Origin of the sequence: Parabacteroides sp. TM07-1AC (assembly GCF_003480915.1) — a bacterium.
Lineage (GTDB): Bacteria > Bacteroidota > Bacteroidia > Bacteroidales > Tannerellaceae > Parabacteroides > Parabacteroides chongii.
The window spans coordinates 605,434-663,104 of sequence record NZ_QUKD01000002.1 but is presented as its reverse complement, the minus strand read 5'-3'; the positions used below and the strand labels follow the sequence as shown (position 1 = coordinate 663,104).

Annotated in this window: 35 protein-coding genes and 1 pseudogene (2 of these 36 only partly in view); 30 read left to right on the top strand and 6 right to left on the bottom strand. The window is 41.6% G+C overall.

The features are described from left to right. Positions 1-56 carry the 3' end of a glycoside hydrolase family 38 C-terminal domain-containing protein gene (locus DXD68_RS07310; RefSeq protein ID WP_122360966.1) on the top strand. It extends 2,590 nt beyond the left edge of the window, so only the last 56 of its 2,646 coding nucleotides appear in the window; the start codon falls outside the window, past its left edge; it ends in the stop codon at positions 54-56. A 13-nt stretch (positions 57-69) separates the two neighbouring features. Here DXD68_RS07310 and DXD68_RS07305 read toward each other — a convergent pair whose 3' ends face one another. Beyond that, positions 70-1,071, bottom strand: a complete 1,002-nt coding sequence (locus DXD68_RS07305; protein WP_122360965.1) for a helix-turn-helix transcriptional regulator — start codon at positions 1,069-1,071, stop codon at positions 70-72. Positions 1,072-1,585: 514 nt separating this feature from the next. Between DXD68_RS07305 and DXD68_RS07300 the strand changes: the two genes are divergently transcribed. The 16 genes from DXD68_RS07300 to DXD68_RS24255 all read left to right on the top strand — a co-directional run bounded on the left by DXD68_RS07300 (position 1,586) and on the right by DXD68_RS24255 (position 29,546). Beyond that, complete coding sequence (locus DXD68_RS07300; RefSeq protein WP_122360964.1) at positions 1,586-4,684, top strand: SusC/RagA family TonB-linked outer membrane protein; 3,099 nt, start codon at positions 1,586-1,588, stop codon at positions 4,682-4,684. A gap of 10 nt (positions 4,685-4,694) precedes the next feature. Beyond that, positions 4,695-6,398 (top strand): RagB/SusD family nutrient uptake outer membrane protein, encoded by a 1,704-nt coding sequence (locus DXD68_RS07295; protein WP_122360963.1) that lies wholly within the window; start codon positions 4,695-4,697, stop codon positions 6,396-6,398. 87 nt (positions 6,399-6,485) lie between these two features. After that, a complete protein-coding gene (locus tag DXD68_RS07290) occupies positions 6,486-7,217 on the top strand; it encodes a ThuA domain-containing protein (RefSeq protein WP_158585862.1) in 732 nt (243 codons plus the stop codon). A 25-nt stretch (positions 7,218-7,242) separates the two neighbouring features. Continuing rightward, positions 7,243-8,091 carry a sugar phosphate isomerase/epimerase family protein gene (locus DXD68_RS07285; protein WP_199715423.1) on the top strand — a complete coding sequence of 283 codons (849 nt, stop codon included), beginning with the start codon at positions 7,243-7,245 and terminating at the stop codon, positions 8,089-8,091. A gap of 27 nt (positions 8,092-8,118) precedes the next feature. Then, on the top strand, positions 8,119-9,519 hold the full coding sequence (locus DXD68_RS07280; RefSeq protein ID WP_122360961.1) for a Gfo/Idh/MocA family protein: 1,401 nt from the start codon (positions 8,119-8,121) through the stop codon (positions 9,517-9,519). Positions 9,520-9,856: 337 nt separating this feature from the next. Beyond that, positions 9,857-10,420 carry an RNA polymerase sigma-70 factor gene (locus tag DXD68_RS07275; RefSeq protein WP_122360960.1) on the top strand — a complete coding sequence of 188 codons (564 nt, stop codon included), beginning with the start codon at positions 9,857-9,859 and terminating at the stop codon, positions 10,418-10,420. Positions 10,421-10,525: 105 nt separating this feature from the next. Beyond that, the gene (locus tag DXD68_RS07270; RefSeq protein ID WP_122360959.1) at positions 10,526-11,485 is read left to right on the top strand and encodes a FecR family protein; all 960 of its coding nucleotides are present in this window, start codon (positions 10,526-10,528) and stop codon (positions 11,483-11,485) included. Positions 11,486-11,649: 164 nt separating this feature from the next. After that, positions 11,650-15,207 carry a TonB-dependent receptor gene (locus DXD68_RS07265; protein WP_233577028.1) on the top strand — a complete coding sequence of 1,186 codons (3,558 nt, stop codon included), beginning with the start codon at positions 11,650-11,652 and terminating at the stop codon, positions 15,205-15,207. A 23-nt stretch (positions 15,208-15,230) separates the two neighbouring features. Continuing rightward, positions 15,231-17,036 carry a RagB/SusD family nutrient uptake outer membrane protein gene (locus tag DXD68_RS07260; RefSeq protein ID WP_233577026.1) on the top strand — a complete coding sequence of 602 codons (1,806 nt, stop codon included), beginning with the start codon at positions 15,231-15,233 and terminating at the stop codon, positions 17,034-17,036. A gap of 85 nt (positions 17,037-17,121) precedes the next feature. Next, positions 17,122-18,681: a sulfatase family protein gene (locus DXD68_RS07255; RefSeq protein ID WP_122360957.1), complete on the top strand. Its 1,560-nt coding sequence runs from the start codon at positions 17,122-17,124 to the stop codon at positions 18,679-18,681. A 19-nt stretch (positions 18,682-18,700) separates the two neighbouring features. Continuing rightward, positions 18,701-20,191 (top strand): sulfatase family protein, encoded by a 1,491-nt coding sequence (locus DXD68_RS07250; RefSeq protein WP_122360956.1) that lies wholly within the window; start codon positions 18,701-18,703, stop codon positions 20,189-20,191. A 34-nt stretch (positions 20,192-20,225) separates the two neighbouring features. Further along, positions 20,226-21,302, top strand: coding sequence for a hypothetical protein (locus DXD68_RS07245; protein ID WP_122360955.1), 1,077 nt, complete (start codon positions 20,226-20,228; stop codon positions 21,300-21,302). A 12-nt stretch (positions 21,303-21,314) separates the two neighbouring features. After that, positions 21,315-23,381, top strand: a complete 2,067-nt coding sequence (locus DXD68_RS07240) for a hypothetical protein (RefSeq protein WP_122360954.1) — start codon at positions 21,315-21,317, stop codon at positions 23,379-23,381. 140 nt (positions 23,382-23,521) lie between these two features. Continuing rightward, on the top strand, positions 23,522-25,324 hold the full coding sequence (locus DXD68_RS07235) for a DUF4838 domain-containing protein (RefSeq protein WP_122360953.1): 1,803 nt from the start codon (positions 23,522-23,524) through the stop codon (positions 25,322-25,324). 37 nt (positions 25,325-25,361) lie between these two features. Then, on the top strand, positions 25,362-27,284 hold the full coding sequence (locus tag DXD68_RS07230) for a glycoside hydrolase family 97 protein (protein WP_122360952.1): 1,923 nt from the start codon (positions 25,362-25,364) through the stop codon (positions 27,282-27,284). A 12-nt stretch (positions 27,285-27,296) separates the two neighbouring features. Next, positions 27,297-29,546 carry a hypothetical protein gene (locus DXD68_RS24255; protein WP_199715422.1) on the top strand — a complete coding sequence of 750 codons (2,250 nt, stop codon included), beginning with the start codon at positions 27,297-27,299 and terminating at the stop codon, positions 29,544-29,546. A gap of 11 nt (positions 29,547-29,557) precedes the next feature. Here DXD68_RS24255 and DXD68_RS07220 read toward each other — a convergent pair whose 3' ends face one another. Continuing rightward, positions 29,558-30,448 carry an AraC family transcriptional regulator gene (locus DXD68_RS07220; protein WP_122361101.1) on the bottom strand — a complete coding sequence of 297 codons (891 nt, stop codon included), beginning with the start codon at positions 30,446-30,448 and terminating at the stop codon, positions 29,558-29,560. A gap of 148 nt (positions 30,449-30,596) precedes the next feature. On the opposite strand from DXD68_RS07220, the gene DXD68_RS07215 reads away from it, so the two are divergent. Both DXD68_RS07215 and DXD68_RS07210 read left to right on the top strand, forming a co-directional pair. Further along, entirely contained in the window at positions 30,597-32,939 is a 2,343-nt protein-coding gene (locus DXD68_RS07215; protein WP_122360951.1) for a glycoside hydrolase family 3 N-terminal domain-containing protein, read from the top strand. 111 nt (positions 32,940-33,050) lie between these two features. After that, positions 33,051-35,945 carry a glycoside hydrolase family 38 C-terminal domain-containing protein gene (locus DXD68_RS07210; RefSeq protein ID WP_122360950.1) on the top strand — a complete coding sequence of 965 codons (2,895 nt, stop codon included), beginning with the start codon at positions 33,051-33,053 and terminating at the stop codon, positions 35,943-35,945. A gap of 106 nt (positions 35,946-36,051) precedes the next feature. Here the strand turns inward: DXD68_RS07210 and DXD68_RS07205 are convergent, their stop codons facing one another. From DXD68_RS07205 to DXD68_RS07195, 3 genes are all read right to left on the bottom strand, one after another. Then, positions 36,052-37,077, bottom strand: coding sequence for a uroporphyrinogen decarboxylase family protein (locus tag DXD68_RS07205; protein ID WP_122360949.1), 1,026 nt, complete (start codon positions 37,075-37,077; stop codon positions 36,052-36,054). An 11-nt stretch (positions 37,078-37,088) separates the two neighbouring features. Then, positions 37,089-38,417, bottom strand: coding sequence for a sugar porter family MFS transporter (locus DXD68_RS07200; RefSeq protein WP_122360948.1), 1,329 nt, complete (start codon positions 38,415-38,417; stop codon positions 37,089-37,091). A gap of 65 nt (positions 38,418-38,482) precedes the next feature. Further along, positions 38,483-39,352, bottom strand: coding sequence for an AraC family transcriptional regulator (locus DXD68_RS07195; protein WP_122360947.1), 870 nt, complete (start codon positions 39,350-39,352; stop codon positions 38,483-38,485). Positions 39,353-39,553: 201 nt separating this feature from the next. Here DXD68_RS07195 and DXD68_RS07190 point away from each other — a divergent pair, with 201 nt between their 5' ends. The 11 genes and pseudogenes from DXD68_RS07190 to DXD68_RS07140 all read left to right on the top strand — a co-directional run bounded on the left by DXD68_RS07190 (position 39,554) and on the right by DXD68_RS07140 (position 55,744). Then, positions 39,554-40,309, top strand: a complete 756-nt coding sequence (locus DXD68_RS07190) for a DNA-binding domain-containing protein (RefSeq protein WP_122360946.1) — start codon at positions 39,554-39,556, stop codon at positions 40,307-40,309. A 279-nt stretch (positions 40,310-40,588) separates the two neighbouring features. Then, complete coding sequence (locus DXD68_RS07185; protein WP_122360945.1) at positions 40,589-43,732, top strand: SusC/RagA family TonB-linked outer membrane protein; 3,144 nt, start codon at positions 40,589-40,591, stop codon at positions 43,730-43,732. Between the two features lie 14 nt (positions 43,733-43,746). Next, the gene (locus DXD68_RS07180; protein WP_122360944.1) at positions 43,747-45,681 is read left to right on the top strand and encodes a RagB/SusD family nutrient uptake outer membrane protein; all 1,935 of its coding nucleotides are present in this window, start codon (positions 43,747-43,749) and stop codon (positions 45,679-45,681) included. 18 nt (positions 45,682-45,699) lie between these two features. Beyond that, on the top strand, positions 45,700-46,167 hold the full coding sequence (locus DXD68_RS07175) for a DUF5018-related domain-containing protein (protein WP_122360943.1): 468 nt from the start codon (positions 45,700-45,702) through the stop codon (positions 46,165-46,167). Positions 46,168-46,324: 157 nt separating this feature from the next. After that, positions 46,325-47,449, top strand: coding sequence for an acyltransferase family protein (locus tag DXD68_RS07170; protein WP_122360942.1), 1,125 nt, complete (start codon positions 46,325-46,327; stop codon positions 47,447-47,449). A gap of 15 nt (positions 47,450-47,464) precedes the next feature. Further along, positions 47,465-49,990 (top strand): alpha-N-acetylglucosaminidase, encoded by a 2,526-nt coding sequence (locus DXD68_RS07165; RefSeq protein WP_233577024.1) that lies wholly within the window; start codon positions 47,465-47,467, stop codon positions 49,988-49,990. Positions 49,991-50,231: 241 nt separating this feature from the next. Continuing rightward, on the top strand, positions 50,232-52,121 hold the full coding sequence (locus DXD68_RS07160) for a right-handed parallel beta-helix repeat-containing protein (protein WP_122360941.1): 1,890 nt from the start codon (positions 50,232-50,234) through the stop codon (positions 52,119-52,121). A gap of 19 nt (positions 52,122-52,140) precedes the next feature. Beyond that, positions 52,141-53,394 carry a uroporphyrinogen decarboxylase family protein gene (locus tag DXD68_RS07155; RefSeq protein ID WP_122360940.1) on the top strand — a complete coding sequence of 418 codons (1,254 nt, stop codon included), beginning with the start codon at positions 52,141-52,143 and terminating at the stop codon, positions 53,392-53,394. A 31-nt stretch (positions 53,395-53,425) separates the two neighbouring features. Next, a pseudogene (locus tag DXD68_RS07150) lies at positions 53,426-54,052 on the top strand (corrinoid protein); the annotation flags it as partial. Positions 54,053-54,056: 4 nt separating this feature from the next. Beyond that, positions 54,057-54,737, top strand: coding sequence for a vitamin B12 dependent-methionine synthase activation domain-containing protein (locus tag DXD68_RS07145; protein WP_122360939.1), 681 nt, complete (start codon positions 54,057-54,059; stop codon positions 54,735-54,737). Continuing rightward, positions 54,737-55,744, top strand: coding sequence for a uroporphyrinogen decarboxylase family protein (locus DXD68_RS07140; RefSeq protein ID WP_122360938.1), 1,008 nt, complete (start codon positions 54,737-54,739; stop codon positions 55,742-55,744). The genes DXD68_RS07145 and DXD68_RS07140 overlap by 1 nt, the downstream gene beginning before the upstream one ends. 66 nt (positions 55,745-55,810) lie before the next feature. On the opposite strand, the gene DXD68_RS07135 is transcribed toward DXD68_RS07140, so the two are convergent. Continuing rightward, a protein-coding gene (locus DXD68_RS07135) for a glutamine synthetase III (RefSeq protein WP_122361099.1) crosses the window boundary here: on the bottom strand, positions 55,811-57,671 show its 3' portion. Its footprint extends 329 nt past the window's final position; only the last 1,861 of its 2,190 coding nucleotides appear in the window; its start codon lies beyond the right edge, outside the window — the gene reads right to left on this strand; its stop codon occupies positions 55,811-55,813.

Below are 57,671 nucleotides of genomic sequence, written 5' to 3'. Positions count from 1 at the left end.
GAAAGTTTGAACTGGAATTGGGAGCTTATGCACCAGCCAGTTTTATATTGGAATAATTTTCTATAAGTATTATTCTTTTTGAGACTTTCTGAATCGTTGCGGTGACATCCCATAGCGTTCTTTGAATACACGGGTGAAGTATTGGTTGGAACTGAATCCACAGTCGAAGGCGATATCGATAATATTCTTGTCAGCAGATTCTTTCAACTGCTGACAAGCTTTTTCTAATCGTATGTCGTTTAGATATTTCATGGGGGAGCGGTTCGTGATCTCCTGACAATATTTAGAAAATTGCGTGACACCCAATCCGCAATATTCAGCCATATTTTCGAGAGTCCAGATCTGTGCATACAGGGAGTCCAGTTCTCCCAGAAAAATATTGACACTTCGTTTACTGCTGATTAACTTCTCATCAAAGGATACGGATTCTTTCTCAAACAGTTCTAAAAGAGAAATTAAAATACGATTAACACATATTTTAATCTTGGAATCAAGATAAGGAGTATCGTTTTGCAGAATAGTCTGTCCCAACTCTGCAAAACAATCCTTCAATGTGTTATTCGTTTTCCAGACAGGTTGCTCATTGAGTTGAAGAATTCGGGTCAGTTTGGAAAGGTTGGGCTTGGATAGTACAATCCAGTCAGGCCAGATCCAATCTTGATGAGGGAAACGGACACCGACATCGATGATGAACCAATGAAGCTTGGAGCGTCCTATATGTCCGATTTTATGGCGAAGCCAGGGACGTGTGATCGATAGATATTGAGGATGAAGCGGTAATATCTCATCTCCTATAAAAAGGTCGACCTGCCCGGCTTCAAGGAAACAAATCTCAATACCTTCATTGTAATGCCATTCCAAATCCCATGATTGCTGCTTGGTTGCATTCCAGTAGCCGATTGATTTAATATTTTCCAGTTCATTTTCTTTCAGGCGAATACCAGGATAATGATCTCTGGCAAGAGTGTGCATTTCTATCTCCTGTTGTCTGGTCGCATTCTCTAAAGGAGCGCAACAATCGGGACTATATATTTTGCCATCGATGTCAAAATAAATGGGTGTATTTTTCATAAGCTATCGATAAATCATTGCATATTCTTTCACTGAAAAAAAAGGAAATCAAATGTAATAATTATTTTATTTCTTTGCAAAAGAAGATATAGACATAAATTCAAAGTTCTTTAGATTGTATGTATATCATAGATGCTAATCAACTATTTAACATGGTATAGTTATTTGAAGTTTGATAGAGATCTTTTTTTATGATTAGCATGACAGGGTACGCCATATAAGGATATTATATCCGGTGTATCCTGTTTTTTATATCTGAATTTAAAGGAATGAATTAATTATTTCAAATTCTTTCACTGAAAGAATTTGAAATTTGAAATAGAAATAATTTTATTCTTTTGTGATTGAGATCGTAGTGTTTAACTTTAAAAATAGAGAAATGGAACCACCACATTTATAACTTCATTGGAAATCGGGAAATGCCAGGCACTTCCCGAACTATTTACATTTTAGTCTTTCTGTCTGTTGAAAATTGTAACAGGAAGACTTCAAACTTAAAATAATACACAAAAATATGGAAAAATATCAAGAAAGGGACACTTTGTCTCTAAAAATAAAGTGTATCGTAAAACTTGTACTGCTTTTTTCACTATTAAATATTACGTATGTGTTTGCTGAAATAGATGAGCAAACGACTTTAAAATCAGATGGTGAAAAAGAAGTCACCCAACAAAAAAAGCAGATAAGAGGTCTTGTTAAAGATTTATATGGTATACCGATTATAGGAGCAAATATTGTAGAAAAAGGGACAACAAATGGGAGTATTACAGATGCTAACGGGAGATTTGAGCTAACTGTATCAGATAAAGCTGTAATATCAGTTTCTTATATTGGATATATCGGACAGGATATAATGGTGGGAAATCTTTTGGAGTTTTCGATAGTTTTAGAAGAGGATTCCAAAACCTTGGATGAAATTGTAGTTGTAGGGTATGGCACACAGAAGAAAGTAAATTTAACTGGTGCTGTAGAAACAGTTAAGTCAGATCAAATAACAAGAAAGCAGGTTAATTCTTTAACTGAGGCATTGGCAGGAGAGGCTTCTGGTATGACAGTTATACAACGTTCCGGTCAACCGGGGAATCCTTCGACATCGATAAATATCAGAGGTGTTGGGACATGGGGAAATTCATCACCTTTAGTTATAGTTGATGGTGTACCTATGGATATGTCGAATGTAATGCCAACAGATGTAGAAAATGTAACGATACTTAAAGATGCAGCCTCTGCTTCTATTTATGGTTCAAGGGCTGCTAATGGAGTTATATTAATAACAACAAAACAAGGGAAAAAAGAAAAAGTGTCAATAACTTATACAGGTAATGTTGGGATACAGAATCCTACACGACTTCCTAAAATGGCTAAATCATGGGAATATGCCGAATTATATAACCAATCAATGGAAAACGATGGCAAGTCATCATCCTTATTCCCGGAAGATAGAATCCAAAGGATGAAAGCGGGAGGAGATCCGGATAAATTGGAAGGAAGTACGGATTGGTTTGATGAACTGATGAATACTGGGATTCAGCATAGTCATAATGTATCTTTTCAAGGAGGAGGAAATAAAACAGTTTATTTAGGTTCATTGGGCTATTTTAATCAGGATGGGTTAATAGAAACATCTGCTTATGAGCGTTATAATGTGAGATTGAATACTTCAACAGAGCTAACAGATTGGATGAATTTGGGGGTTAATCTGACTTATATTAATGATGATAAGGCAGAGTCTTCTGGAGGAGTAAATTATGCTTATTATCAGGCAGGAAGAGCATTGCCTTATATGCCTGTGAAATATTCGGATGGAACTTGGTCTCTATCATCTGTGGCTACGAACCCAGTTCGAATGGTTAGCCCTGATTATGGTATGCAACATACGAGAGGTAGTAAAGTATCAGCACTGATAACTCCTTCGATTTCTCCTATTAAAGGTTTATTAATAAAAGGGGCTTTAGGATATGAGTCACACACATATGGATATAAAAAATTTACAAAAACAGTATCTTATGATAGTTTTGAACCTGCAGGACAAGCGGGCAGTGTAATAGTTCCTAGAAATGAACAATATGATAAATGGGAACAATATAACAATTTGACAGCAACGCTTACTTCTACATATGAAAAGAATATACAAAAACATTCTTTTAAAATATTAGCTGGAGCATCTGCTGAATCTTATAGATATAGATACACTGTTGCATCTCGGAAAGATTTTCCTAATAATGATTTCAATGAAATAAATGCGGGTGACTCAAATACTTCCTATGCAGAAGGAAATTCGTCTTATAATTCTTTAGCCTCTCTTTTTGGAAGAATAAATTATTCTTTCGATGACAAATATCTATTTGAAGCAAACGTACGTTATGATGGATCTTCTAAATTTGTAGAGGGACATCAATGGGGATTGTTTCCTTCTTTCTCTTTGGGGTGGCGTATATCGGAAGAAAAGTTTTTTCAACCAATAAGTCTTTATGTGCAAAATCTTAAATTGCGAGGTTCTTGGGGTAAGTTAGGTAATCAACAAATAGATGATTATCAGGGATATTCAACATTTGGTACAGGCTATGCCTATTTATTTAACGGAGCTATAAGTACAAGCTATACCGAGACCGTTATGGGTAATCCTTTTATAACTTGGGAAACATCTACTAATTATAATATAGGACTTGATCTTTCAGTGTTGGATGGTAGGATGAATTTTAGTTTTGATTATTATAGGCGTTTGACTGATGATATTTTGTTAAAACTGGAGACTCCAGCTATATTAGGGATTAGCCCTTCAATGCAAAATGCAGGATCTGTGGAAAATAAAGGTTGGGAGTTAAGTTTAAATTGGAGTGATAAATTAGGTGATGAATTTCGTTATTCAGTCGGATTTAATCTATCCGATGTGAGGAATAAAGTTGTCGATTTGAAAGGATATAAATCTCCGACCAGTAGTTTGACAGCTCGTATAGAGGGAGAACCTTTGGATGCTATTTTTGGCTGGAAGACATTGGGGCTTTGTGTCAATGAAGAACAATATAACCAGTATAAAGATGTAATGAAATCTTATAATGTAAATTGGGGTATTGGAGATATTATTATTGATGATAGAAATAACGATAAGGTTATTGATGCTTCCGATAAGACTATTATAGGTAATCAAATTCCGCGGTTTACTTATAGTTTGAATTTAGGTTTCGAATATAAAAACTGGGATTTCTCTTGTTTGCTTCAAGGTGTTGGGAAAGCAGACGGGTATATGGGAATTGACGTTTTGGAACCATTAGGTACAAAAACAGCATTAAGGGATCATTATACGGATTCATTCAATCCTAAAAATCCTAATCCTAAAGCATATTATCCTCGTATGTCAAATTCTTCACGTTTGAATTATGGGAATTTTTCACATTGGGTTCAAGATGCGTCTTATTTACGTTTGAAAAATATTCAGTTAGGGTATACTTTTAAGTGGGAATATTTGGGTATTAGTGCTTTGAGATTAAGTGTTTCAGGTCAGAACTTGTTTACTGTAACGAAGTTCAAAGTTTTTGATCCTGAATCAGCTCTCAATTCATTTTCTTATCCTAATATATCCACTTTATCTTTTGGAATTAATCTAACTTTTTAAGCAATAGAATATGAAAAAGTATATAATCGGATTGTTATTCACATTTGTGTTGGTAAGTACTATAAGTTGTGATAGTTTTTTGGAGGCGACACCTCAGGATAAAGTGGCTGATGCTAATTTTTGGCAATCGGAATCTGATGCTGTAAAGTTTTTGACAAATATTTATGCTACAACATTTTTAGTTGGAACAGACCCGGAAAATATCCATTTTCTGGAAGCATGTTCGGATAATGCCTATAACCTTTGGCAAGGATGGTACACGGATGTTAAATTGGTGGCAAATGGTACACAGGATGCGTATAGTTCTGTTCCTAGTACTATTTGGTCTTGGCGTTATCAAACGATTAGGAAATGCTATCAGTTGTTAGAGAATGTCAGGAGTATTCCTGATGCAAATGAACAGACAATTGCCAGGCTAGAGGCTGAAACTCGATTTTTGTTGGCTCATAATTATTATGTACTGACATCTTTGTTCGGTGATGTTCCTTTTGTTGATAAGGTATTGACGGCTGTAGAAAGTAAGGAGATCGGCAACTCTCCTAAGAATGAAATAACTGATTATATTTTAGGTGAGTTGGATAAGGCGTCTGTAGTTCTTAAAACGGAAGAAATGGATTTTGGAAGAGCAACATGGGGAGCATGTGAGATGTTAAAAGCCCGAATTTATTTGATGGCAAATAATTATGAAAAGGTATTGGAGGTTACCAATGGATTGATTGGTAAATATGATTTGAATAGGGCTGGAGAGACTCCTTATGAAGATTTATTTGCGGGAAGGGCGGAAAAATCGGCAGAAATAATTTTTTCTGTATCTCGCGATAAAACAACGGGTAGTATAAATACTGGACATAATTCAAACCAGTCATTTTTGCTGAAAGCCATATCGGGAGGAGATGCTTTTTGTGCTATTACACCTACAGGCTCTTTGATTGACAGTTATCCGATGGCTGATGGTAGGATGATCCATGAAGAAGGTTCGTCTTATGATCCTAAAGATCCGTATAAAAACAGGGATCCTCGTTTTTATCAATCAATTATATATCCTACAGGAGAAATATATTCTTTGAATTCTGCGACAAATACAGTAGAGTTGATTCCTTATGATCCGGAAGATAGTGAAACTGTTTCTGACCATCAATATAATGCAGCATATCCTTCTTCTACAGGATATGTATGGAAAAAGTATATAGATCCGACCCCTCATGCAATGAATCAAATAACGGATTGTACTAATGATCATATTCTGATGCGCTATGCGGATGTTTTATTGATGAAAGCAGAAGCTTTGACGGAACTCTATGGAGAAAGCTCTAAAGAAGAGACTATCGATCTTATCGATATGCTTCGTGATAGATGTCGTGGGGGAAAAGTCCATCGTGAAAATTATAATTCGAAAGAAGAGCTTATTACTCTTGTCAGGAATGAAAGACGGATTGAATTAGCCAATGAAGGATTGCGTTATTTTGATTTGCTTCGTTGGAAAATGGCTGAGAAAAGCCCGCTAATCGATGGTGTTGGATTGAAAGGTGATTTATATGGTGCATATATGCGTTTGGATGGAGTAGGAAAGACTGATAGAACAGTAGAAGTAGATGGTGTTCCTCGAAGGTATGTGGAAACTCGGTATTTTGATCCGACAAAACATTATTTGCTGCCTATTCCACAAAAAGAAATAGATTTAAATCCTAACTTAGTCCAGAATGCCAATTGGTAAAATTACATATTCTTTCACTGAAAGAAATAGGAATCTGAAATGAAAATAATTTTATTCTTTTGTGATAAGATATATAACAAGCATGATATGAAAAGTAAGGAATATCTTTTAACTGTGTTTTATGCACTTTTGGTTTTGACTTTTTGGTCTGTTCCGGTTTCGGCCAAACCCATACAGGTCTTATTATTGAGTGGAGCCAATAATCATGACTGGCGAAGCACGACACCTTGTTTGGAACGTTTGTGTGAGCATTATCCGGATATACGGGTGACAGTGACTAATTGTCCTGATACATTGAATACCGAAATGCTGAAAGGTAAAGATGTAATAGTGAGTAATTGGAATACATTTTCGGAGAATACTTTTATGTGGAGCAAAGAATCGTGGCAAGCATTGGAACAGTTCGTCAGGAATGGCGGGGGATTTGTTACGGTCCATGCCGGGAGCTGCTCGAACTATGACTGGGACTTTTTTCTGCAGTTAACCGGTGGCCGTTGGGGGAAAGACACCCATCATGGTGCCATAGAAGACTTTGAAGTGAAAGTCGCTAAGGAACATCCGATAACAAAGGGAATTACGTCTTTTCAGTTTCGGGATGAATTATGGGAAAGCGTGGAATGGAGTAAAGGTGTTGAGGTACTTTGTACGGCAAGGGCCTCGTCCGGAGTAGATGAGCCGGTTGCGGTAGCCAAGCAAATGGATCGTGGCAGAAGTTTTTTTCTGGTGTTAGGCCACGATGCTGAGATTATGCAACAACCAATGTTTGAGAAATTACTGATCAGAGGCATTCGTTGGACTGCAGGAAAGAAGATAAAGTAATAACAACTTAAAAAATAATACAATTATGGCAATGAAAGTAGGATGTTTTGCACTGGTGAATGCGTTTTCTACGCTTCCGCAGCAATTGGCGCAAATTAAAGAATGGGGATTTAAGTATGCGGATGTGACCGATACGTCCGATGGTGCTTGCCTGGGGGCTGAATATGGTTTTACGTCGATGGCAAGCTTGGATGCCAATCCCTTTGATTTGAAAAGAATGTTCGAAACGTATGGCATAACGATGACCGGTGTGTGTGCCCATGCAAATCTTTTAGACCCGCCGGCTCCGTTCCGTTATGGAACTTCACAGTTGATGAAGGCGGTAAAACTGGCGGCATTGATGGGGGTAAAACATGTGGTAACGGCAGAAGGTGAACCACAAACGCCTTTCGGTAAGAACCTGTCTCATCAAGAGGCCATCTTCTCGGTAGTTGAAAAGCTGTACGAACCGCTACGGTTGGCGGAAGATTTGGGTGTCACCATCTTGTTGGAGCCTCATGGTTATTTGACGGACGATGCGGATAGTTTTGCAGAAATTATCGAACGGTGTAATTCCAAGGCTTTGGGCTTTAACCTGGATACCGGCAACTTGTGGCTGGGCGGCGGTGATTCATTGGAATACATCAAACGGTTCGGCCATCTGATAGGCCATGTCCATTGGAAAGACCTCTCGGAAGAGTTCGTCCCTTTGCGTGGGAAGATATTCGGTTGCGGCATGTCTGTGACTCCGCTGGGCAAAGGGGGTTGCAACGTGGCAGAGGTTTACAAAGCATTGGTGGAATTGGGCTATGACGGCTATTCTACTTTAGAGATTGCCGGTAAGGAGAGCGTCCTTGAAAGTTATGAATTTTTGAAATCCATGGGAGCTGAATGAAGTATAATTAAAGTATAACGTATCAATATGAAGAGAAGAGATTTTTTAACGGGTTCCGCTTTGGCGGGTACATCTTTATTGATGGGTGGCAGTGTGGCCGGTGGTGCCATGCTTACAGGTTGTACGGATAGTGGAAAATCCGGTGGTGCCAATGATTTTGTGTTGAAATCACGTGAAGAGTTGGGGCTTCCTCTTTCTTTGCGTAAAGCGGTGGATGGCAAGCCGCTTCGTGCCGGACTGATCGGCTGCGGCGGTCGTGCTACCGGAGCAGGGACACAGTTTATACAGGCTGGCGACGGGCTGTCGGTTGTGGCTTTGGCAGAAGCGTTACAGGAAAGATTGGACGGTGGGTTGAAATACTTCAACGAGAAGATGAAGCAAAACATCTCCAAAGACCATGCCTTCTTAGGCTTTGATGCTTATAAAAAGGTCATCGCATTGCCCGAAGTCGATGTGATTATTGCGGCTGTTCCGCCCCGTTTCCATCCGGAAATATTCAAGGCTGCCGTGGATGCCGGTAAGCCTGTCTTCATCGAGAAGCCGTTCGCTGTGGATGCTGCCGGTGTACGTACGGTTTTGGTTGCCGCCAAACAGGCCGACCAGAAAGGGTTGTCTGTCTGCTGTGGTACCTACCGCCGCCACATGAACAACTACATCGAAACCTACCGCCGGGTGGCTTCAGGTATGATTGGCGAGATTGTCGGTGGGGCTTGTTATTGGAATACCGCCCGTACTTGGTACCGTGACCGTCGTCCGGAGTGGAGCGACACGGAACATGTACTTTACAACTGGCTGAATTACCCGTTCATGGGAGGTGATTGTATTAACGACCACCAGATCCATAACATTGATGTCGTCAGATGGTTTATGGGTGACAAGACGCCTATGAGGGCAATAGGTCAAGGTGCTAAGATACGCCCTTCGCTCGGCAATAAATATGATTTCTTTATGGTCGATTATGAGTTTGAGAACAATATCCACATTATCAGTTCGACAAGGCATATCGACCAATGTTCGGACCTTATCGGCGAAGTGGTCCGGGGTACTAAAGGTAGCTCAAACTGTAGCGACACCATTTGGGACGAGAAGGGAAATGTCATCTACAAATACGAACCGGAGAAAGACGAGAACGGAAAACCGATAGATGATTACAGTGGTTTCCAGCAAGAGCATATCGATTGGGTGACATCCATCCGAGAGAACAAGCCATTCAACGATGCGAATAACATGGCTAACTCTACGTTGGCATGTATCATGGGACGCGAATCGGCCTATACCGGCAAGACCTATACATGGGATCAGATATTGGTGGATCAGAACCTGCTGGGACCGGACATCACGCAGCCCGGCTTCAAGATTCCGGAAGAACATCCGTTGCCAGGTAAAGCTACTGAACCGCACAAGGATACGAAGATATCGGTTTATTGACCTTTTGATAAATGTAAAGGGGGGGCAGGTTGCATTCTTTTGAAATGAGAATGTCTCAAAAGTCACACTATGGCACGTAAATGACGTAGATCAGTCAGATGAGCACAGATGAATAAATTGAAAATCAATCAATAATCTGTGTTCACCTGTTTAATCAATGTCATCTGTGTGCCATTTAGTGTATTTTGACATATCCTTTTGTATTATCACTATTGTGCAACAAAAAAACACCGATGAGGAAATGCTGACTTTAAACTTGATCTCTTAATGTTTTCAGTACATAAAGTGGGTAACTGAGATATTTTGTATATCTTTATCCCCCGTTAGCGATATTGTTATGAAGGAGAGCACTGAGATACAAACGTTTAATCATCTGTTTACGAACTACAAAGATCGCTTTGTTCATTTTGCAAGGACGTATGTGGATGACAGGATGATGGCTGAAGATATAGCCGTTGAAAGTCTGATGTACTATTGGGAAAATCGTCGGAAACTCGATGCTCATACCAATGTGCTGGCATATATATTGACTGTTATCAAGCATAAATGTCTGGATCATTTGCGACAATTACGCGTTCAGGAAGATTATGAAGAATATGTGAAAACTAATGAGACCCGTAAGTTGAATATCCGTATCACCACTTTGGAAGCTTGTAACCCCGAACGGATCTTTTCAAAAGAACTACAGGAGTTGGTTGATAAGGCATTATTGTCCCTTCCCCCACAAACCCGAGATATTTTTACAAGAAGCCGCTATCATAACCAAAGCCATAAAGAAATAGCCGATGCATTGGGTATCTCTACTAAAGCAGTGGAGTTTCATATTACCAAAGCATTGAAGGTACTTCGTGTTGCGTTGAAAGATTATTTACCGGTATTGTTTTTCTTTGGTATTTGTTAGTAGACCGATCTTTTCCCTTTTAATGAATATTTATTTCAAAAAAGTTCACTTTTCCGTTAGGGATGTTTCCGGCTGGAACGCTTTATATATAGAACGATGAAAAAGATGCAAAAAGAAACATTATATAAATACTTTGAAGGTATCGCTTCTCCGGAAGAAGAAGCGGCTGTTTACCGTTGGCTGGATGCCTCTTCTGAAAACGAAGAAGAGTTGTTGAAGGAGCGCGAGTTCTTCGATGCAATGATCTTGGCCGGAAGTGCAGATGAAAAGGCAGAAGGAGAGAAGCTGGCATTGGATGCGAACAAAGGACCGTTTATTCGTCCCTGGATGCGCGAAGTACTGAAAGTAGCCGCCGTTGTGGCAGTGACGGTAGCTTGTGGATTATACTTCTATGCATCAGAAAAGAAAGAACTGTTAGCGGCAATGAATACGATAACGGTTCCGGCAGGACAACGGGTAAATCTGACATTATCGGATGGAACGACGGTTTGGTTGAATGCCCGTTCAGAGATGGTTTATCCGGCAGTTTTCTCCGGAGCGAAACGTGAGGTGAAGCTGGATGGCGAAGGATACTTCGAAGTAAAACATGATAAGGAATCTCCTTTCGTGGTTCATACCCGGAAATGTGATATAGAAGTATTAGGGACGAAGTTTAACGTGGAAGCCTATTCGGATTCGGAAGAGTTTTCAACATCCTTGATGGAAGGCTCTGTGAAAGTGACGGATAATTCAGCTGTCTCAGCTTCGGTCCTTTTGAAACCGGATCAGGAGGTTCATATGAAAGATGGCCGGTTGTTAGTTTCATTCATTGATGATTATGATCATTTCCGTTGGCGGGACGGATTGGTTTGTTTTGACAATATCGCTTTTAGTGAGTTGATGAAACGTTTCGAAAAATGTTACGGTATATCCATTGTTGTAGAGAATAAGAAGCTGGAAGAATATTCGTGCAGCGGTAAATTCCGTATTTCCGACGGATTGGATAATGCGTTACGAATTTTGCAGCGGAATGCTAAATATACGTTTGAAAGAAACGATGATAATACCATTGTTTATATAAAATAAGTCTAATTAAAAATGAAACAGCCTATGGAACATGAAAAGCAGAGTTAATCTTAAAGCAGAAAGTTAATCTTAAAATGAAATGCCGACAAGTGTCCCCACACCCATCGGCATCCAATTAACACAGTTAAAAATAAATGTATTAATCAATTAGCAACAACAAAGATATGAATAAAAAATTCTTATCGTGGGTTTTCTATGACAAAACCCAACGGTGTAAACACTTTTTTAGAATCATGAAGCTAACCACTTTATTCTTGTTCGTGTTAATCTTCTGTCTACATGCAGAAAACACTAATTCGCAGAATGTCAGGGTTACTGTAAAACAAAATAATACGGAACTATCCAGTGTTTTAACTGACATAGAGAAGCAGACAGATTATTTGTTTGTTTATGACAAATATGTCAATGTGAACCGTAAAGTGTCGGTAAACTTGAATAAAAAGCCTCTTGAGGATGTCTTGAGCCAGTTATTTAACGGTACAGATGTGAAATATACAGTAGATGGTTCGTATATAATATTGTCACCTAAGACTGAAACAGGACATATTGCATCGTTGATAACTCAACAAAAAAAGATTGTAACTGGAATGGTAAAAGATAATTATGGAGATCCGGTTATTGGGGCTAATATCATAGAAAAGGGAACGACAAATGGAGTAATAACCGATATCAATGGTTCTTTCAGTATTAACGTGCCGGAGGGAGCCGTATTACAAATATCGTATATCGGATATCTTTCCAAAGAATTGAAAGTCGGAAATGAAACTTCTTTTAATGTTGTTCTTCAGGAAGATAATCAGACTTTGGATGAGGTTGTTGTGGTTGCCTACGGTACACAAAAAAGATCAAATCTAACTGGTTCAGTAGATGTTGTCCGTTCCAAAGATTTGGAAAATCGTCCGGTAACTAGCGCCAGTTCCATGTTGCAGGGGAAAGCGAGTAGTATAACTTTTTCTACTCCGTCCGGCGGAAATACACCTGGAAAAAATCCAACCATCCAAATACGTGGACAAGCAGCCCTGAATGAATCGACTCCTCCTCTCGTCGTAATCGATGGAATACCTTCAGAGATGGCTGATTTTAATGCCTTAAATCCGAATGATGTAGAAAGTATTTCAGTTCTGAAAGATGCTGCAGCATCAGCCGTGTATGGAGCACGTGCTCCATACGGTGTTCTTATGATCACGACCAAAATGGGACGAAGAAACGAAAAGCCGACAGTTACGTATGGTGGAAATTACGGAATAGTAAATCCTGTTAATATGCCAAGAATGGCTGATTCCTATACTTTTGGATTATTAAAGAACCAATCAAAAATTAATGCTAAAATGCCAAGAGCATTTACTGATGATAAATTGGATTTGATTTTAGATAATATTCAAAACCCAGGTAAATATACGCTATTGGATTTGGTCCCAGGAGAAGGTAATGACTGGGGATGGGGAAATAAATCTTATTGTAATAACGACTTTATTGATATTTGGTTGCGTTCGTCTTTTCGTCATCAACATGACTTATCTGTAAGAGGAGGAAATGATAAGACGTCTTATTTTGTTTCTACTGGATATGTTTATCAGCCTGGTATTTTTAATTTTGTTGAAGATATAGATAACTATTCGCGTTTTAATATAAATGGAGGGTTAGAGACAGATATTACTTCTTGGTTGAAATTGACTTATCGTTCTCGTTATTCTTATGAGACGACTAAAGAGCCCTGTTTTGAAAATAACTGGGGACGAAAAGCTGTTTATGATTTTGCATATGGTGCATGGCCTGTTACTCCTGTGAAAAATCCAGATGGGTATTATAATGAAGGAAATCGAATAGGTACGGGTGTAGGAGCTGGAAATAAAACAGATTTGCAGCATCGTTTAGATAATATTTTATCTTTAGATTTTAATTTAGCAAAGGGATGGACTGCACATGTTGATGGTACCTGGAGAATGAACTTCCGGGATTATCAGACATTACGAAAACCTGTTTATGGTCTGAGACCCTCGGGAGATCAATTTACTTTCGGAGGAACTGAATCTTCATTGGCTAAGCAAACAGATATGAATCGTTATTGGACTATACAGGGATATACTGCTTATGAACATCAGATTAAGAAACATAATTTCAGAGTCCAGTTGGGTGCTCAGGCTGAGGAAAATATTTACAGAGAATTGTCTGGTACTGCAAAGGATTTGTTTGTTCCGGATATGGATGCCGTATCGATAGCTCAGGGTATACGAACTTTTGATGATAAAATAAACGATTGGGCAACCGCCGGTTTTTTCGGTAGAATAAACTATAATTTTGATGAACGTTATTTTGTGGAATTGAATGGACGTTATGATGGGTCCGGAAGATATTCAAAAGGTTCGCAATGGGGATTTTTCCCTTCTGCATTTGCTGCATGGAATATCAGTAATGAAAGTTTTTGGGCGGGAATCAAAGATATCATAAACTTTTCAAAATTGAAAGCTTCGTATGGGACTTTAGGTAATCAGGGTAATTCGGCAGGATACCTGCATATTCCGACAATGGAAGTTGCATCTGAGTCTAATTGGATATTCAATGGAAGTCGTCTTCCTTATGTAAAAACTCCGGGTATTTTGAATATGTTCAGGACTTGGGAAAAAATTACAACTTTAGACCTTGGTCTGGAGATGAGATTACTTGATAGTCGGTTGTCTGCAGAACTTGGATATTTTAATAGACGTTCGTGGGATATTATAGGACCTCCAACTCCTAAAGCTGCTGTCCTTGGAACAAGTGCACCACAAGTGAATAATGCCGAGTTTACGACGAAAGGTTTTGAAATGCAATTGAGTTGGAGAGATCAGATTAATGAAAGATGGGATTATAGTGCATCCCTGAATTTAGCAGATGCTCGTAGCAAAATTACTAAATATAATACATCTTCTAATTCTTTTGGTCAGACATCTGATGGAAAGGAAAAATGGTATGTAGGAAAAGAATTTGGAGAGATTTGGGGATACAAAGCAGAAAGATTCTTGACTAAAGATGATTTTGACGAAAATGGAAAGCTCTTGGTCGATCAAAGTAAGATTCATGCAAACTGGTATCCGGGAGATGTCAAATATGAAGATTTGAATGGAGACGGAGAAATAACGCCAGGTAATTCAACAGTAGAAGAACCGGGTGATAAGAGGATTATAGGTAATTCAACTCCACGATTCAGATATGGTATAAATCTGTCAACGGGCTATGAATTTGAAAAAGCTGGACGTTTAGATTTGTCTTTATTTTTTGAAGGTGTAGCGAAGAGGGATGTATTTATGAATGGTTCTTTCTTTTTCTGGGGTACAGGCGTAAGTAATTCGTTTGCCAGTTCAGTATTCAATAATGATAAACATATGGATTTCTATCGTGATGAAACAACAGAAGCACGTTTGCTTGAATATATGGGAGAAAATATTAATTCATATTTCCCACGTCCTTATGATAATGCTGAAGGAAACAAGAATTTCCAGGCAAGTACAAAATATTTATTGAATGGAGCCTATATTCGCCTGAAGAATTTACAATTGACCTATACTTTACCGAAGCATCTGATCTCAAAAGTGGGAATGACAAATTGTCGAGTTTATTTTTCAGGAGAGAATTTGTTCGTGTTGTCTGGATTACCTTCTTATATAGATCCGGAAAATGTTAGTGGAGGTAGAATGTATCCACAACAGGCTGTTTATTCTTTTGGTGTTAATGTTAGTTTTTAATTACATAATCATAGAAAATAGTTATGGCAAATATATTTAAGAAAATGAAGATTGTTCATAAAAATCTTCTTTTAATTCCGTTAGCATTTGTTGCATTTTGTTCGTGTGATGATTTTTTGGATAGAAAACCTTTAGATGAAGTCTCTCAATCAACTTTCTGGAAAACACCGGGACAGCTAGATTCTTATATTTTAGGTAAGTATGACTGGCTTCCTGGATCATTGACAGATTGGGGATTAGGTTATTATGTGGATGACCAAAATTCAGATAACATGGTTATAGGGATGAATCACCCGACTTGGATGAATGGAGAGAATAATACGACTCCAACCAGTGGTGGAAATTGGAAGTGGGAGGCCATTCGCGAGATAAATATGTTTTTTGATAATTATACATCCTGTGAATCACCTTTTAGTGCTTATGCTCAAACGTATGGTGAGGCATGTTTCTTAAAAGCTCTTAAATATCATGAGTTGGTGAGGAATTTCGGGGATGTGCCCTGGTATTCATCAGTCATTTCGGATACAGACGAGGAGATGTTGAACAAAGCGCGGGATCCACGTTCTCTGGTTGTTGATTCTATTATGAACCTAATAGATCAATCGGTTGAACATTTAGGCCTCCGGAGTGCAGTAGGGGTAAATAGGATTAATAAAGAAACTGCACTTATCTTTAAATCCAGAGTTGCGTTGTTTGAAGCGACATGGGCAAAATATCATGCAGGTAGTCCTTCTGCGTCGGATGTGGATGCTGATAAATATTTTCGAAAAGTGATTGAGGCCTATGATCAGTTTAAACAACTTTGTGGGGGATTCGAAGGTAAGCTCTATTCAACAGGGCATCCGGAGTCGGATTACTATAATCTATTTAATCGGTTTGATTATGCTGATATCCAGGAGGTCACTTTAAGTAAAAAATATTCAGAGGCTTTAGGTATTAAAAATAATGTAAATGTACAGGTTTGGTGGTATGGCTATTATAATTGTTCATACACCTTGGATCTTATACGTAGTTATCTATCAAAGGATGGTAAATCTATTGATATAATGGATAGAACTGTTATTGGAGAAACTGGTGCAGCTTATTTGTCGGAATTAGCTTCAAAACTTGATCCTCGTTATCGGCAAAGTGTATTTACTCCTGGTGATTTGTTGAATACAGTTACTCCAGGTTTTATTGATTCTTTATTTACAGTACCTCAGATACATATGTCGGAAGCCAATCGTAATACAACTACAGGATTTGCCCCTAAAAAAGCACATAATCCGGAGGGACCGATTCAAAATCAGATGGATCCTTTAGTTTCAGGTATTTCATTCAGAATTCCGGAGTTGATGCTGAATTATGTGGAAGCGTATGTGGAATTAAATGGAACATTTCCTGATTTGTCGGATAATATAGATTTACTACGTAAACGTGTTGGGATGCCTACTCTAACAGATGTTAAGCCGCAAGTAGAATCATGGTGGCCTGATTATGGATATCCGATTTCTGATAATTTGGCAATCGTGCGACAAGAACGTCGTATAGAATTAGCAGGGGAAGGTTATCGAAGAGGCGATTGGAAACGATGGAGAGCTCATAAACTTTTTGATGGAAAACGTCCGAAAGGATATAGATATAACCAGGATGATTATATTAAACTGGGCTTAAAAATTCCAACTATACCTGTAGATGCTGATGGTTATTTAGACCCGTATACTGTGAGCTTAAATGGAGGCACATTTAAATTTAATGCAGGGCGTGATTATTTAAGTCCGATTCCAATGGATGAAATGCTTATTAATCCTAATTTGAAACAAAATCCAGGTTGGGATTCTCCTAAATAAAAAAGTGACAGAGGGTGTTTCATATTAAATATTGGGGACACCCTCTAATTAAATTGGTTGTATAGATAATTATGACAAGAAGTATATGTTGAATAAGTTTTTTTTAGTAAAGCCTTCTACCATTCCTCTTATATTTTTAACTAGCCAGATTGGTTTTAGTAATTTGGTAGAGGGGAAAACTAAAGCTGATTTACCTAATATAATAGTAATATTAGCAGATGATTTGGGATATGGAGATGTAAGTTCTTATGGGGCTATAGGTATTCGGACACCAAATATTGATAGAATAGCTAAATCGGGAATTAGATTTACTAATGGATATGCAACATCTGCAACATCGACCCCTAGCCGATATGCATTAATGACAGGTTTGTATCCTTGGAAGAATAAAGAAGCTAGGGTGTTACCCGGTGATGCTCCATTAATTATATCTACGGATTGTCAGACTTTACCCAAAATAATGCAGGAAGCTGGATATGTGACTGCTGCTATTGGTAAATGGCATTTAGGATTAGGTAATGGAAATGTTGATTGGAATCAGAAAATATCACCTAACCCGAATGATATAGGTTTTGATTATTCTTATATACAGGCAGCAACAAACGATCGAGTACCTTGTGTTTTTGTGGAGAATGGTCTTGTTGAAGGGTTGGATGCAGATGATCCAATTTATGTTAGCTATAAAGATAACTTTCCAGGAGAACCTAGTGGGAAAGATAATCCGGAGCTTTTAAAAATGCATTCAAGCCATGGTCATGATATGGCTATAGTAAATCATATACCTCGAATTGGTTATATGAAAGGAGGAAAAAAGGCTCTATGGACTGATGAAACTATGGCTGAAGTTTTTGTTGATAAAGCGATAGACTTTCTTCAGAATAATAAAAACAGTCATTTTTTTATGTATTTCGGTTTACATCAGCCTCATGTTCCTCGGGTCCCCAATGAACAGTTTGTTGGAAAATCAGGAATGGGACCGAGGGGAGATGCTATATTAGAAGCAGATTGGGAAGTAGGTGTTTTATTGGATGAGTTAGAACGATTAGGAATGGCTCAAAATACACTTATAATATTTTCAAGTGATAATGGCCCTATTTTAAATGATGGATATAAAGATATGGCAATGGAGTTATTGGGAGATCATAAACCGGCTGGGGTGTTACGCGGAGGGAAAAATAGCTTATTTGATGGTGGCACTCGAGTTCCGTTCATGGTTTCGTGGCCAGGAACAATTACTCCCGCCGTGTCTGATGCTCTTGTTTGTCAAATGGATATTTTAGCATCTTTGGCTGATTTATTGAAGATTCAGATTAGCCAACCAAAGGATAGTCAAAACCTTTTACCTGTTTTTATGGGACAGTCTAAGGAAGGGCGTGAAGATTTAATACTAGAAGGTGTAAGAACCTTAGCGTATCGTCATAAAAATTGGGTAATGATACCTCCTCATTCAGGAGATTCATATTGGCCGTTGGTTCATACAGAAACAGGTTGTTCTCCTAATTATCAATTGTATAATTTGTTAGAAGATGTTCATCAAGATCACAATTTATCAGTTGATTCACTTGATTTGTTGGCTAGACTAAAGGAACGTTTTCTTTTTTTGATAAAAGGAGCTCAATCTGATGTTTTAAATCGATTTTTATAAATTATATATAGGAACAGTTATGATGAGATTAGAAAAAAACATATTATTTACGACTTTAGGTTTATTGGCACTCCATACAACAGTGCGAGCAAGTGATAAACCGAATGTGATTTTTATTTTGGCAGATGATATTGGATATGCTGATTTCGGTTGTTATGGAGCCAAACAAATAAAGACTCCCAATCTTGATAAATTGGCCCGAACCGGAGTGAAATTTACTAATGCGTATTCGCCTGCATCGACATCAACGCCTTCTCGTTATGCCTTGCTTACAGGAGAATATGCATGGCGGGCTGGAGCTCATATTTTACCAGGAGATGCCCCGTTATTGATAGATACTCAAAAAAACAATTTGCCAAAAACATTTCAACAAGCAGGGTATCGTACAGGTATTGTTGGAAAATGGCATTTAGGGTTAGGTAGCAGAGAGAACAAGGTTGATTTTAATAAAACTATAGTGAATGGTCCCAAAGAAGTTGGATTTGATTATTCTTATATTTTCCCGGCAACCAATGACCGTGTACCATGTGTTTATATTGAAAATGGGAATGTAGTCAATTTATCTTATGAAGACCCTATACAGGTTTCTTATAATCATAAAATTGGAAATAATCCAACAGGAAAAGAAAATCCGGAATTATTGACTCTTCAGCCGAATTTGGATCATGATGGTACTATTGTTAATGGGATAAGTCGTATCGGTTGGATGAGTGGTGGAACAAACGCTTTGTGGAAAGATGAGGAGATGACGGATGTTTTTTTAGATAAAGCTTTACAATTTATTAAAGATCAAAAGGACCATCCTTATTTTCTTTATTTTGCTACTCATAATGCCCATGAGCCACGGATTCCATCTCCTAAATTTAAAGGTAAATCAAAAGCTGGTATTTATGGTGATGTAATTGAAGAATTCGATTATATAGTAGGAGAGGTAATTAAGACTTTGAAAGAAAGTGGAGAATTTGACAATACGATTATTATTGTTAGTAGTGACAATGGTCCAAAGGTAAAAGAGGGGTATGACGATGGTGCTTTGGAGAATTTAAACGGACATAATCCTTATTGGATTTTAAGAGGGGAAAAGGGAGCATTAAATGAAGGGGGAGTTCGTGTCCCGTTTATTTTCAGTTGGCCTCAAAAAGTAAAGAAAGGTTTCATTCAAAATCAACCGTTTTGCTATCTTGATATGTTAGCTACTTTTTCTGGAATGTTGGGATTTAAAGAAGAAAATTTGTGTATGAATGACAGTAGAGATGCTTCTCAACTATTTTTTAATTTTCAAGCAGATATCTATCGCCCATATTTAGTTGTTCAGAATAATGGGAGAAATATTGCTATACGGTCTGGAGAGTGGAAATGGATTCCTGCTCAAAGTAATCAAAATGAAGAATTATATAATCTGAAAAACGATCCGTCTGAATTACATAATGTAATGCCTGCTTATTGGAAGATTGCTTTAGATTTGAAAAGGCAAGTTTCTGAATTGTCACAAATTAGAAATAAAGAGTAATCCAAGCTTATATTAATATAAATATTCTTTACACATGGAACTAACAACAAAAAAAGATTACGAGGAATGTGTAAATCGTATAGAAGCATGGTTTGCCGGAGAAATTTTGGATAGGGTTCCTATTCGTTTTCATAGACACAATGCGGAATATGATGTGATACATCAGAGTAACCATCAGACGTTGGAAGATCGTTGGATGGATGCTGAATATCAGGTGGATTGTTTTAAAGCAGAAATACAAGGACATCGTTTTAATGCAGAAACATTCCCGATGTTTTGTCCTAATCTGGGACCGAATGTGTATGCTGCTTTTCATGGCGGGGAGATGGAGTTTGGAGAAACTACATCCTGGTACCATGAAATCATTCAGGATTACGAACGTGATCTTCCTTTACTGCAGTTTTCCAAAGAGAATAAGTATTATAAAAAGATATTGGAGCTGACTCATGTCGCTTTGGAAAAATGCCAGGGAGACTATCTGGTGGGTTATACAGATTTGCACCCGGGTATGGATTGTGCTTTGGCTTGGCGGGGAGTGAATAATCTGTGTATGGATCTGGTGATGGACTCCGAAAATACTAAAAAGCTGATGGACTTGTCAACTGCCCATTTCCTTGAAGTCTACAACGAATATGATGCCATATTGAAAGCACACGATATGCCTTCCGGCTGTTGGATGAACATTCCGATTAAAGGACGAATGCATGTGCCTAGCGCGGATTTCTCCTTTATGATATCTCCTGAGGATTATATAAAATGGGGGTTGCCTATATTGGAACAGGAAGTGAAAACAATGACACATAATGTCTATCATGTAGACGGAAAAGGTGTTGCCAATCATATAGATGCCATCTTGAGTGTTCCAGAGATACAATGTATACAATGGGTTCAGGGAATGGGAGATGATTATCCTATTATGCAGCATTTGGATTTTATCCGTTATGTTCAATCCCGTAAAAAAGGTATTATTGTGGATTTGGCTAAGGAGGATTTGGATGAATACATGGAAATAATGTCTCCGGATCATACCTTTTTATGGATTGCCACTGAATCTGAAGAGGAAGAATTTGATATAATGAAGAGAGTAGAAAAATGGTGTCGTAAATATTAAAATAGAATTACAATGAAGAAGAATACATTTATATTGTTAGGAGGTTTATTATTAGGGTGTGTAACTGTCCTTAGCGCTCAAACCCTTCCGGCGAATTTTGAAAAGCATTTAAAATCCGCCTCAGTCTCCGTCTCCGGAGATACCTTGATCGCTTCTACCGGTAAGATGGAGCGTAAATGGATATTGAATGAGGCGGGACTTCGTACGGTCTCTGTTAAGGATTTGTCTGTTAATAAGGAGTGGGGGAAGGAACAACCGAATGTTGTTTGCGATTGGGACTTGCCTGGAGCGATAACCCCGACATCTAAAGCCGTCTTAAAAGATATTGAAGCCAAGGTGAGCGATGATGATGGATTCATCAATGAACATTTGGAAATAGTTACAACATTTCAGTATGATTCGGCTCGTTTGGAACTTCAACATGTCGTTTGGCTTTTTCCGGATGCGAATGGTTTGCGGACGCAATTGCGGGTGAAGGCATTGGAAGGTTTTAAGTCGGAGGGCTTGCCGGAGAAGGAGACGAGTCGTAATTATTTTGGTCATACTTTGTCGGTGCCAAGTGGACGTGTGGAGTATCTGCCGTTGGATTATTCGGTGAAGAATCAACGCAGGTATTGGGGCTATTACAATAATCCGGGGTCTCGCCATGACCAAAGCCGGGATATGCTGAAAGAAGAGGTGGTTGTAGGTTATCCTGTGTTCCAGGATGAGGACATTAATTGGGCTAGTTGTGTTTCGTCCGAATACGAAAACGAAGGTGTGATTGTCGTTAAGGAATCTCATAAATGCATGAACCAACAGGGACATAATACGGGAAGTTTCTATGCCGGTCCGCAAGGTTTGTTCGTTACCGGATGGGGATTGAATCCTAACGAGATTGTGTCCGATCGTTTCCGTGAGTGTTGGGCGAACTGGACAATTGTGTATTCCGGTGGAGAAGGCGGTATGCAGTTGGCTTTAAAGAAATTCGATCGTACCCGTTATCCGGTATTCGCGGAGCGGGATATTATGATTATAAACGATACTTGGGGACCGGCCAATCCGGGTGGAGGACAATTTGCTGCTGAGGATTATTTGTTAAAGGAGATTCCTCTTTTGGCCGATTTGGGAGTAGATGTACTTCGTATTGATGACGGATGGCAGATAAACCCTTGGGGTGGAGAAAAAGAAGTGTTCCGGCCAAGTTATGAGGATGGATGGAAGAATATTATTGAGTCTTGCAAGAAGAACGATGTTAAATTGGGTCTTTGGATTGCCATTCAAAGGGCTAAACAAAAGGATTTATTGCAGAACCTGAAGGAAGCGAATGTGGTTACCTGGAAAGTGGATTTCGACCATTTGAACAACCGCTCGGCTTTTGAAAATCGTTTCAAAGGAATCCGTGAGGTAATGAAGAATGCTTGGATGAAGACGCAGTTTTCTTTCTGCCCGGAGTATGATGATCCGCGATATGGCTGGTATTATGCAAAAGAATATGGTAGCATCTATTTCCAGAATATACAGGAGGCGTTGCCGGAACATCTGATCATGGTGCCTTATCATGTGTTGCGTCAACATTGGCTGATGAGTAAATATTTCAATAGTAATAAGTTGCAGGTCTTACTCCAGAACCCGAAGCGGGTCGATACACGCTATAGCGATGCGGACAAGCATGGACACGGCTATTGCTTTGCGATGGGATTGCCCTTTATTCCGGTCTTTTTCCAGAGTGCACAATATCTGGATGAAGCTGGCCGGAAAGAGTTGAAATCTCTTATTTCCCTGTATAAGGAGCATCGCGAGAAGATGTTTGACTGCTATAGTTTTCCGATAGGCGAGACACCGACTAATGCTAGTTGGGCAGGTTTCCAGTTTATCAATGACAAGCAGGATGAAGGCTATCTGCTTTTGTTCCGGGAGTTACATAATGGAGAGGTTAACAAACCGATTCAATTGAAATTCTTGGCAGGAAAGAAGTTGAAAATATCCAACTTGAAAAGTAAGCAGACAAAAGAAGTAGAGGTATCGAAGGATGGTTCTGTTACTTTTACAATTGACAATCCGGCAGATTATTCCTTCTTACAATATAAAGTGATGTAATAAGCAATAATAATCCACCCAATAGGCAATTATTTGCTATTTTGTATGCTCTAAAAGCTATTTACATTTGTTGGTAATTTAAGATAATATTGTACATTTTTGTGCAATCGAGATGCTTATAAAACAAATATAAATAAACGATGAAGATATACCAACTTTTAATACTTGGAGGGGTAGTGGCGATGTCACTGCTCCTCTCTTGTCAAAATGGTCCATTAATATTGGCTGACCAGGGACGAAGTGACTATGTAATTGTAGTATCTTCGGATGCAACAGAAAATGAACGACATGCCGCTAATGAGTTTAGTCGGTTATTGGCTTTGAGTAGCGGTGTTACCTTACCGGTGGTTTTGGATACGGAGTCTGGCGGGCGGTATGAAATTTTGATTGGTGCCTCCTCACATACCGATATTGATACAACCCAACTTGCAGAAGACGGATTTACAATTCGGACAGAAGGAAGACGCTTGTCGATTGTTGGTGGCAAAGATAAAGGAACATTATACGGAGTTTATTCTTTCTTTGATCAATATCTTGGATATCGTTGTCTTTCATCCAAGGTATTTGAGTATCCGAAACTTAAACAGGTAGAGGTTGGGAAGATAGATGATACACAGGTACCGGTTAATCTATTCCGTGATACGCATTATCGCGATGCGTTTGATCCGTTCTACTCTGATTGGCATAAAATCGATCATTGTACATTAGACGGCGTGACGGATGGTGAATGGGGATATATGGTTCATACATTTGAATTGTTGGTTCCGCCTGCTGAATATTTTAAAACACATCCCGAATATTATGCGTTGATTGACGGAAAAAGAAATCCGGCTCAGTTGTGTCTTTCCAATCCCGAGGTTTTTGATGTACTGGTGAAGAATTTGGAAGATGCGATGGCTCAGTTTCCGAAAGCCACCTACTGGTCGGTCAGCCAAAATGACAACTATGGGTATTGCCGTTGTGAGAAATGTGCGAAACTGGATGAGCAGGAAGAGAGTCACAGCGGTTCAGTCTTGGATTTTGTGAATCGGGTGGCTGAGCGTTTCCCCGACAAAGTAATTTCAACGTTGGCCTATCAATATAGCCGTAAGCCGCCTCGCTCAATCGTTCCGCGTGAAAATGTGCAGATTATGCTTTGTAATATTGAGTCGGAGCGCCAAGCACCTATTGCTACCAATCCGAATGATAACTTTGGTGAAGATCTTCGTGCCTGGGGTAAACTGACTCGGGATATTATGATTTGGGATTATGTCGTACAGTTTAGAAACCTGGTAAGTCCGTTCCCTAACTTACGGGTCTTGCAACCGAACATTCGGTTTTTCGTAGAGAATGGAACGAATGCCCATTTTCAACAAGGGAACCGGGAGATAGGCGGTGAGTTTTATGAATTGCGCCAGTATTTGATTGCTCGTTTGCTTTGGAATCCCAATTGCGACATCAATGCAGAAATGGATGATTTCTTGAAACACTATTACCACGAGGCAGCCCCTTATATTCGCCGGTATATCGATCTGATGCATGATGAACTGGAGGCTTCCGGCGAGAAGTTGGGTATCTTTATGAATCCGGAAGATTATTGCGAAAAAGGTTTTTTGCGGGATGAGTTGATGGAGCGTTACGAAGCTATATTTACTCAGGCAATGAAGGCCGTCGACGGACAACCGGAAATATTACAACGGGTGAAGGTGGCTCATATGCCACTTACGTATGCTTTGTTTAATATAGCGAAAAAAAGAGGAACGGCAGATAGGCGTTGCTTCGAACAGATAGATGGAAAATGGCGTACGCGTCCGGAAATTCTGACTCGTCTGGATGAGTTCGTTGCTCTTTGCCGTGAGACAGGAGTTACACGTCTTTCGGAGTGGCATACGACACCGGATGAGTATGATGTGCAGATGCATGAGTTTTTTGAGGGCATCAACAGAAAAGTCGGGAACGATTGAAGAAATAACAAGATACAAACACTTTATAAGAAACAGAATGAATAAACGAATTCTATCAGGAGCCTTTCTGATCGCTCTATTGGGAATGTGCTCATCATGTACAAATAACGACTATACATTATCCTCACCCGACGGCAACCTGGTTATGCAACTCTGTCCGAATGAGGAGGGAGAGTGGACCTATTCTTTCCAGGCGGAAGGTACTCCGCTCATCAACGAATCTGAATTGGGCTTTGACTTGGTTGGTGACGATGACATACCGGGCGAAGGCTGGAAAGTCAATGATGTCTCCAAGAGAAAAGTGCGCGATGTGTGGAAACCGATATGGGGAAAACGTACGGAGGTGGATGACCATTTCAATGAAGTGGTCCTTGAATTGAGCCGTAAGGGTGCTTTCCCGGAAAAGATAATCTTGGTAGCACGCGCCTACAACGACGGCGTAGCTTTCCAATACCGTATTCCTGAAGACCTGGCGGGAGAGGCCAAGGTGGAATCGGAAGAAACCTCCTACAACTTTGCCGGCGATTATACGGCATGGTATTACAACGGCGAATATCACAACCTTGGTCCGGAAAGACTGACGGAAACCGGAGAGGAACGATTGCCGGTAATGACGATCCAAGCCAGCGACCGCCATTTTATGGCTATCCATGAAGCGGACTTACGTACGGGCGAACCGCTCCGGTTGAAGTCGGAGAAAGGGAAAACGGAATTTACCGTGGCTTCCAAACCGTCTGCCTTAGTCCCCGGATATGCCTCCGCCTGGCGTGTCATTATGCACGGCAACCAGCCGGGTGAACTGGTCGACTCGCATTTAATAGAACTTCTCAACCCCGACCCGGATCCCTCGTATGACTTCTCCTGGGTAAAACCGAGCGTCGCCCTGTGGGATTGGCGTATCGACGGTGCGGAATGGGAAGGCTTTAAGTATACGATGTCTTACCCTTCCTGGATTCGGATGGTTGACTTCGCGGCCGAACAAGGCTTCAAATATCTGGTGCTGGATGCCAACTGGTATGGTCCAGAGTTTGAATCAGATTCTGATCCGACAAAGGGAGACAAGGCACGCGATGTGCAAAAGCTGATTGCGTACGGAAAGGAAAAGGGCGTAGGCATCTGGCTATATCTGAATGATGTGGGAGGACGTCAATACCCTATCGAGGAGACGTTGAAGCAATATGGCGAATGGGGTGCAGCCGGTGTGAAATACGGGTTTATGAGCGGAACACAGGAGGAGAAAAACCATCGTACACGGATGATTACCGAACTATGTGCCCAAAATCATCTGCTGGTGGATTATCACGACGGCCCTGTGCACCCCTATGGACAGATGCGTACTTGGCCGAATGCTGTCACGCGCGAATACAATTTTGCCCAGTTGGATGCTCATCGTGTGTTCGAACCGAAGACCTTCGTCACTTCCGTATTCGTCAATATGGTGGCCGGTCCGCTGGATATGAACAACGGTATGTTCGACCTGCGCCAGGGACCTACCACCCGCGTGGACAATAATCAGGAATGTCCTTCTACCGTCGTGTCCGAGGCGGCCCGCACCTTAATAACCTTCTCCGGTGCCACCATTCTTCCGGATATCCCTGAGTATTATAAGAAATATCCGGAGTTGCTCGATTTCATCTCTTCCCAGAAGATGCCTTGGAAGGAGAGTCGTACATTGCAAGGTGTAATTGGCGAATACATTGTTATGATGCGTCAGACGGAGGAGGCTTATCTGGTAGGCGCAGCCACGAATGAATCCGGTCGTACCATCAACTTGCCGCTTGATTTTCTGCCTGAAGGTAACTATTTGGCTGAGATTGTGGAAGATGGAGATAATGGGCATTATCTAAACAATCGGGAAACGTATAAAGCTTCGAAGAAAGAGGTGACCAGTAAGGATACGATTACGCTTACGTTGGCACCAGGCGGAGGCGCTTGTTTGAAAATTGCAAAGAGTAAGTAAAAAACATTTATCATGAGAAACAAATTAATTATTACTGGTTTATGGATGGCATCGGTATTTTCGTTGAGTAATGCTTATGCTGCAGGGGATATCAAACCTTTAGTGAGATATCATCAAAATAATAAAGTAGTAGCTTCTACCTCTTTTGAGGAGAAGGGAACTTCGATAGTAACAGACTCCAAAGGGTGTCAGTGGGTATTGAGAACAGATAAACAACAGGTTCCGGGCGACAAAACAGCGCTGGATTATACGTTTACCTGGGAGTTGAAAAAAGGAACGGCAGAGAATGTCTCGTTTGCCGTAGATTTTGAAATGGACGAGTGGACACCGGATAATTATGTCTTTGTCCCTGCTATCGTTTATGACGGGAACCGGTTTGCTACCAAGAATATCGGTTATCCTCCTTTTTGGTATGACAAAGCCGAGTGGCGTGTGGATATGCCTACGACTGTCACTTCTTCTCAGCCTACATTGGGCAGGAAAGGCGAACCGTCTAAACCGATTGAGTTGACTTCCGGTAACGCATCCACTCCTTTGATGGCTTACTTCTCGGAAAAGGATCGTAAGGCTTGGATGGTGCAGACCAACCAGGGAAATGATTTAGGGGATTATGGTTTGACCATAAAGGAAAATGAAGATCGTTCGGAGGCCACTTTTTCTATCACGGCTCCTGTTACACGTACAGGCAATGGAGATGATATTCCGGCAACTCTGAAAGAGGGAGAAAGAGTGTCTATCTCTTGCCGTGTGTACGACTTTAAAGCAAAACGGTTGAATGATATGATGGATCGTTTTGTAGAGGTTCGTAAGGATTTCAATAGGAGTGAACGTCATGACGTGGTACCTTATAGCCATTTGTGGACGTTGATGAATAATCTGTACCAAACTCGCCGTTGGGATGATCGTATCAATATGTATTGGTTGAGTGATGTAAAAGATAAAGCAACCTGGAACTTCATTTGGCAACTGGGTTGGTGCGGAGGTGGCCAGGCTACTTATCCTATCCTTTTGAGGGGTACTGATTCAGACAAGGAACGTGCCATGAAGAACTTGGATGTTATTTATGATCGCACGCAAGCCAAGTCCGGTTTCTTTTATGCCTATGGCGATGGCAAAGAGTTTTATGGATTTGGGTACGGGAAGCCATTGGAAGATAATGTAACCTTTGTTCGTTCGCAAGGTGACTGGTTGTACCTTGCGCAATTACAGATGAATCTGCTGAAGTCGAGGGGAGAACAGATAAAAAATTCTTGGAAGGAAGGTACACGCAAGCAGGCGGATGCTTTTGTCCGTCTATGGGATAAATATGGTCAGTTCGGTCAGTTCGTAGATGTGGAGACTGGTGATATTTGTATAGGTAATTCATGCGCCGGGGCTATTGTTCCTGCCGGTTTGGCTATGGCGGCTAAGACCTATAATAACCCGCGTTATCTGGAGGTAGCCATACTAGGGGGACGTTGGTTCTATGATAAGTATGTCAAGAAGGGCTATACTACCGGGGGGCCGGGTGAGATTTTGTCAACACCGGATAGTGAGTCGGCTTTTGCTTTATTCGAGTCTTTTACGGTGCTTTATGAAGAGACGGGGGATAAAGAGTGGTTACGATATGCGGCAGAATTGTTGCCGGTTTGTGCCAGCTGGACGGTCTCTTACGATTTTCACTTTCCTAAAGGATCAGCTATGGAGAAAGCGGGTGCTCATGCAACCGGTGCGGTTTGGGCGAGCGTAGCCAACAAACATGGTGCACCTGGTATCTGTACTTGGTCCGGACATAGTTTGTTGAAATATTATCGTGCGACGGCAGACAGGCGTGCACTTGATTTGTTGGAAGATATAGCCCATGGATTACCTCAATATGTCAGTCGCCAGGAATGCCCGATCGGTTCCATGCCTTGGGGAGGAATGTGTGAACGTGTCAATTTGAGTGATTGGGAAGGTAAAGGTGGAGTTGGCGGCAATATCTTTGCCTCTTGCTCTTGGTGTGAAGTGGGTGCCTTGTTGACAGTTACCCAAATTCCAAGTATTTATGTGCAAACAGACCGGCAGGAGGTAACTGTATTCGACCACTTGAAGGTAGAAAAGAAGCAGGGAGGCGATGGCCGTATGGTATTGAAAATAACCAACCCCACGACTTACTCTGCCGATGTGCGGATTTTAGCGGAAACCTCCGAAGAAGCACGCAACGTATTGATGCCGGCTTCCGTAAATGGGCTGAAGTCTATCTCCCTGAATCCGGGAGAGACTAAAGAAATTAATCTCTGAAATACTATATGTTATAACTTGAAATTCTGCTTTCTGAACTCTAGTGGAGAAACCCCCATCACATTGGAAAACGTACGGGAGAAGTATTGAGACTCTTTAAAGCCAAGCTTGTGAGCAATCTGATTCACCTTCATATCTGTCTGGATCAGGAGCTTGCAGGCTTTGTCTATTTTCAGACGGATGAAATAGTCCATTGGGGGATGTCCGATCTCTTTGACAAATTTACGGTAGAAGTAGGATTCCGAATAACCGCAGAAGTTGGCAAAGTCCGTAATCTTCAGGTTCGATTCGATATTATCATTCATGAAATGTACCACACGGTTGATTATGTTTTCCGAATATTCCTTTTGGCGGAACTGCTTGCGATAAATATTGATAAAAAGGAACGATCCCAGGAAATGAGCAAAACATAGATTGGCATAATGCATATGATCCATGTCCGTACTCTCATTCAGAGTATTGAACATCTCTTCAAACAAATCGATCCGTTCCTCTATCCGCGACTGTGCTGAGGGAGGAACCGACGTCGGCTTATCGAAACGGGAGGAGAAAAGAGGCGCTTTGCTTCCTCTGAAATGTAACCAGTAAATAGTCCAGGGATTTTCTTCGTCTGCTCCGTAAGCATGCGGAATGTGGCGTGGAAGTATGATGAATTGATTAGCCTCCAGCATTTTCCGTTTCCCGTATAATTCGACCCATCCCCGTCCGTCCTTGCAATAAATGAACAGATATTCGTCACATCCTTCGGGACGGTTTATATAATGGTGGGAAGCACGCGCAAAAAAGCCCATGGAATAAAGATACAGGTCGCCTGTGAGGGGACTGTCTTCCATCAGATTGATCATAGGGATCGGCAGATAGATGAAACGTTCGCCGGAAAAACCAAGTTCTACTTTTGCCATAATACATATAATAATCGGGTTGACACTGTAAAGTAAGCAATAATAATCCACGGAATAAGCAATTATTTGCTATTTATTATCGAAATGGTTATTTATATTTTTGTTTTAACTTACACTTCATGTGCAGTATAGAAAAACAAACGATATCATGAAAAGAAAAACAATGCTGTTATGCCTATCCCTAAGTTGTAGTTTAGGCATTCATTCTCTGGCGGCCACGTCAGATTTTCCTTACAAAAATCCGAAATTATCCGTAGAACAACGCGTCAGTGATTTGCTGGGACGTATGACGTTGGAAGAAAAAGTAGGCCAGTTGAATATGAAAAGTCTGAACCGGCTGAAAATAGACAAAAAGGGAAAGGTGACGGTCGGTTCCTTGGATTCCCTTTTCAATGGTGAGAGTATCGGTTGCCTGGAAAGTCCCTTTATCGAACACGAAAAGATTGCGGTTTATTCGGAAGCAGCCGACCAATATCTGCGGACAAAGACCCGGTTGGGTATCCCCGCCATTCAGATTGCCGAGTGCTTGCACGGACATATGGCACTGGGGGCAACTATTTTCCCTCAATCGATCGGCTTGGGCTCGACATGGAATCCGGAGTTGATCCAGGAAATGGCTGGCGTGATAGCCGAGGAAGCCCTGCTCGCCGGTGTGGATCAGGCTCTTTCTCCTTTGTTCGACATAGCCAGGGATCCCCGCTATGGACGTGTCGAAGAATGCTATGGGGAGGACCCTTATCTGGTAAAGGAGATGGGGGTAGCTTTCGTGAAAGGGTTACAAGGTGAGCCGGTACAGTCCGCAAAGGGGATAGCTCCCGGGAAGCTGGCAGCTATGGGAAAGCACTTTGTTGCCTATTCCAAACCGGAAGCCGGAATTAATATTGCTCCGGCATTGGTTGGAGAAAGAGAATTGAGGGAAGATCACCTGTATCCTTTTGAGGCAGCAGTGAAAGAGGCTAATATCTATAGTATTATGCCTGGTTACCATGAGATAGACGGTGTGCCTATTCATGCCAGTAAATGGTTGTTGAAGGATGTACTTCGCGATGAATGGGGATTCAAAGGATATATCTTCTCTGACTATGGGGCTATAGGCATGATGAATTATCTCCACCATACAGCCGACGGACCAAAGGAAACAGGCTTTCAGGCCATAACAGCCGGAGTGGATGTGGAAGCTCCCAGTGCATACGGATATAAACATTTGGTAGAACTTGTCAAGGAGGGTCGGTTACCTGAGTCGGTTATCGACGAGCGTGTAAGGTGTGTTCTTACGATGAAATTTAAAATGGGGTTGTTCGATCGTCCCTTTAAAGTGCATAAAAACGATCAACAGAAAGTCCATACGAAGGAAAATGTGGATTTGGCAAGGCGTATAGCTGAGGAGTCTATTGTTTTGTTACAAAATAATGATAACATACTGCCATTGGATAAAAGCAAACTGAAATCTTTGGCTGTGATCGGTCCGAATGCCGATAAAGTGCAGTTTGGTGATTACAGTCCTACAAAAAATAACGACTATGGTGTTACTGTCCTTCAGGGATTAAGGGAATACCTAGGGGATGAGGTAAAGGTCAATTACGCTCTCGGCTGTGGTATCACATCGTTGTTTACCGACAGTATCGCTTCGGCAGTAGAGATTGCAAAGAATAGTGATGCGGTTGTTTTGGTGCTGGGTGGTACAAGCCAAACACTTTCGGGTATTGGCTGGGGTGATGAAAACTCCAAAGAACTGGCTACGTGCGGTGAAGGCTATGATCGTAACGAATTGGATTTTCCAGGTGTTCAGCCACAACTGCTCGAAGCCGTTGCCGCTACCGGTAAACCGATCGTGCTTGTGATGATAAACGGTCGTCCGCTGACGATTGGTGAAGAGGCGAAGAAGGTGAATGCGGTTGTCGAAGCCTGGTATCCGGGAGAGAGAGGTGGAGAGGCTGTAGCGCGTATACTGTTTGGAGAGGTCAATCCTTCCGGTCGTCTTAGCATGACCTTTCCTCCAACGACAGGGCATATACCTATGTATGCTGCTCAGAAACCATCTGCCAGAGGGTTCTACAAGAGTCCGGGTACGCCGGAAAATCCCGGTCGTGATTATGTCTTTGCACATCCGAAACCCTTGTTCTGCTTTGGTCATGGTATGAGCTATACTACATTCGAATATAAAAACATGCATATAAAAGAAGCGGACGATGTGGTGAAGGTTACTTGCGAACTAGCCAACACAGGTAAGCGTGACGGGGCAGAGGTCACGCAGTTATACATCCGTGATATGGTGAGTAGCACCAGTACGTCGCTAAAGGCTCTTAAAGCTTTTAAGAAAGTATATCTTAAAGCTGGTGAGACAAAGACAATCGAGCTTGTCGTGAAAAAGGAAGATCTGAAGGTATGGAATCCGGAGATGAAGAAAGTATTGGAGCCGGGCGAGTTTAAGGTGATGATAGGTTCTTCGGTTGAGGATATCAGGTTGGATGGCAGTTTTGAGGTGATGTAAACGAGATATCGCAAGATAGTACAAGTAAACAATAATAATGTCTATTGTACAGTAAGTAAGAACGTCTTTATTTTGTATGATAAATAAATTGCTAATCTAATAAGTAGTATAATGAAAAAGCGAATAGGAATCTGTTTATTGATATCAGCGTTATCTGCCACCGTTCAGGCTGACATAAAACCCGGTGCGATCGATTATATCGTACGCCCGCTTTACGGTTACAGGGCCGACGGTGCACCCGGACGTATTGTAACGGTTCGGTTGAAAGGAGAGGAACTGAAAGGTGATCTTTCGGTCGAAGTGATAACCAAGGGGAAAACAGAAAAGAACCATTTTGTATTGAATGCGAAAGACTCGACAGAAGTAGATGTTATGTTACCTGCCACAGTACCTACAGAGAAGAAGTCGGAAGTCACATTTGTCCTCCGTGGGGCGGATAAGACATACAAGCAAAAGGTCAGTATTACCCCTATGCGTCACTGGAATGTTTATCTGTACAACCATGCCCACGTGGATATAGGTTATACAAATACGCATAAGAACGTAGAGCAGCTTCATAAAAACAATATCATTGAAGGAATAAAACTGGCGGAAGAGACGAAGAATCATCCCGACGGTGCCCGTTTTGTCTGGAATCCGGAAGTAGGCTGGCCTATGGAGCGGTTGTGGCAATCCAATCCGGAGATGCGGGATGAACTGGTTGAGTCCATGAAGAAAGGGCAGATATGTTTGGATGCCAGCTATCTGAATCTGAATACCAGTACCTGTGCCGATGAGGAATTGTTCCATGTCTTCAAGTTTACCCGCGAGATGCAACGGTTGAGCGGAGTTCCTTCGGATGTTTTCCAGCAGTTCGATATACCGGGTATGTCGTGGGGATTGATTCCGGTCATGGCACAGGAGGGTGTTAAGTATATTATCTCATGGCCGAATACTGACCGCGCAGGAAATGCTCATAAGAATATGGATGGAAAACCCTTTTGGTGGGTAGGTCCCGACGGCAAGTCGAAAGTCTTGTTCCTTCAGCCGGGCGGTTATGCTAATAGCGGCAGTATGGGAAAAGGCGGAGAGACCGGACGTCCGTGGTTCGGACAACGTGACCCGGCAAAAGTGCCGAAAGTGATCCGTATGGGATATGCCAATGTCGATTTTACCGAGAAACTGACGGTGTTGGAAAAAGAGAATTATCCGTATGATTATACCGTTCTTTCCTGGTCGTTGTGGGATAATAATCCGCTGGATGCCGATGTCCCTTTTGCGGTGAAAGAGTGGAATGAGAAATATGCTTATCCGAAAATCATTATCAGCGGCGGTCATGAAATCATGTCGATGATAGAAGAGAAGTACGGTGACCAGTTGCCGGTCGTTTCCGGTGACTATACCGAATACTGGACGGACGGTCTGGGTACGGCTGCTGGCCTGACAGCCAAGAACCGGAATGCCAAGGAGAAATTGGTGCAGGCAGAAACAATTTGGTCCATGCTGGCAGACGGAGGAAAAGCTCCGCGCGAAGATTTCGATGAGGCCTGGCGTTATATCCTGTTAGGTTCGGAACATACCTGGTGTTTTGAGAACCCAACCGAACCCTATTTCCAGGATGCCATCTGGAAAGTGAAACAGTCTTACTTCCATGAAGCCGAAGACCGTTCGATCGATATGCTGGATGAATCGCTGGCTCCTGCCACGGATAAGTCGAATGGGGCATTGGGGCCTAAGGAAGGTCCGTCAAACGGAGGTATCGCTGTCTTTAATACGCATTCATGGCCGCAGAGCGGTGTGATTAGGCTGACGGCAAAAGAAAGTCTGAAAGGGGATAAAGTAGTCGATCAGAATGGTAAAGAGCTTCTTTCCCAACGTCTTTCTACCGGTGAGTTGTTGGTCTATGTGCCGGAAGTACCTGCACTGAGTTCCCGTCATTTCCGTGTAGTGGAAGGCAAATGCTCTTTGTCGGGCAGTTGTAAAATAGAAGGAACGACACTGAAGAACGATTGTCTGACGGTTCATGTGGATCGGGCAACCGGTAATATAGTTTCTTTATTGAAGAAAGGTTCTGAATATAACTATATCGCCCAGGGAGCCAATACCTTCTCCTGGTTACCGGCGAATGTGGATGCTCCGCAAGCGGATACGGTATTGTCTGTATCCGTCGTCGAAGAAGGTCCTTTGGCTGTAGAACTGTGTGTAACATCGAAGGCAACCGGTTGTCGGAGTGTCTCCCGTTCTGTCCGTTTGCAGGCTGGGCAGCCGTGGGTGGAAATCTCCAATGTCGTAGATAAATTGCCTTTGGTGGAGAAAGACGGCATTCATTTTGGCTTTGCCTTCAATCTACCGAATTCAAAGACTCGCGTGGATATTCCGTGGGGCGTGATGGAAGTGGAGAAAGACCAGTGGCCGCAAGGTAACCGTAACTGGCTGGCGATGCAACGATGGCTGGATGTTTCGAATGCGACACATGGCGTGACCTGGTGTTCACTGGATGCTCCATTGTTTGAATATGGCGATCGTTATGCCAATATCGCAATGGGCTGGGGAGGCCAGGGAAACTGGGTAACCAAACTTGAACCCAGTTCAACAGTCTATTCCTGGGCGATGAATAATCACTGGCATACCAACTTCCCGTTGACACAGGATGGTCCTGTTCAGTTCCGTTATCGTTTGTATCCGCACAAAGCCTACGATGTGGTAGAAGCCAACCGTTTCGGTATGGAACAGTCTCAGCCGCTGGTATATGTTACGGCCGACAAAGATCCGCAGGTACAGCCTTTGATCGCTATCGACAACCAGAAGGTTTACTCGACAATTATCAAGTCCCTGGAAACCGATCATACTTTGATCGTCCGTCTCCGTTCCCTGTCCGACAAGGAGGAAAGTGTAAAACTATCTTTTCCTAATAAGACCCCGGCACGTGTCTCTGTCTGCGATCGGGAGGAGATAGCCGGAGAAAGAACTGACGGCAATTTGGTAATGGCTCCGTACGGACAAATCACATTGAGATTGGAATACTAAGAAGCGTTTTTTGAGATAGTAGTGCTAGCAGGGGTAGCACAGTAGTGTTACCCTATTCAGGACAGTAGTGTTAGGAGTCCCCACACTACTGTCCTATTTTTGTAAGTTAGTAAGTATACTCCCGTGCTGTCTGAATCATTGCGAACAGGTTCTCAGAAGGTGTTGTTGAGGGAATGGCACAACCGGCATTTAATATAAATCGGGGATTGTCTTTGAATATGTCTAGTAATTCTGAGGTCTTTTCTCTAACTAACTGAGGTGTACCGAATGCCAGTACTCCGGCTGGATCAATATTTCCGGCAAAAACTGTTGTTCCACGCATTTTTTCTTCCGCCAGATGGATGTTCGTTTTATAATCCAGTTCCAGTACATCAGCTCCACATGTAATCATTTGATCGATAATAATATCCGTATTACCACAAATATGTAACAGATATGGGATTTCCAATTGATGAGCGTATTCACAAACTTTCTTTTCGTATGGGAGTGCGAACCTTCCGTACATATCAGGAGATAACATAGAAGGACCGGCCGGACTATCACCGTTTGAAACCATATCGGCTCCGGCTTCTTTCATCATTCGAATAAATTGTGAAGTCGCTTCATAACAATAGTCCAGTAGTGCAAAAACAGATTCTTCCTCTTCCAGGCATAAGTCTATCATCATATTCTCTACGCCGCGGAGCATTGTCGCCAACGAGAATGGTGCCTGGTCACAATTCCCACGTATATAAATTTCACCTTTGAAGTGAGTTTTTAATAAGGTTACAGCTTCACACCAGATATTTGCGTATCGGTAACTTTGTATGTCTACCGGTTTTAATTGACCGACTTCAGCCAATGATGCTAAGATTCCTTCATGAGAGCGAGCCGGCTCTGTCTCCGGAAAGTCGACGTTTACGCCACACGCACCAGCGAGTGTAACCGTGTCGATATCTACTACAACACCGTCATATTGATATTTTTCTACGGCACGGATAAAGCATTCGGCTATCACTCGTGGGTCGTTGCGGAACTGTTCCATCGTGTATCCGGCTTCGCTGACAGCTAGCATAAAATTGTGCAGCATTATTGGGGTTTTGTCCGGTTGCTTGCCGGAAAGAGCCGCTTGGATTCTTTCGTATCCTGTCATGTTAATTCTATTTATGAGTTTTCTTTTTCGATTTCTTCCAGTGATTTGTTTCTTGTTTCAAACAGATATTTCTTAAAGAAAAAGTATCCGGCGAGGGTTGTAATAGAGAAGAACGCAAAACAATATCCTCCGCCATTCGGTAATGCTCCGGTTGCAATAGGGAACAGAAATGAGATTCCTCCGTTCACGATCCAGTTTGAGAGAGAGCCAATCGACATACCTTGCGACCGGATGCTATTCGGGAATATTTCTCCCAATAAAACCCAGGAAACAGCTCCCATGGAAGAGGCAAATAGGGCAACGAAACTTACCAGAGACACTAATAATATCCACGCCGGGAATCCTGTATTGAAATAAGATAATGCTAATACTGCCAGCACAATGGACATACCAGCCGTACCGAAGAGAAGGAGCTTCCTTCGTCCCAATTTATCTATCAAAGATTTTGCCAGTAAAGTAAATGTCAGATTAGTCAAGCCGATGATAACTGTTTGCCCGATAGCAGCGTCTGTTGAAAATCCTGCAGCTCTGAATATATCGGTCGCATAATACATGACGATGGCTATACCGGATAATTGACTGAAAACACCGACCGCAATGCCTATCAGCATGAATTGTAGATTGGGCTTTCTGAATAAAGGTATGTGCACTTGTTTATTAGGATCTTGTTTATGGAGAGAGGTTTGTATCTCCTTGATTAATCTCCTGCTAGTTTCTGGTGAATTATATCCGGATAATACAACTTCTGCTTCTTGTATATATTCTCGCTGAACAAGCCATCGGGGACTGCGCTGTGCTTTAAGTAATAATAAAAAGAAAAGCCCGGAAGGAATAGCCATCGATAAAAACATATAACGCCAGTTATGTTCCCCAGTGTCAATTAATAGATAATCGACGAAGAAAGCTGCTAATATACCGACGACAACTCCTAATTGAAAGTTGATGGTTGAGCTACCTCGTTTTTCGGGCGGTGTGATTTCCGAAAGATAAATAGGCATTGTAACGGAAACTACTCCAACGGCAATACCTCCTAATATTCTGGCAATGACGAACATTGTAAAGTCATAGGCGAATCCGGTTCCCAATGAAGATATAAAAAATAATAAAGCTGCCATTTTCATTGTATCTCTGCGACCAAACTTATCAGTAGGCCAGCTGGCAAATGTCGCTCCAATGATACATCCAACTAGACCGGAACTGACCGACCAGCCGACCATAGCATCCGACAGATTGAAATGAGAAGTAAAAAACGGCATAGCTCCATTAATTACAGCTGTATCGTAACCGAAAAGCATTCCGCCCAGTATGGCTATCCAAAAATATAAGATATGTGTCTTCATGGAATTATTTTTTCACAAAAGTAACTCCAATGGATTAATTTATATTTAAATACTGTATTATAGCACTATTTTGAAGTATTGTTTTTCTTTTTATGAAAAGTGGGAGAATAACCATTGTATTGTTTGAATACAGTGGAGAAATAAGCAGGCGAAGAAAAACCGAGATCATAAGCGATGTCTTTGATTGAGAATTTGCTATCTTCCATCATTTCGTGTGCTTTTTCTATTTTTTTACGGATGATGTATTCGGAAGGAGGTATACCTGTTTCTTCTTTAAACAGATGTTTGAACCTGGATACGGAGAGATTACATTTATCTGCAAGAAATTCCAGATCCAGTATTTCAAAGAGGTTTTCATCTATATAATAGATGATTTTTGTTATGCGGTCACTGTATGCCCTCCCTGAACTTTTTTCTCCAGCATGTATGATGTGAAGTAAAAGGGATACGAGTAGATTGTTTAGCTCCATCTTACTTAGAGGATCTTTGTTTTGAAAGTAAATTTGTATGATTTTTTGAAGCAAACGCTCACATTCACTTCCTCCTTTGAAGAGTCGTTTAGGCAGTTGCAACAGTCTGGAAAATAGTTCAAAGGCATCCGGATAGTTTAATCCTAAATAATCTTTTTCCTCTTCAGGTCTTTTCAGAACCATCCAGTAAAGAACGCCTTTTTCTTCAGGAACCTCACCTGTTCCATGTATTTCATTGGGAAAAGCAATGAAAATGTCTCCTCCATATAATCTGAATGTGTTGTTGCCAACGAAGTATTCCTGACTTCCTTTTGCCAAATAACAAATTTCGATCATATCCGAGTGGGTATGAGTGGGAAGTATCGTTTGCGTGTTAACATAATTATATCTGCCAAATTCGTCAAAAACTTCTATCCCATGTTTTTTCATGTCTAATATCAAACGGCTGATTTCTCTGTTTCTCATCTATGTCATCGATTTTAAGGATATGTACGGGACAAATATAGCAAGAAAGTAAGAATAGAAGTATTTATCTGAAAAAAACATTCAAAATAGTGCTATGATATTTCTTTGAATCCATAAGTCATTCACTAGCTCTACATTTGCGAATGTAAATCATATTATCATGAAACAGGAAGAACTAAAATCTTCCATAAAAACACTATTATGCAAAACAAATTAAAAGGCTGGATCGCACCTAATACAGTGACAAAAGATCCTAATGACAAAATTCTTATTTTGGATGCTGCCGGTAATGTCGAACTGGAACAAATCTACAAAGAAATGCGTGAAGAAGATACGGGATTACGACAAGAGACTTTGGTTCATGTTGTTAATCTTTACGAACGTATTGTCTCTCGTTTTTTGATGAATGGCTATAATGTGAGTACTGGATTGTTTTATGCAGTTCCCCGTTTTACAGGTTTGATAGAAGGTGGACGTTGGAATCCGGATAAAAATAGTATTTACGTTTCTTTTAACCAGAACAAAGTTCTGCGTGAAGAAATCGCGAAGACAGAGGTGGTTATACAGGGTGAAAAGAATGATGTGATGTATATCCTTGAAACCGAAGATAAAAAGACAGGACTGAAAGACGGTCGGATGTCGCCGGGACGCAACTTTGTTATTCGTGGTTCACATATAAAAGTGGTAGGTGAAGATGCTTCAGTCGGGGTTACGTTCCGTAAAAAAGCCGATGACACGACCGTCAAACTGGAAGAGGATATGTTTGGAACAAACAATCCATCCGAACTGATATTCATTGTTCCATCCGAATTGGCAGATGGCGATTACGAATTGACAATAACTACTCAATACACTAAGAATAGTGGCTTATTATTAAAAGTACCGCGATCGGTGTCTGTACCGGTGTATGTGGGCGAGAAATCGGATGAAGAAGATGATCGTCCGGTGATAGAATAATCGGACTTTATAGATTAACATAGACTTCGCTATTTCCATGGGGTTGACTCCATACCGGAGTTAGTTCTAAGGAAGGTGGAGAGTGAATACTAAGGAAGAGGCAGAGTAATATTGAAAAATATAAGTCTGTAACAAATAGCAATAAAAGAACGATCGTTCTTTTATCATGCAGTAATCCTGCATGATAAAAGAACGATCGTTCTTTTATCATGCAGTAATCCTGCATGATAAAAAATATAACTATATGATATCGAATATCAATTTTTAAATTAATAAACAATGAAAAAAACGACTTTGTTAATTTTTTCCATTCCTTTGTTTCTGAGCAATGCTTTTCCGTCAATGGCGGATAATAACATTGGTTTTGATAAAAAGGATGTGACAATGTCCGCTCAAGATGGTAGGACTGTGGTAGGGAAAGTAACTGATGTATTGGGTGAACCGATGATTGGTGTGACTGTTTTCTTAAAAAACGATCCGGGAAAAGGAACGATTACTGATGTAGATGGAAACTTCTCTATCAACGTACCTGATGGAATGGAAGTGGTTTTTTCCAGTATCGGTTATGTTACCCAAACATTGAAGGTAAAATCTAGTAAGCTTGATGTTGTAATGAAAGAAGATACACAAAAATTGGACGAAGTGGTAGTTGTCGGGTATGGTACGACAACTAAACGTTCGATGATTGCTTCGGTGGCATCAGTAAAATCAGAAGAATTGTCTACTTTACCAATTGCTAATATGTCAAAAGGTTTGGCCGGACGTGCTCCTGGTTTGATTGTAAAATCATCTGGGGGGGGTATTAATAATAAAGCGCAAATCAGTATTCGTGGTGGTAGTACACCGTTGGTAGTTATTGACGGGGTTATTCGTAATTATGATGACTTTATCCAAATGCCTTCAGAAGATATAGAATCGCTGAGTTTATTGAAAGATGCTTCGGCTACGGCGGTGTATGGTTCGCGTGCAGCCGATGGTATTATTCAGATAACAACCAAAAAGGGTAAAGAAGGAAAACCTTATATAGAATATGGTTTAAATATGAGTTTCTCTCAACCTGCTCATTGGGAAGAACCTTTGGATTCCTGGGAGCGTGCCGAATATGCAAATATAGCGAAACGTAATGATGGTCTTCCTGATTCTTTTAGTGCAGAACGTATCCAGAAAATGCGTGACGGTAGCGATCTACAGCAAAACAGTAATACCAAATGGCGAGATTTGATGCTTAGAAACTTTGCTCCACAATATCAACATAGCGTACGAATGTCGGGTGGTACAGATATAAATAAATACTATGTTTCATTGAGTCATTTAGATCAGGAATCGTTGTATAAAACAAATACTTATAATATGCAACGTACAAATTTTCGCTTGAGTCAGAGTTCGTTGATTAAAGCTATCGGTTTAAAAGTGTCAACGACATTGGATGGGTATTTACAGAAAGAAAAACATCCAAATACAACTTTTGCAAATTCTCCTGAAGGAATATTTGGTCATATTCAAAATACATCTCCATTGCTTCCAGGATTTAATAAAGATGGATTACCTTATAATTTTTTAGGCAATCCACTTAGTGAAATAGCAAAAGATGCTGGCTATAAGCGTGAAGAAGAAAAAGTAGCCAATGGACATTTGAAACTGGAATGGGATGTACCTTGGGTAAAAGGATTGAATTTGAGTGCAGCTGGAAATTATCGTTATGAATTTAATCCTATCAAATCGTGGCGTAAGGATGGAGCTAAGTATGATTGGGATTCGAAAGAACCAAAATATGATAGTCAGCCTATGTTGACTAACACGACAAAATATGGACATACTTGGACAATGCAGTTCTTTGCTAATTATAACCGTACTTTTGGAAAACATACTGTTAGTGGTTTAGCCGGGTATGAAGAAACGTATGGGTATTCAAATAACTATTGGTTGTCGCGTGAGAATTACCAGTTTTCGATTGACCAGATAGGTCCGGGACCGGAAAGTACTCAAAAGAATGGAGGTAGTGAAAGTGAACAGGGACGTGCTGGATGGATTGGTCAAGTTAAATATAATTTCGATAATAAATATTTTGTAGAAGGTAGTATTCGTTATGATGGGTCTGATAATTTTCCGATAAACCGTCGTTGGGGGACATTCTATTCGGCATCTATTGGCTGGTCTGTAGCGGATGAGGTTTTTATGAAACCATTAGTGGAAAAAAATATTTTCAATCAGTTGAAGTTACGTGCATCTTACGGACAGGTTGGTTTAGATAACTGGGGTGATGAAGATAATGTATATCATATTGGACGATTTGAATATTTGACATCTTATTCTCTGAATACAAAAGGATATGTAGTTAACGGAGTTTACGTCCCTACTTTTTCTGAAGGAGGTATCCCTTCTCCTGATATTTCTTGGTTTACGACTGAACAGGTTGATGTCGGTTTAGATTTCTCATCATTGAACAATCGTTTATATGGTACGGTCGATTATTTTTTTTATAAGACTCATGGTTTTTTGTATGCACCAAATCCGATAGATGTCGGTTATACAGCTCCGTTAGGTATGTCTCTTCCACGTGTGTCGACAGACGGAGAATATCGTCGGGCAGGGTTCGACCTCAATTTGGGATGGCGTGATAGTTATGAGGATTTTACGTATGACTTATCTTTTAATGTGACGAAATTCGATCAACTTTGGGTTTATGACCCTTCAGAATCAGTTTCTAATATTATGAACCCGTATAAAAGAAGTTCACAACAAAAAGGATATTATGGTAATTTATATCAGAACTTAGGTTTTTATACTGATGCTGAAGATGTATATAATAGTGTAAAACCATTAGGGTCTTATGATTTGACAGCCGGAGATATAAAATATAATGACTTTAATGGAGATGGTAAAATAGACGATTCTGATCAAATACGCATGGGAAAAAATAGTTTTCCACGTGCAAACTTTGGCTTAAATATCAAATTGGGTTATAAGGGCTTTTTCTTGAATGCTTTATTCCAAGGTTCTAGCCGATTTGATATGTATGCAGCTAATACAGCTGTTATGGCAGGAGGACAGACTGGAGAAATGCCTGTCATTTACGAATACCAAAAAGATTTTTGGCGTCCAGATAATACGGATGCGCATTATGCTCGTTTGATGTCAAGCCCTGGATTGAATGGAAATAACAATTATTTGTCCAGTGATTTTTGGTTAATCAATGGTGCTTATTTGCGAATGAAGGATTTCTCGTTTGGTTATAATTTCAAACAGTCGTTGTTGAAGAATGTAAATTGGTTGTCGAAAGCGACTTTGGCATTTTCTGGACAAAACTTGTTTACAATCTCTGAGGCATTGAAATATGGTCTTGACCCTGAAAACTCTTCAACGGAACATTATGGGTATCCGAATGAAAGGGCATATGCAATTAGTTTAAGTGTTGGATTTTAATTGAGCATAAAGAAATGAATATATATAAAAAGATAGGTATAATCTGTTTAATGGGAGTGGGTTTATTGACTTCCTGTGATGTGATGGATACAGAACCTTTTGAAACGTATAGTGAAGAGTTGGTTTGGAGTTCTAAAGATATGGCAGATGCGTTTGTTTTGGGAACCTATGGTGATATTATTGGTAATTTTGCTGGAGGGTCAGCTTCTTGGGAGTCTTTAACCCCTAATGGAGCCCAGTGTGATCAAGTAGGGAATCGTATTAATACAACAGCAACAGAAACTGGGCTTAGTGCCAGAACCGATTATAAGTTTGGGCGTTTCGATCAACAGCGCCGTTGTAATATGATTATTGAAAAAACGATGGCTTCAACCATATTTACGGAAGAACAGAAAACAGAATTGATAGGAGAAGCTCATTTTTTACGTGGTCTTTTATATTTTGATATGACTCGTAAAATGGGACGTTTTGTTCCTATAACAAAGGTGCTTACGCTAGATGATAGTGAAGCTTTTAAAACTCCATTGACATCAAGTATCGCAGAAAGTTATAAACTGGTTATGGATGATCTGGATGTTGCAGTAGATGGGTTGCCTGAAACCTCAGAACCTGGACGGGCAAACAAATATGCAGCGTTGGCATTGCGTAGCAGGGTTGCTCTTCAAGCTTATGCTTATACGAAAGATGTTTCTTATTTGGATACAGTGATTTCTTCTGCCAACGAGGTGATCGATTCTGGCAAGTATGAACTTTCTGCTGATTATGAGAGTATATTCAGGAATGATGTCTCACCGAATAATCCGGAGATAATTATGGCCCGCTATTGGTTGAATGATGCGACTACCGTTGGCTCTTTTGATGAAATGATACGGGCATTGCCTTTTTTAGCGAATGACGATTTGGTTAATGGTAGTGCGGATGGTGTTAATACATTGGGGGCAGGTACCCAAATGTTTGGTGCATGGGGAGAATATTGGCCGACACAAGATTTGGTAGATCAGTATTTGGTTACGGATGAAAAAAGCGGAGAGGCAAAAGTCTGGTATGAAACCTCTCAGTATTTAAATAATGTAGAGAATATACCGACAGAAAGTTTGACGGAAGGTTCTATTGAAACATTTAAACGTTTCGATGGTGAATTACGTCATATTCCTACAGCTATAGATTTAATAACTGGACGCTCTGATTATCCATTATTCAAACAGGCTGGAAAGGTAAAAGATAATTCTAATCGTACGATTACGGATATTTTATATCAAAATCGGGATAAACGAATGGATGCGACAATTATCCGTGATCAATCTTCTATTTGGGGATTAACACTGAATACGAAAATGGGAGGATGTGCATCTCAAGGTATTCGTACGAAAGAAGATGGTGGATGGTATACTACTACTACTGGGTATTATTGGAGAAAGAATACGGTGCAGCCAGATCCGAATGCATTTGTTTCTGTAAAAATAAACATGCATTTTGTTATTGCTCGTTTAGGTGAAATGTATATGAATTTGGCTGAAGCCTATTTATTGAAAGGTGACGTGGCTAAAGGGGTTGAGGCTTTGAATGTAACACGTGTGCGGCATGGTGGTTTACCTGCGTCCCAAGCTACTACATTAGAAAATGCATGGGTTGATTATATGCGTGAACGTCGTGTAGAAATGGCTTATGAATGTGGTGATATTTATTTTAGTTATTTACGATGGGGTAAATATGGTGGATATAGTAATTATAATCGTACTCCTGGCGATGTTATTAAAGATTTGAATGCACCTGTTTACAAAATTAGTATAACTAGTGATAGAAAATCGTTTTGCATCAATCAGCTGACTATTTTGAATAGCTGGAATCGTAACTTTACGACACGACGTTATTTATTTCCTATTCCACAGGGGGCAATTGATGAACGAACAGCAGGTGGAGTTGTTGATACTCAAAATGAAGGTTGGTAATATAAATATATAAAGAATATGAAACGAACGGTATTTAATTTATTATTAATGGTAATGATGTTTTCCTTTACATCTTGTTTAACGGGAGGAATGGATGAATTACCTGAATATGAAGATGCGAATATAACTTCTGTAAGTGCAGTTAGGTATCGATATATAAGTGATGAGCAATCTCCGGCCTTTGGACAGAATGTGGTAAAAGAAGTCAATATGACTTATAAATCTGACATAGACATGATGGCTGCTTCAGTGAAAATATCGGTAACGACTCCTGCAAACTTCCCTGAGTCGGAGTTGGCTAATTTGTCAAAGTCAAACTTGTTGGTAGCTGTAGGTTTGTCAACTGCGGCACGTATCAGCCCGACAAATGGTTCTGCCACATTGGGAATCCCTGGTGATTGGAGTAAACCGAACACCTATACAGTGACTGCTGCTAATGGGACAAAGAAAGATTGGACAATTGAGGTTGTAAGTTTGGAAAAATAATCTATTTGCCTTGTTTTTGAGCGAGTAGTCACTTTCTGGTAAGATTTTGGCTACTCGTTTTATTTGCAATTTATTTGAAATAGTGCTACAATATTAGTTTGTACATAATTGGGGTTCTTATTACCTATCTTTGTTAAGAGATAATAAACAAGAAAATATGAATGATAAGCAAAATTCCAGATTAGAATCTTTAGACATTCTTCGAGGATTGGATCTCTTTATATTGGTCTGTTTTCAGCCTGTATTTATGTGCCTTGCTCAAGCATTAGGACGAGATAGTTGGGCTGGCAAGATTTTCCAATCCCTTTTTACGCACGTGGAGTGGGAAGGATTTCATCTTTGGGATCAAATAATGCCCTTGTTCTTGTTTATGGCAGGAACGTCCATTCCTTATGCGTTATCGGAGTATAAACGAGGAGAAGGCAGAACAGGGCAATTGGTTTGGAGAGTGTCGAAAAGGGTTCTTCTACTATGGATATTTGGAGCAATTGTACAAGGAAATTTACTTGACTTGAACATAGATACACTTTATCTCTATACGGATACGTTACAGGCGATAGCAATGGGGTATTTATTTTCTGTCATATTGTATCTTTTACTCTCAATCCGTATCCTGTTTGTTGCTTTTTTGTTGTTGCCGGTTATTTATACTGTCGGTATGTTATTGACAGGAGGCTACCTTCCCGGAGAAAATATAGCAGAGCAGATTGATAGAGCCTTTTTAGGACGTTTCTTGTATGGGGCATCTGTTACCGAAACAGGGGAGATTGTCTTTGCTGATTGGTATCATATCAGCTGGATATATAGTACATTGAACTTTACGGCCACGGTGTTGAGTGGTACATTGACCGGTTGTGTGTTAAAAGCGGATATTTCCAGTAAGCAGAAATTGAGGGTTTTGGGAATAGCGGGTGTGGTTAGTCTGCTTATTGCCGGAGGACTTTCTTTTGTGGAGCCTGTTATTAAACGATTGTGGACGAGTTCGATGATGTTTTTGTCATCTGGAATATCTATTTTATTGATGTTTCTCTTTTATTATTGGGTTGATGTTTGTAAGCGAGGAAAATATTTGAAATGGTTAAAGATTTATGGTATGAATTCCATTTTGGCTTATATGCTTTATAATACCATGAATGCGGTATCATTAAGAGAATATTGGTTACATGGGTTTAAGTACTATTTGGGTGACTATTATCCTGTCTTGTTTGAGTTTGGCCATGTGTTCATGATTTTCTTAATTTTGCACTATTGTTATAAGAACAAAATCTATTTGAAAGTATAAATCATAAATGTATATATGAAACGAATCTTATTTTTGGGCATTTGTCTATTGTTTTTTGCCCAGCAGTCGATGTTGGGAGAAAAGAAATCGTTGGAAGAGGCTTATAAAGTGATTGAACGGGTTACAGGAGAGTCTGATTTGCCGGTTTCCTTTGTGTTGAAGTCGAATAAGAAGAAGTCGGAAGGAAAGACTTTCTTTCAGTATGAGGTCGACAAGGGAGTTTTGAAGATAGAGGGAAGCAGTCCGGTTGCACTTTGTCGGGGCTTTTATGATTTTATTAAAAGTAACCGGTTCGGTATTTATAGTTGGTCCGGAAATAATGTTCGATTTCCTGAGGAGCTGAAAGAGAGTCCCTTGAAACGAGTCGTTTCTCCTTTTGAAAACCATTTTATGTGTAATGTGGTAGTTTATGGATATTCCATGCCTTACTGGGACTGGGCACGTTGGGAGAAAGAGATAGATTGGATGGCATTGCATGGTATTGATATGCCCTTGGCGTTGGTTGGTTATGAAGCGATCTTAGCCCGTGTATGGAAAAAGATGGGACTGACGGATGATGAGATAAATCATTATTTTGTAGGTCCGGCTCATTTACCCTGGATGCGGATGGGGAATATAAGTGGTATTGACGGTCCGTTGAATGAGGACTGGCATCGTCAGCAAATCGCTTTGCAGCACAAAATATTAAAACGGATGAAAGAGTTGGGTATGAAACCCATTTGTCCCGGTTTCCCGGGTTTTATACCGGAAGCCTTTAAACGTATCTATCCTGATCTGGAAATTATCCAGACGCATTGGGGAGGTGCTTTCTGTAACTGGATGATCTCTCCGGAAGAACCTTTGTTCTCTCAGATCGGAACAGCCTTTATTCGTGAATGGGAAAAAGAATTTGGAGCTAATGAACACTACCTGGTGGACAGCTTTAACGAGATGGATATTCCTTTCCCGGCTAAAGGTTCTAAAGAGCGTTACGAACTGCTTGCCTCTTACGGCGACAAAGTGTATCAGTCTATTCGCAAAGGTAATCCGAATGCGGTTTGGACGATGCAGGGTTGGATGTTTGGTTACCAAAGGGATATCTGGGATTATGAAACGTTAGGAGCTTTGGTTTCTAAAGTTCCGGATAACAAAATGCTTTTGTTGGATTTAGCAGTAGATTATAATAAGCATTTTTGGAAATCGGAAGTGAACTGGGAGTTCTATAAAGGTTTCTATAACAAGCCTTGGGTATATAGTGTCATTCCGAATATGGGAGGAAAAACCGGTATGACTGGAGTATTGGACTTTTATGCAAACGGTCATTTGGAAGCCCTGTCTTCTCCAAATAAAGGGCGTTTGAAGGCTCACGGAATGGCACCTGAAGGAATAGAAAACAATGAAGTCATCTATGAATTATTGTCTGATGCTGGCTGGTCGGATAAAGAGATTAATATTCATGAATGGTTGAAGGAGTATTCTTATAACCGTTATGGAGGCTATCCGACAGCCGTTCGTAAATGTTGGGATGCGTTGCTAGAATCTGTCTATGGGACATTTACCGACCATCCTCGCTACAATTGGCAGTTGCGTCCGGGGACAGTTCGGAACGGTTCAATCAATATAAGTGAATCGTTTTTCAAGGCATTGGAATCTTTTGTCAGTGCTTCTGGTCAGCTGAAAGATAACCCTCTTTATTTGGCAGACCTTTCGGAGTTTACAGCCCTTTACCTGGGAGGAAAGGCTGAATTGTTGGTGAAGGCAATAGACTGGCAGTATGAAATAGGAGATACGGTGCGTGCCGTAAAATTTGAAAAGGATTTTGAATATATACTGACGGGAATGGATGCTCTGTTATCTATTCATCCGACATTACGTTTGGAGCGTTGGATCGACTTTGCCCATAAGCAGGCTGTAACTCCTGAACAACATAAACAATATGAAAGAAATGCGAAGCGTATCGTCACGATCTGGGGACCTCCGGTAGATGATTACTCCGCCCGTGTCTGGTCAGGTTTGATCCGTGACTATTATTTGCCGCGTTGGAAACATTATTTCGCAAGCAGAAAAACAGGTACTCGTTTTAACTTTGCCGAATGGGAGAAGACCTGGGTCGAATCGGAAGGTTGTTCTCCACAGACACCTCCTGCCGACATCGTAAATACAGCCCGTTCACTGGTTGATTATGCTGCATTTATAACTCCTTCTTTAATACCTGATGGGAAAAAAGGTCAGTTGGGATCATGGACGGTAGGTGCTAAAAAGACAGAAATCATATCATTTCAGATTCCGGCAGACAGGCTGGATAAACTATCGGCTGTTCGAATAGAAAAGAAAGCCGGGAAAAGTTCGGTCGTTTGCTCCCGTTTGAAACTGGTCGCAGATGGAAAAGTGCTGATAGACGATACTTCAGAAGAAATCCTGCACGGAGATAAATTGAGAATCGTTTATCCGGTAACCTTATCGGATGATATTCGTGGGAATAACGGTGTAGAGCTACAGATACAAATGGAAAATACCGGATTGGAAACGGCTTCAGGACAAGTTTCTCTTATTGGAGAATAATAAGTATTAGGACTATAGTGTTCCTACCATTAGCACTATAGTCCTACCTATTCAGCTCTATAGTGCTACTATGGCTAGCATTATAGTGTTAGTGCGATGAAATCGTCATCTTTTGTCAGATGTGTATAATTAGCAATAATAATCCACAAAATAGGCAACTTTTTGCTATTTTATATCGGAAAAGGACCCTCTATATTTGCATTGTTCTTATAATTGATGTTACAACAACAATCGAAATACCATGAAGAGAAAACAGTTACTTTTTACACTATTCCTGATATGCTGTGCGGCAGTGCAGGCGAAAGAATATCACGTCTCCGTCAAAGGAAACGATGCGAATGAAGGAACCGAAAAAGCTCCTTTCCGGACAATAGGAAAAGCTGCAGAATATGCCTTCCCGGGAGATATAATTACCGTACATGCCGGTACATATCGTGAATGGATCAATCCTCCGAGAGGTGGCGAAAGCGACGAGAAGCGGATTGTTTATCGTGCGGCCCCGGGAGAAAAGGTCGAGATAAAAGGCTCAGAAAGAATCTCCAACTGGACGAAAGAGAAAGACGGTGTTTGGAAAGTAACGATACCGAATACGTTCTTTGGTGATTATAATCCCTATACCGACTTGATCTATGGCGACTGGTTTGACGGTATAGGACGTGAACATCATACCGGTGAAGTGTTCCTGAACAACAAATCGCTTTATGAGAAAGAAACACTGGACAAGGTGTTGCATCCGGCCCCGAATGAAAAGAGCAAAGACAAGGAAGGTTCCACCTACACCTGGTATTGCGAGAATGATGGTGTGAATACGATCATCTGGGCGAATTTCCATAAATACGACCCGAATAAGGAACTAGTGGAAATAAGTACCCGCAATACCTGCTTCTATCCGGAGAAACCGGGTATCGACTACCTGACTATCCAAGGTTTTAACATCAGCCAGGCTGCTACCCAATGGGGTGCTCCCACAGCAGAGCAGATCGGTATGGTAGCCACTCACTGGAATAAAGGTTGGATCATCGAGAATAATGTGATCAGTAACTCCAAATGTTCAGGTATTACATTGGGAAAGGAACGTAAAACCGGACATAACGTCTGGCTGAACGATACGAGTCTCGACGGTTCTCTGCATTACATCGAAGTGACTTTCAATACGATCCGGAATGGCTGGAATCAGGAAAACATCGGTTCGCATATTGTTCGTAACAATGAGATATCCCATTGTGAACAAACCGGTATCTGTGGAAGTATGGGAGCCGCTTTTAGTCTGATCGAAAACAATCATATCCACGATATCTGGGTGAAACGCCAGTTTACCGGTGCCGAGATCGGAGGAATAAAGTTCCATGCGGCAGTAGATACCCGTATTATCCATAATCGTATCCATAACGCAGGCCGTTCCCTTTGGCTGGATTGGATGACACAGGGAACGCGGGTTTCCGGAAACTTGTTTTATGATAATGATTTGGAAGATATCTTCCTGGAAGTAAACCACGGCCCGTTCCTGGTCGACAATAATATCTTCGCTTCACGCCGGAGCATCCTGGAACAATCCCAGGGAGGTGCTTACGTTCACAACCTGATCGCCGGAGATATCTACCGCTACGTAGAACATGGACGGTACACACCTTACTTTTTACCTCATTCGACGGAGGTTGCCGGCCTGTCCATTATCCCCGGTGGGGACGACCGTTATATCAATAACCTCTTTGCTACGACGAATCCGGTGACAGAAGGAGAGAATAAGCGGAAATACGGTTTGGCAGACTATAACAAAACGGTTTATCCGATGATGGTTGAAGGTAATGTTTATTACAACAAAGCCTTACCTTTCGAAGGTGAAAAGAATAGCGTTGTGCTTCCTGACTTCAACCCGAATGTGAAGATCGAAGAAACGGCTGACGGCGTTTATCTGTCTTTATCCGTAAAAGGTTTGAGCGATTTGCAGACCAGCCGTGTCAATACGGAGAGACTGGGAAAAGCCAAACTCCCCAGACAAGCCTATGAGCAACCTGACGGCAGCCCGATTGAAATAGCGACCGACTATCTGGGGAATGCACGTGGAAACCAGCCCAAACCGGGGCCTTTGGAATCCATCAAAGACGGCGAGATCAGAATAAAAGTATGGTAATCTAAAATTATTATTGAACATGACATCTAAACAGCGTGTGCAAAGCGCACTAGCCCATCGTATGCCCGATTGCGTACCGGTCGACTTCGGAGCAACTTCAGTTACCGGTATCCATTGCAAGGTCGTGGAGGCTTTGCGGCAACATTATGGATTGGACCCGCATCCTGTCCGCGTCATCGAACCTTTCCAGATGCTGGGAGAGATCGAGAGTGACCTGCAGGAGATTATCGGTGTAGATTGTGTCCCTGTTTTCGGGCGGAAGGATATGTTCGACATCGATGAAACACAACTTCACGAACAAATAACCCCCTGGGGACAGAAAGTGATGATCGCCTCCGGTATCGACCTGACGACTGATGCAGAGGGAGACGTGCATATCTATGCGGGTGGCGACCGTTCTTATCCCCCCAGTGCCGTGATGCCGGCTGACTGTTATTTTATCAATGCAACCGAACGGCAGGAGTATGTCGACGATGATGCGATTCAGCCGGAAGATAACCTGGAAGAATTCGGGCCTATTTCAGAAGAAGATCTTCAGTATTATAAGGAGGCAGTCGAAAAGGCTGCTGCCACGGGAAAAGCGGTCGTTGCCAGCTTCGGAGGTACGGCACTGGGCGATATTGCTTTCGTTCCGGGTATGGGCCTGAAAGATCCGAAAGGAATCCGGAATGTGGCGGAATGGTATATGTCTACCTCCATGCGCCGTGACTATGTACAAACCGTCTTTGAAAAGCAGACCGATATCGCGATAGCAAATTATCAACGTCTTTGGGATGCAGTGGGTGAAAAAGTCGATGTAGTCTTTACCTGCGGAACCGATTTCGGCACACAGGATTCTCAATTCTGCTCCCTCGATACCTTCCGCGAGTTGTGGCTCCCTCACTATAAACGGATGAATGACTGGATCCATGAGCATACCACCTGGAAGGTATTCAAACACTGCTGTGGCGCCATCATTCCGCTTATGCCCGGTTTTATAGAGGCTGGTTTCGACATTCTCAACCCTGTACAGATCAATGCCAAGGATATGGATCCGCGCGTTTTGAAGAAAGAGTTTGGCGACCAGTTTACTTTCTGGGGCGGAGGCATCGACACGCAACGTATCCTGCCGAATGCAACACCCGAAGAGGTGCGGAGCCACGTCATGCAGGAATGTGAGATACTGGGGGCAGACGGCGGTTTCGTCTTTAATGCCGTCCATAATATACAGGCCAACGCACCGGTACGGAATGTAGTGGCAATGATAGAGACATTGCGTGAGTTACGAAGTTAAATACTAAAAGAAGAATAAAGTTATGGCAGATTTAGATAAATTGTATGAAGCTATTTTGACAGGAAAACTGAATGTAGCCAAGGAGGTAACCAACGAGGCTATTGCAGAGAATATCGACCCGCATTTGATCATTAATAACTATATGTCGCGGGCCATGGAAGACATCGGTAAACGTTTTGAGGAAGGAAAAGCCTTTGTCCCTGAACTATTAATGGCAGCTCGTGCCATGAAAGGTGCGCTCGACCTGCTGAAACCGCAAATGAAAGGTGCTGCTTCCCATAGTTTGGGAAAAGTGGTGATAGGAACGGTGAAAGGTGATTTGCATGATATCGGAAAGAACCTGGTAGCTTCCATGCTCGAAGGTTGCGGATTCGAGGTGATCAACCTGGGTACCGATATTTCTTCGGAAAAGTTCATCAATGCTTTGAAAGAAAACCAGGCGCAGATACTTTGCCTTTCAGCGCTGTTGACTACAACGATGAACTATATGCAGGAGGTTATCAAAGCCCTGGAAGAAAACGGTCTTCGTAGTCAGGTGAAAGTCATGGTAGGCGGTGCACCGGTCTCTGAATCCTTTGCCCGCCAGATCGGAGCAGACGGTTATAGCGACAATGCCAATGCCGCCGTAACGCTTGCTAAATCCTTATTATCCGCCTGATCGTATGCAGGAGTACGAGTTGGATTTCAGTCAGCTGTCCCTGACGCCACACGAGTTGTTCGTGGAGATGGGATACAGCAAGACGCAACAACCGGAAGAACCCGTGGAGACATTGGTTGTTTCCATGCTGGAAGATATATCCTCTTGGGTAAAGCCGCGTTGTACATTCGGTCTGTTTGGCGGACGGATAGAAGGTGAGGAGGTCGTAATAAACGGCGGTGAACGCTTGCAGGTAGGGGCTACCATCGCTACCCTAATGAAGAGCTCTCAACGTTTTGTTCTTTTTGCGGCCACGGCTGGTACTGCTTTTCAAGCTTATCAAGATCGTTTGAAGGCGGAAGGCGATATTCTGAAATGTTTTATAGCCGATGTAATCGGAAGTTGCATTGCCGAAAAGGCCGGAGATTACATGGAGCGATTGCTCGAAAAAAAACTGGGCGGCGAACGGCATACCAACCGTATGAGTCCGGGTTATTGCGGTTGGCATTTGTCCGGTCAGAAGACTCTCTTCCGGTTGATGGGCGAGCATCCTTGCGGCATCAGTTTGTCTGAGGTTTGTTTGATGACGCCGATTAAGTCTATCAGTGGCGTGATCGGTATCGGACCTGAAGTGGATGAGAAAAAGTATGGTTGTCAGTTTTGTGAGTTAGAAACCTGTTATAAACGAAAAAGATTGAAGAAATAATGGAAATACAGAAATGGTTACAGGAAACAATGAGCCGGCAGGAGAGAAGGGCCGTTCCTATCATGACGCATCCCGGTATCGAACTATGCGGTAAAACAGTGAAAGATGCAGTTACCAGCGGCGAAGTACATGCAGAAGCCATCTGCCGGTTGAACGAGCAATATCCGTCGGCAGCTCCGACGGTCATCATGGATTTGACGGTAGAGGCAGAAGCTTTCGGTGCGAAAGTGGTTTTTCCGGAAGATGAAGTACCCAGTGTAACGGAACCGTTGGTATCCGACAAAGAGTCCATAGATAATTTACAGATCCCCTCGTTGGATGCCGGACGTGTGCCCGAATATCTGAAAGCAAACCGCCTGACGGCTGAGCGTGTAAAGGATAAGCCTGTCTTTGCCGGTTGTATCGGTCCGTTTTCGTTGGCAGGACGTTTGTTCGGTTTGTCCGAATTGATGATTGCCCTGTATGTGGAACCGGAGAATATAGCCGTCTTGCTCGAAAAGTGCACCCGTTTTCTGATCGACTATACCCGTGCGATCAAACAGACAGGCGTTCACGGTGTGATCATGGCGGAACCGGCGGCAGGTCTGATCTCAAACGAAGATTGTATCTTGTATTCGACGGATTATGTTCGTCAGATCGTGGATGCGGTGCAGGATGAAAACTTTATGGTGATCCTGCATAACTGCGGAAACGCCGGGCATTGTACGGAAGCCATGGTTCAGTCGGGAGCTGTCGGGCTTCATTTCGGCAATAAGATAGATATGGCAGATGCGTTGGCTAACTGTCCGGAAGACCGGTTGGTTATGGGTAACCTGGACCCGGTCGGACTTTTCAAACAGGCATCTTCTGAACAAGTATATGCAGAGACGATGAATCTCTTAAAGAATACCAGCCAGTGGAAGAATTTCGTTTTATCGACAGGTTGTGATGTTCCCCCTCATATTCCCTCTGAGAATATCGAGGCGTTTTATCAGGCACTTAATGATTTTAACAACCGATCAGTGTAAAAAAAGAATGTCCTGTGTAAGCTCTTTACACAGGACATTGTATTTAGAATCGTACTTATCTGTTTCTTACCGGATAAACAACAGTTCCCGGTATTTCGGCAACGGCCACATCTGGTTATCCACCATCAGTTCCAGTTCGTCGATATGCTCGCGGATGTCGTCCAGGAACGGAACTACCGTATCATGATAAGCGATCGCCTTGCTGCGGAGGTCGGTGATGACGTTTGCTTTCTTACGGGCTTCGATCATTTCGTCCGTCATGCGTGTTACGGCATTCACGTGTTTGGAAATCTTACGTACCAGGCGGCGCGGTTCGGCTGACAGGTCTTCGTATTCATCCGGACTGAATGTCTCTTTCAGCTTGGTGATATTGCTGAGCAGCAAAGACTGGTAGTGCAATACAACCGGAATAATATGATTCATCGACAGATCACCCAATACGCGGGCTTCGATCTGTACTTTCTTAATATAGATTTCCCATTTTACTTCGTTACGGGCTTCCAGTTCCTTTTCATTCAATACGCCTGTTTCCTTGAACATACGGATCACTTCCGGTTTCAGGTAAGCATCGTATTGCAGTGGAACGCTATTTTCGCAATCCAGTCCGCGGCGGGCTGCTTCTTCCTTCCATTCGTCGCAGTAGCCGTTACCGTCGAAGCGGATCGGTTTGGATTCTTTGATATATGCTTTCAGTGTTTCGAAGATAGCCACTTCCTTACTCTTTCCGGCAGCCTGAAGTGCTTCCACATCTTTCTTGAACTGTTGAAGCTGATGAGCGACTGCCGAGTTGACAGCCAGCATAGCCGAGCCACAGTTCACGGAAGAACCCGGTGCACGGAACTCGAAACGGTTTCCTGTGAAAGCGAACGGAGAGGTACGGTTGCGGTCGGTATTATCCAGTAGCAATTCCGGTATCTGTCCGAAGCCCAGGCTCAGACGTTTCTTGTCATCTACCTCGATCGCGTCCTCGATCGAACTGTTCTCGAATTTATCCAGTATTTCGCTGATCTGCGTTCCCAGGAAAGAAGAGATGATAGCGGGAGGCGCTTCATTGGCTCCCAGACGGTGTGCGTTGGTAGCAGAAGCAATACTTGCTTTCAGTAAGGCATTATATTTATAAACGGCCATCAGCGTATTGACCACGAACGTGATAAAACGCAGGTTGTCTTCGCGGTCTTTACCCGGCGAGAACAGGTTGATGCCCGTATCGGTCCCCATCGACCAGTTACAATGTTTACCCGAACCGTTCACACCCATAAAAGGTTTTTCGTGAAGCAGTACGCGGAAATTATGACGGCGTGAAACACGTTTCATGACCGACATCAACAGCTGGTTATGGTCGTTTGCCAGGTTACATTCTTCATAGATCGGAGCCAACTCGAACTGGTTCGGGGCAACCTCGTTATGACGGGTCTTCACCGGGATACCCAGCTTGTAACATTCCACTTCCAGGTCTTTCATAAATTCCTGTACGCGTGAAGGAATGGCACCGAAATAATGGTCGTCCAACTGCTGGTTCTTGGCACTTTCGTGTCCGAGCAGCGTACGTTCTGTCAGTGACAGGTCGGGACGGGCCGAATACAATTCTTCGTCTACCAGGAAATATTCCTGTTCCCAGCCCAGGTAGGTGATCACTTTATGAACATCTTCGTTGAAGTAGTTGCAGACCTCTTTGGCTGCTTTGTTCAGAGCTTCAACCGAGCGGATAAGCGGTGTTTTGTAGTCGAGTGCTTCACCGGTATAAGCGATAAAGACAGTCGGGATACACAAGGTGTCGTCTACAATAAATGCGGGAGAGGAGGGGTCCCAGGCAGAATATCCGCGGGCTTCGAATGTGTTGCGCAGTCCGCCGTTGGGGAAGCTGGATGCGTCCGGTTCCTGTTGAGCGAGCAGTTTGCCACTAAATTCTTCGATCATACCGCCATTG

What these genes read in the sequence shown, in the direction of transcription:
- DXD68_RS07305 (WP_122360965.1), bottom strand. Translation starts at nt 1,071, where the DNA reads ATGAAAAATACACCCATTTATTTTGACATCGATGGCAAAATATATAGT.
- DXD68_RS07300 (WP_122360964.1), top strand. Translation starts at nt 1,586, where the DNA reads ATGGAAAAATATCAAGAAAGGGACACTTTGTCTCTAAAAATAAAGTGT.
- DXD68_RS07295 (WP_122360963.1), top strand. Translation starts at nt 4,695, where the DNA reads ATGAAAAAGTATATAATCGGATTGTTATTCACATTTGTGTTGGTAAGT.
- DXD68_RS07290 (WP_158585862.1), top strand. Translation starts at nt 6,486, where the DNA reads ATGAAAAGTAAGGAATATCTTTTAACTGTGTTTTATGCACTTTTGGTT.
- DXD68_RS07285 (WP_199715423.1), top strand. Translation starts at nt 7,243, where the DNA reads ATGGCAATGAAAGTAGGATGTTTTGCACTGGTGAATGCGTTTTCTACG.
- DXD68_RS07280 (WP_122360961.1), top strand. Translation starts at nt 8,119, where the DNA reads ATGAAGAGAAGAGATTTTTTAACGGGTTCCGCTTTGGCGGGTACATCT.
- DXD68_RS07275 (WP_122360960.1), top strand. Translation starts at nt 9,857, where the DNA reads ATGAAGGAGAGCACTGAGATACAAACGTTTAATCATCTGTTTACGAAC.
- DXD68_RS07270 (WP_122360959.1), top strand. Translation starts at nt 10,526, where the DNA reads ATGCAAAAAGAAACATTATATAAATACTTTGAAGGTATCGCTTCTCCG.
- DXD68_RS07265 (WP_233577028.1), top strand. Translation starts at nt 11,650, where the DNA reads ATGAATAAAAAATTCTTATCGTGGGTTTTCTATGACAAAACCCAACGG.
- DXD68_RS07260 (WP_233577026.1), top strand. Translation starts at nt 15,231, where the DNA reads ATGGCAAATATATTTAAGAAAATGAAGATTGTTCATAAAAATCTTCTT.
- DXD68_RS07255 (WP_122360957.1), top strand. Translation starts at nt 17,122, where the DNA reads ATGTTGAATAAGTTTTTTTTAGTAAAGCCTTCTACCATTCCTCTTATA.
- DXD68_RS07250 (WP_122360956.1), top strand. Translation starts at nt 18,701, where the DNA reads ATGATGAGATTAGAAAAAAACATATTATTTACGACTTTAGGTTTATTG.
- DXD68_RS07245 (WP_122360955.1), top strand. Translation starts at nt 20,226, where the DNA reads ATGGAACTAACAACAAAAAAAGATTACGAGGAATGTGTAAATCGTATA.
- DXD68_RS07240 (WP_122360954.1), top strand. Translation starts at nt 21,315, where the DNA reads ATGAAGAAGAATACATTTATATTGTTAGGAGGTTTATTATTAGGGTGT.
- DXD68_RS07235 (WP_122360953.1), top strand. Translation starts at nt 23,522, where the DNA reads ATGAAGATATACCAACTTTTAATACTTGGAGGGGTAGTGGCGATGTCA.
- DXD68_RS07230 (WP_122360952.1), top strand. Translation starts at nt 25,362, where the DNA reads ATGAATAAACGAATTCTATCAGGAGCCTTTCTGATCGCTCTATTGGGA.
- DXD68_RS24255 (WP_199715422.1), top strand. Translation starts at nt 27,297, where the DNA reads ATGAGAAACAAATTAATTATTACTGGTTTATGGATGGCATCGGTATTT.
- DXD68_RS07220 (WP_122361101.1), bottom strand. Translation starts at nt 30,448, where the DNA reads ATGGCAAAAGTAGAACTTGGTTTTTCCGGCGAACGTTTCATCTATCTG.
- DXD68_RS07215 (WP_122360951.1), top strand. Translation starts at nt 30,597, where the DNA reads ATGAAAAGAAAAACAATGCTGTTATGCCTATCCCTAAGTTGTAGTTTA.
- DXD68_RS07210 (WP_122360950.1), top strand. Translation starts at nt 33,051, where the DNA reads ATGAAAAAGCGAATAGGAATCTGTTTATTGATATCAGCGTTATCTGCC.
- DXD68_RS07205 (WP_122360949.1), bottom strand. Translation starts at nt 37,077, where the DNA reads ATGACAGGATACGAAAGAATCCAAGCGGCTCTTTCCGGCAAGCAACCG.
- DXD68_RS07200 (WP_122360948.1), bottom strand. Translation starts at nt 38,417, where the DNA reads ATGAAGACACATATCTTATATTTTTGGATAGCCATACTGGGCGGAATG.
- DXD68_RS07195 (WP_122360947.1), bottom strand. Translation starts at nt 39,352, where the DNA reads ATGAGAAACAGAGAAATCAGCCGTTTGATATTAGACATGAAAAAACAT.
- DXD68_RS07190 (WP_122360946.1), top strand. Translation starts at nt 39,554, where the DNA reads ATGCAAAACAAATTAAAAGGCTGGATCGCACCTAATACAGTGACAAAA.
- DXD68_RS07185 (WP_122360945.1), top strand. Translation starts at nt 40,589, where the DNA reads ATGAAAAAAACGACTTTGTTAATTTTTTCCATTCCTTTGTTTCTGAGC.
- DXD68_RS07180 (WP_122360944.1), top strand. Translation starts at nt 43,747, where the DNA reads ATGAATATATATAAAAAGATAGGTATAATCTGTTTAATGGGAGTGGGT.
- DXD68_RS07175 (WP_122360943.1), top strand. Translation starts at nt 45,700, where the DNA reads ATGAAACGAACGGTATTTAATTTATTATTAATGGTAATGATGTTTTCC.
- DXD68_RS07170 (WP_122360942.1), top strand. Translation starts at nt 46,325, where the DNA reads ATGAATGATAAGCAAAATTCCAGATTAGAATCTTTAGACATTCTTCGA.
- DXD68_RS07165 (WP_233577024.1), top strand. Translation starts at nt 47,465, where the DNA reads ATGAAACGAATCTTATTTTTGGGCATTTGTCTATTGTTTTTTGCCCAG.
- DXD68_RS07160 (WP_122360941.1), top strand. Translation starts at nt 50,232, where the DNA reads ATGAAGAGAAAACAGTTACTTTTTACACTATTCCTGATATGCTGTGCG.
- DXD68_RS07155 (WP_122360940.1), top strand. Translation starts at nt 52,141, where the DNA reads ATGACATCTAAACAGCGTGTGCAAAGCGCACTAGCCCATCGTATGCCC.
- DXD68_RS07145 (WP_122360939.1), top strand. Translation starts at nt 54,057, where the DNA reads ATGCAGGAGTACGAGTTGGATTTCAGTCAGCTGTCCCTGACGCCACAC.
- DXD68_RS07140 (WP_122360938.1), top strand. Translation starts at nt 54,737, where the DNA reads ATGGAAATACAGAAATGGTTACAGGAAACAATGAGCCGGCAGGAGAGA.